At 67.2% G+C, this 57,671-nt stretch carries 44 protein-coding genes (2 of these 44 cut by a window edge); 33 read left to right on the top strand and 11 right to left on the bottom strand.

Translation table 11 applies throughout. The annotated features are described in order from the left end of the window. On the bottom strand, nucleotides 1-541 hold the 5' portion of the coding sequence (gene coxB / locus J2S76_RS12740; RefSeq protein WP_307060825.1) for a cytochrome c oxidase subunit II. Its footprint begins 122 nt before the window's first position; the window shows 541 of its 663 coding nt (coding positions 1-541); the start codon lies at nucleotides 539-541; its stop codon lies beyond the left edge, outside the window. A gap of 33 nt (nucleotides 542-574) precedes the next feature. Between coxB and J2S76_RS12745 the strand changes: the two genes are divergently transcribed. Further along, complete coding sequence (locus J2S76_RS12745) at nucleotides 575-1,084, top strand: DUF2231 domain-containing protein (RefSeq protein ID WP_018387316.1); 510 nt, start codon at nucleotides 575-577, stop codon at nucleotides 1,082-1,084. On the opposite strand, the gene J2S76_RS12750 is transcribed toward J2S76_RS12745, so the two are convergent. From J2S76_RS12750 to J2S76_RS12760, 3 genes are all read right to left on the bottom strand, one after another. After that, the gene (locus J2S76_RS12750; RefSeq protein WP_307060826.1) at nucleotides 1,045-1,551 is read right to left on the bottom strand and encodes a CopD family protein; all 507 of its coding nucleotides are present in this window, start codon (nucleotides 1,549-1,551) and stop codon (nucleotides 1,045-1,047) included. The genes J2S76_RS12745 and J2S76_RS12750 overlap by 40 nt on opposite strands. After that, nucleotides 1,548-2,180, bottom strand: a complete 633-nt coding sequence (locus J2S76_RS12755; RefSeq protein WP_307060827.1) for a cytochrome c oxidase assembly protein — start codon at nucleotides 2,178-2,180, stop codon at nucleotides 1,548-1,550. Before J2S76_RS12755 ends, J2S76_RS12750 begins: the two co-directional genes overlap by 4 nt. Before the next feature lie 293 nt (nucleotides 2,181-2,473). After that, nucleotides 2,474-4,756, bottom strand: a complete 2,283-nt coding sequence (locus tag J2S76_RS12760; RefSeq protein WP_307060828.1) for an FdhF/YdeP family oxidoreductase — start codon at nucleotides 4,754-4,756, stop codon at nucleotides 2,474-2,476. 693 nt (nucleotides 4,757-5,449) lie between these two features. Here J2S76_RS12760 and J2S76_RS12765 point away from each other — a divergent pair. The 7 genes from J2S76_RS12765 (at nucleotide 5,450) to J2S76_RS12795 (ending at nucleotide 13,307) form a co-directional block, all read left to right on the top strand. Next, a complete protein-coding gene (locus J2S76_RS12765) occupies nucleotides 5,450-6,838 on the top strand; it encodes an Nramp family divalent metal transporter (protein ID WP_307060829.1) in 1,389 nt (462 codons plus the stop codon). Between the two features lie 547 nt (nucleotides 6,839-7,385). Then, the gene (locus tag J2S76_RS12770) at nucleotides 7,386-10,235 is read left to right on the top strand and encodes a monovalent cation/H+ antiporter subunit A (protein ID WP_307060830.1); all 2,850 of its coding nucleotides are present in this window, start codon (nucleotides 7,386-7,388) and stop codon (nucleotides 10,233-10,235) included. 3 nt (nucleotides 10,236-10,238) lie between these two features. Further along, the gene (locus J2S76_RS12775) at nucleotides 10,239-10,637 is read left to right on the top strand and encodes a Na+/H+ antiporter subunit C (RefSeq protein WP_307060831.1); all 399 of its coding nucleotides are present in this window, start codon (nucleotides 10,239-10,241) and stop codon (nucleotides 10,635-10,637) included. Continuing rightward, complete coding sequence (locus J2S76_RS12780) at nucleotides 10,634-12,163, top strand: monovalent cation/H+ antiporter subunit D (RefSeq protein WP_307060832.1); 1,530 nt, start codon at nucleotides 10,634-10,636, stop codon at nucleotides 12,161-12,163. The genes J2S76_RS12775 and J2S76_RS12780 overlap by 4 nt, the downstream gene beginning before the upstream one ends. A gap of 7 nt (nucleotides 12,164-12,170) precedes the next feature. Further along, a complete protein-coding gene (locus J2S76_RS12785; RefSeq protein ID WP_307060833.1) occupies nucleotides 12,171-12,659 on the top strand; it encodes a Na+/H+ antiporter subunit E in 489 nt (162 codons plus the stop codon). Next, entirely contained in the window at nucleotides 12,656-12,925 is a 270-nt protein-coding gene (locus J2S76_RS12790) for a K+/H+ antiporter subunit F (protein ID WP_307060834.1), read from the top strand. The genes J2S76_RS12785 and J2S76_RS12790 overlap by 4 nt, the downstream gene beginning before the upstream one ends. Nucleotides 12,926-12,932: 7 nt before the next feature. Continuing rightward, nucleotides 12,933-13,307: a Na+/H+ antiporter subunit G gene (locus tag J2S76_RS12795; protein ID WP_307060835.1), complete on the top strand. Its 375-nt coding sequence runs from the start codon at nucleotides 12,933-12,935 to the stop codon at nucleotides 13,305-13,307. 26 nt (nucleotides 13,308-13,333) lie between these two features. Here J2S76_RS12795 and J2S76_RS12800 read toward each other — a convergent pair whose 3' ends face one another. Further along, entirely contained in the window at nucleotides 13,334-13,966 is a 633-nt protein-coding gene (locus J2S76_RS12800) for a pyridoxamine 5'-phosphate oxidase family protein (RefSeq protein WP_307060836.1), read from the bottom strand. 207 nt (nucleotides 13,967-14,173) lie between these two features. Here J2S76_RS12800 and J2S76_RS12805 point away from each other — a divergent pair, with 207 nt between their 5' ends. Next, on the top strand, nucleotides 14,174-14,428 hold the full coding sequence (locus J2S76_RS12805) for a BrnA antitoxin family protein (protein ID WP_205409234.1): 255 nt from the start codon (nucleotides 14,174-14,176) through the stop codon (nucleotides 14,426-14,428). Nucleotides 14,429-14,466: 38 nt separating this feature from the next. On the opposite strand, the gene J2S76_RS12810 is transcribed toward J2S76_RS12805, so the two are convergent. Then, nucleotides 14,467-14,733 carry a hypothetical protein gene (locus J2S76_RS12810; RefSeq protein WP_307060837.1) on the bottom strand — a complete coding sequence of 89 codons (267 nt, stop codon included), beginning with the start codon at nucleotides 14,731-14,733 and terminating at the stop codon, nucleotides 14,467-14,469. A 254-nt stretch (nucleotides 14,734-14,987) separates the two neighbouring features. Here J2S76_RS12810 and J2S76_RS12815 point away from each other — a divergent pair, with 254 nt between their 5' ends. The 7 genes from J2S76_RS12815 to J2S76_RS12845 all read left to right on the top strand — a co-directional run bounded on the left by J2S76_RS12815 (nucleotide 14,988) and on the right by J2S76_RS12845 (nucleotide 20,688). Beyond that, nucleotides 14,988-15,299 (top strand): PepSY domain-containing protein, encoded by a 312-nt coding sequence (locus J2S76_RS12815; protein ID WP_307060838.1) that lies wholly within the window; start codon nucleotides 14,988-14,990, stop codon nucleotides 15,297-15,299. A gap of 44 nt (nucleotides 15,300-15,343) precedes the next feature. After that, a complete protein-coding gene (locus J2S76_RS12820) occupies nucleotides 15,344-15,994 on the top strand; it encodes a hypothetical protein (RefSeq protein ID WP_307060839.1) in 651 nt (216 codons plus the stop codon). Nucleotides 15,995-16,207: 213 nt separating this feature from the next. After that, nucleotides 16,208-17,527 carry an NtaA/DmoA family FMN-dependent monooxygenase gene (locus J2S76_RS12825; RefSeq protein ID WP_307060840.1) on the top strand — a complete coding sequence of 440 codons (1,320 nt, stop codon included), beginning with the start codon at nucleotides 16,208-16,210 and terminating at the stop codon, nucleotides 17,525-17,527. A gap of 33 nt (nucleotides 17,528-17,560) precedes the next feature. Continuing rightward, complete coding sequence (locus tag J2S76_RS12830; RefSeq protein ID WP_307060841.1) at nucleotides 17,561-18,406, top strand: transporter substrate-binding domain-containing protein; 846 nt, start codon at nucleotides 17,561-17,563, stop codon at nucleotides 18,404-18,406. A 25-nt stretch (nucleotides 18,407-18,431) separates the two neighbouring features. Further along, nucleotides 18,432-19,160 (top strand): ABC transporter permease, encoded by a 729-nt coding sequence (locus tag J2S76_RS12835; RefSeq protein ID WP_307060842.1) that lies wholly within the window; start codon nucleotides 18,432-18,434, stop codon nucleotides 19,158-19,160. After that, a complete protein-coding gene (locus tag J2S76_RS12840; protein WP_307060843.1) occupies nucleotides 19,157-19,924 on the top strand; it encodes an ABC transporter permease in 768 nt (255 codons plus the stop codon). The genes J2S76_RS12835 and J2S76_RS12840 overlap by 4 nt, the downstream gene beginning before the upstream one ends. Continuing rightward, the gene (locus tag J2S76_RS12845) at nucleotides 19,921-20,688 is read left to right on the top strand and encodes an amino acid ABC transporter ATP-binding protein (protein WP_307060844.1); all 768 of its coding nucleotides are present in this window, start codon (nucleotides 19,921-19,923) and stop codon (nucleotides 20,686-20,688) included. The genes J2S76_RS12840 and J2S76_RS12845 overlap by 4 nt, the downstream gene beginning before the upstream one ends. Nucleotides 20,689-20,854: 166 nt before the next feature. Here the strand turns inward: J2S76_RS12845 and J2S76_RS12850 are convergent, their stop codons facing one another. Beyond that, nucleotides 20,855-22,168 carry an NtaA/DmoA family FMN-dependent monooxygenase gene (locus J2S76_RS12850; protein ID WP_307060845.1) on the bottom strand — a complete coding sequence of 438 codons (1,314 nt, stop codon included), beginning with the start codon at nucleotides 22,166-22,168 and terminating at the stop codon, nucleotides 20,855-20,857. A 293-nt stretch (nucleotides 22,169-22,461) separates the two neighbouring features. On the opposite strand from J2S76_RS12850, the gene J2S76_RS12855 reads away from it, so the two are divergent. The 12 genes from J2S76_RS12855 to gltS all read left to right on the top strand — a co-directional run bounded on the left by J2S76_RS12855 (nucleotide 22,462) and on the right by gltS (nucleotide 45,656). Then, complete coding sequence (locus tag J2S76_RS12855; protein WP_307060846.1) at nucleotides 22,462-23,493, top strand: LysR family transcriptional regulator; 1,032 nt, start codon at nucleotides 22,462-22,464, stop codon at nucleotides 23,491-23,493. 284 nt (nucleotides 23,494-23,777) lie between these two features. Next, nucleotides 23,778-25,559 (top strand): calpain family cysteine peptidase, encoded by a 1,782-nt coding sequence (locus J2S76_RS12860; RefSeq protein ID WP_307060847.1) that lies wholly within the window; start codon nucleotides 23,778-23,780, stop codon nucleotides 25,557-25,559. Nucleotides 25,560-25,617: 58 nt separating this feature from the next. Continuing rightward, nucleotides 25,618-30,345 carry a DUF6603 domain-containing protein gene (locus tag J2S76_RS12865; RefSeq protein WP_307060848.1) on the top strand — a complete coding sequence of 1,576 codons (4,728 nt, stop codon included), beginning with the start codon at nucleotides 25,618-25,620 and terminating at the stop codon, nucleotides 30,343-30,345. Nucleotides 30,346-30,347: 2 nt separating this feature from the next. Then, nucleotides 30,348-32,354, top strand: coding sequence for a hypothetical protein (locus J2S76_RS12870; protein ID WP_307060849.1), 2,007 nt, complete (start codon nucleotides 30,348-30,350; stop codon nucleotides 32,352-32,354). Beyond that, entirely contained in the window at nucleotides 32,351-35,977 is a 3,627-nt protein-coding gene (locus J2S76_RS12875) for a hypothetical protein (RefSeq protein WP_307060850.1), read from the top strand. The genes J2S76_RS12870 and J2S76_RS12875 overlap by 4 nt, the downstream gene beginning before the upstream one ends. 13 nt (nucleotides 35,978-35,990) lie before the next feature. Continuing rightward, nucleotides 35,991-38,609: a hypothetical protein gene (locus J2S76_RS12880; protein WP_307060851.1), complete on the top strand. Its 2,619-nt coding sequence runs from the start codon at nucleotides 35,991-35,993 to the stop codon at nucleotides 38,607-38,609. A gap of 55 nt (nucleotides 38,610-38,664) precedes the next feature. Further along, complete coding sequence (locus J2S76_RS12885; protein WP_307060852.1) at nucleotides 38,665-39,729, top strand: hypothetical protein; 1,065 nt, start codon at nucleotides 38,665-38,667, stop codon at nucleotides 39,727-39,729. Between the two features lie 40 nt (nucleotides 39,730-39,769). Further along, nucleotides 39,770-40,372, top strand: coding sequence for a hypothetical protein (locus J2S76_RS12890; protein ID WP_307060853.1), 603 nt, complete (start codon nucleotides 39,770-39,772; stop codon nucleotides 40,370-40,372). A 133-nt stretch (nucleotides 40,373-40,505) separates the two neighbouring features. After that, nucleotides 40,506-41,714: a nucleotidyltransferase domain-containing protein gene (locus J2S76_RS12895; protein WP_307060854.1), complete on the top strand. Its 1,209-nt coding sequence runs from the start codon at nucleotides 40,506-40,508 to the stop codon at nucleotides 41,712-41,714. Nucleotides 41,715-41,794: 80 nt separating this feature from the next. Further along, nucleotides 41,795-42,943: a patatin-like phospholipase family protein gene (locus J2S76_RS12900; protein ID WP_307060855.1), complete on the top strand. Its 1,149-nt coding sequence runs from the start codon at nucleotides 41,795-41,797 to the stop codon at nucleotides 42,941-42,943. Nucleotides 42,944-42,946: 3 nt separating this feature from the next. Beyond that, complete coding sequence (locus tag J2S76_RS12905; RefSeq protein WP_307060856.1) at nucleotides 42,947-44,398, top strand: GntP family permease; 1,452 nt, start codon at nucleotides 42,947-42,949, stop codon at nucleotides 44,396-44,398. A 52-nt stretch (nucleotides 44,399-44,450) separates the two neighbouring features. Continuing rightward, the gene (gltS, locus tag J2S76_RS12910; protein ID WP_307060857.1) at nucleotides 44,451-45,656 is read left to right on the top strand and encodes a sodium/glutamate symporter; all 1,206 of its coding nucleotides are present in this window, start codon (nucleotides 44,451-44,453) and stop codon (nucleotides 45,654-45,656) included. A gap of 6 nt (nucleotides 45,657-45,662) precedes the next feature. Here the strand turns inward: gltS and J2S76_RS12915 are convergent, their stop codons facing one another. Continuing rightward, nucleotides 45,663-46,880 (bottom strand): alpha/beta hydrolase, encoded by a 1,218-nt coding sequence (locus J2S76_RS12915; protein ID WP_307060858.1) that lies wholly within the window; start codon nucleotides 46,878-46,880, stop codon nucleotides 45,663-45,665. 243 nt (nucleotides 46,881-47,123) lie between these two features. Between J2S76_RS12915 and J2S76_RS12920 the strand changes: the two genes are divergently transcribed. Both J2S76_RS12920 and J2S76_RS12925 read left to right on the top strand, forming a co-directional pair. Beyond that, complete coding sequence (locus J2S76_RS12920) at nucleotides 47,124-48,209, top strand: efflux RND transporter periplasmic adaptor subunit (RefSeq protein ID WP_307060859.1); 1,086 nt, start codon at nucleotides 47,124-47,126, stop codon at nucleotides 48,207-48,209. Then, a complete protein-coding gene (locus J2S76_RS12925; RefSeq protein ID WP_307061153.1) occupies nucleotides 48,209-51,259 on the top strand; it encodes an efflux RND transporter permease subunit in 3,051 nt (1,016 codons plus the stop codon). The genes J2S76_RS12920 and J2S76_RS12925 overlap by 1 nt, the downstream gene beginning before the upstream one ends. Before the next feature lies 1 nt (nucleotide 51,260). Here the strand turns inward: J2S76_RS12925 and J2S76_RS12930 are convergent, their stop codons facing one another. Then, nucleotides 51,261-52,736, bottom strand: coding sequence for an alpha/beta hydrolase (locus J2S76_RS12930; RefSeq protein WP_307060860.1), 1,476 nt, complete (start codon nucleotides 52,734-52,736; stop codon nucleotides 51,261-51,263). Nucleotides 52,737-52,738: 2 nt separating this feature from the next. Then, nucleotides 52,739-53,764 (bottom strand): AI-2E family transporter, encoded by a 1,026-nt coding sequence (locus J2S76_RS12935; RefSeq protein WP_307060861.1) that lies wholly within the window; start codon nucleotides 53,762-53,764, stop codon nucleotides 52,739-52,741. Between the two features lie 254 nt (nucleotides 53,765-54,018). Here J2S76_RS12935 and J2S76_RS12940 point away from each other — a divergent pair, with 254 nt between their 5' ends. Then, nucleotides 54,019-54,558: a TRAP transporter small permease subunit gene (locus tag J2S76_RS12940; RefSeq protein WP_307060862.1), complete on the top strand. Its 540-nt coding sequence runs from the start codon at nucleotides 54,019-54,021 to the stop codon at nucleotides 54,556-54,558. 63 nt (nucleotides 54,559-54,621) lie between these two features. Further along, entirely contained in the window at nucleotides 54,622-56,034 is a 1,413-nt protein-coding gene (locus J2S76_RS12945; protein WP_307060863.1) for a TRAP transporter large permease, read from the top strand. A gap of 2 nt (nucleotides 56,035-56,036) precedes the next feature. On the opposite strand, the gene J2S76_RS12950 is transcribed toward J2S76_RS12945, so the two are convergent. Then, nucleotides 56,037-56,525 carry a hypothetical protein gene (locus J2S76_RS12950; protein WP_307060864.1) on the bottom strand — a complete coding sequence of 163 codons (489 nt, stop codon included), beginning with the start codon at nucleotides 56,523-56,525 and terminating at the stop codon, nucleotides 56,037-56,039. A gap of 325 nt (nucleotides 56,526-56,850) precedes the next feature. Between J2S76_RS12950 and J2S76_RS12955 the strand changes: the two genes are divergently transcribed. Continuing rightward, nucleotides 56,851-57,671, top strand: the 5' portion of a protein-coding gene (locus J2S76_RS12955) for a multidrug effflux MFS transporter (RefSeq protein WP_307060865.1). Its footprint extends 391 nt past the window's final position; the window shows 821 of its 1,212 coding nt (coding positions 1-821); it begins with the start codon at nucleotides 56,851-56,853; its stop codon lies beyond the right edge, outside the window.

Here is a 57,671-nt window from a genome sequence, read left to right on the forward strand (position 1 = left end):
TGCCGGGGCGGGAGGCTTCGATGCGCAGCCGGTTCTGCCGGCCGGGAATTGCGTCCATCTTGCCGCCGAGCTGCGGCACCCAGAAGGAATGGATCACGTCGGACGAGGTGATGAGCACATCCACCGGCTGGCCGGCGGGAATGTGCAGCACGCCGTCCGTCTCGGTGGGCCCCTGCGCGCCGGGATGGGTGAAGGTCCACGACCATTGCCGTGCATGGGCCTGCACTTCCAGCGCCGGCCCGTGCGGCAGGATGCGCTCGCCCACCCACAGCGCGCCGACGAGGGTCACGGTGAGCACCGCCAGCGAGAACCACACGCCCATGCCGAAGACCCAGCGCCCTTCAGCCACCTCGCGCGGTCGACCGAAGCCGAGGGCGACCAGCACGAACACCATCAGCGCCAGCGCCGCCGCCCCGGCCAGCAGCGCCCACCACAGCCAGGCGATGTCCTGCGCGATCGGCCCCGACGGCGTCAGCGTGGAGAGCGGCCCCCCGCATCCCGCGAGAACAAGCGGAACCGTAGCCAGGGCTGCGCACTTCACCGGAGAGACCGGCCGCCACGCGAAGGGAACCCGATGGACACGCGCCCCGAACTGTTCGATCCGCTTGAAGAGCGGCGGGCCCTGCAGGACACCGAATCGAAGATCGCCATTTCCGGCCACCCGCTGCACGCCATGCTGGTCGCCTTTCCCATCGCGCTGGCCTTCAGCACGCTGGGCGCCGATCTGCTCTATATGTGGACAGGCGCCAGCTTTTGGTCGCATGTGGCGGCCTATGCGGTGTTCGGCGCCTTCGCCATGGGCCTGCTGGCCGCTATCACCGGTACGGCCGAATTGCTGCTGGTGCGCGGCATCCGCAACCGCTCGTCGAGCTGGACGCATTTCATCCTGGCGGTGATGCTGCTCTCGCTCATCGGCACCAACTGGATCATCCGCATCGGCGACCCCGATGGCGCGGTGCTGCCAGTCGGGCTGGCCTTGTCGCTGGTCATGGCGGGCATGACCGCGCTGACAGGGTGGCATGGCGGAAAACTCGTCTTCGATTATCAAATCGGCACCAAGGCGGCGGGGAGCGAACGGTCCTGAGGCGTGGTCAGGGCCTGCGGCAGTGCGTCGATCAGCGGCCGCAGGTCCGGCTTGGCGAGGACGAGGTAGAGCACCGCGCCCATGCAGATCAGGCTAACCGGCAAGGCGAGCAGCGCATGCGGCATCTGGTAGGTGCCGCGCCCTTCTGACGCCTCCACCGTCAGATGGCCGAGCCAGGCATGGGCCAGCACCATGCCCACCACCGCCACCAGCTTCGCCACCAGCCAGGGCTGGGTGAGGCCGACGGCGAAGATCAGCCCCGTGCCGGCCGCGATGGCGATGATGGCGGCGGGGGTGACGATGCGGGTGTAAGCGGCATGCATCAGCAGCCGGAACTCCGAGAAGCCCGCCTGCGTGCGCACTTCTTCGCGCCTTCCATACACCTGCAGCACGATCGGCATCGCCACCAGCCCGGCGCACCACAGGCTGAGCGCGGCGATATGCACGGCCTTGAGCAGCGCGATCATGTCAGGCTCGCCTCGCGCCAGCCGCGCCGCAGCAGCAGCGCGCCGAGGAGAGCGAGGGGCAGCATGCCCGGCACCCACATGACCAGCCCGGCCAGTTGCTGATCGGCCAGCGCGCCGAGGCCATAAGCCCCGGTGACGCCGAGATGCTGGAGATAGAGGATGCGCGGGGAAAAGGTGAGGATGGCGGCGATCAGCCCCATCTGCCCGGCGAGCGCCAGCACCATGCCGACCGAGGCGATCCGCTCCGCCGGCCGCTCGGCGTGGAAGATCTGCGACCAGAACGCGAAGGCCGCGCCCAGCATTCCCGCCTGCATCAGCCAGTAGATCGCGTGGCTGTTCCAGGCCAAGGTGTAGGCGGCAGGCAGGTGCCAGAGCCACAGCATCACCGAGAGGCCGACAAAGCCCCCGACCCGCGCGAAGGGCAGGCGGTGCGGCCAGGTTAGCGCCAGGGCGGGCGCGGCGACCAGAACGAGCACGAGATGATGCAGCCCGCGCGCGGAAAACAGCGCCCCGGTCAGCGCGCAGAGCGGCGAGACGAAGGCGACGAAGAGAGCCGCAGCCGCCAGCAGTGCCGGTCCGCGCTGGATGTCGCGACGGAAGGCGGCCAGGGCGAGCGGCGCCGCGCACACAGCGAGCGGCAGCGGCGCGAGGTTCCACGCCGTCAGCAGGCTGTCGGGAGCCGGACCGCAATAGGGGATGATCGGATCCAGTCGAGGCCTCCTCGCAGAGAACAGTCGGGCGACCCCGCGCCGGAACGCGAGGCGCCCGTCGTGGGATCAAGAACAAGGCCACCGCCCCAGCGGGACAGATGTCGCATCGGCGATCCGAGGCGGCGCGGTAGTGGGAAACGTTTCCGTGGCCTAACGCGCCGTCGAGGATCGGGTTCCGGCAGCAACGGTGCTCCTTTGACGGCTGGCGCGGCTCAGTCCGGGCGCACCCATATCGGCACCGATTTGGCGGCGGGGGTCTTGCTGCCCTCGGCATAGTGCCAGAGCGGGATCAGCGCGTTGCACTCGGGGAAATAGGCGGCGCAGGTGCCGGGCGGCAGGTCGTAGTCGATCACCTGGAAGCCGCCCATGGCGCGGTGGATACCGTCATCGACCGCCGTCACCAGCCGCGCCCGGCCGTCTTCGGTCAGGCCGAGGCGGATCCGGTCGTCGCGGTTCATCATCACGATGAGGCGCGAGCCGTGAATGCCCCGCAGCCGGTCGGCATCGCCATAGACCGTGGTGTTGAACTGGTCGTTGGAGCGCAGCGTGATCAGGCGCAGCACATCGGCATCCGTGTCGTCGTCGAAGCTCGCCGACAGGGACTTGGGCACCTTGAAATTGGCCTTGCCGTTCTCGGTCTCCCACCGGCGTTCGCGGGCTCCGACCGGTCGGGGAAAGCCGCCGGGCGTGTCGAGCCGGGCGTTGAAGTCGCGGAAATCGTCGGGGAAAGTGGCCTCGATCGCCTCGCGCACCCTTGCATAATCCTCCACCCAGCGCTCCCACGGCACCAGCGGGTTCGGCGGCAAACTCGCCTTGGCGAGCTCGGCGACGATGCGCGGTTCCGACAGCAGCGTCTCCGCCGCCGGCTGGAATTTGCCGCGCGAGGCGTGGATGCAGGTGGTGGAATCCTCAATGGTCACGATTTGCGGGCCGGTGGCCTGCCGGTCGATTTCCGAGCGGACGAGGGTGGGCAGAAGATAGGTCGCCTTCGCCGTGACCAGATGGGTGCGGTTCAGCTTGGTGGCGATCTGCACCGAGAGGTCGATCTCCCGCCATGTCTCCTCCATCAGCTCCCGCTCGGGGATCGCCCGCACGAAATTGCCGCCGAGGCCGATGAAGGCGCGGATCTTGCCGGCAATCACCGCCTCGCAGACTTCCACCGTGTTCAGCCCGTCCTCGCGCGGCGGCTCGAAGCCGAACTGCTCGGCGAGCCTGTCCAGCGGCACCAGTTCGGCCTTTTCGGCGATACCGACCGTGCGCTGGCCCTGCACGTTGGAATGGCCACGCACCGGGCAGATGCCGGCGCCGGGCTTGCCGATATGCCCGCCCATCAGCAGCAGGTTGACCAGCGTCTGGATGGCGTCGACGCCGAGGCGATGCTGGGTCAGTCCCATGCCGTAAATCGCGATCACCGCCCGGGCGCGGGAGAAGGTGAGGGCGGCCGCTTCCAGTTCAGCCTGAGGCAGGCCGCAGGCGCGCTCGATTGCGTCCCAGGGCGTCTCGCGCACCTTGGCCTCGAAGGCGGGGAAGCCGTCCGTGTGCTCGGCAATGAAGCCATGGTCGAGCAACCGCTCGCCCCCCGTCGCCTGCGTCTCCTCGTCCAGCGCCAGCAGTGCCTTGGCCATGCCCATCATGGCGGCGATGTCGCCGCCGGCGCGCGGTTGGTAATATTGGGTGGCGATCCGGGTTGGCTCGTTGGTCAGCATCTGGCCCGGGCGCTGCGGGTTGACGAACTCCTCCCACCCCTTTTCCCGCAGCGGATTGAACACGACGATCGGCACGTCGCGCTCGCGTGCCACTTGCAGCGGGTGCAGAAGCCGCGGGGCATTAGTGCCGACATTCTGCCCGAAGGAGAAGATGCAGTCGGTGTGCTCGAAATCCTCCAACAGGACGGTGCCCACCGGCGTGCCAATGCTCGGCGGCAGGGCGACCGAGGTGGTCTCGTGGCACATGTTGGAACTGTCCGGCAGATTATTGGTGCCGTAGAGCCGGGCCAGAAGCTGGTACATGTAGGAGGTTTCCAGCGAGGCCCGCCCTGAAGCATAGAACACCGCCTCGTCGGGCGCGTAGCCGCGCAGCTTGGCGCCGATCTGCGCGAACGCCTCCTCCCACGCCACCTCGACATAGCGGTCGGTGCTGGCGTCGTAGCGCATCGGATGGGTGAGGCGGCCTTCCTTCTCCAGCTCGTAATCCGACCAGTCGAGCAGTTCGGAAACCGTGTGGCGGGCGAAGAAGTCGGGCGTCGTGCGCTTGGAGGTCACGTCCCAGAAGGTGGCCTTGGCGCCGTTCTCGCAGAACTCTGCTGCATGCGGCTTTGCGGGCTTGGCCCAAGCGCAGCTGGTGCACATGTATCCGCCGGTCTTGTTGTGGTCCGTTACCAGAGCAGCCAGGGCGGAGACGGCGTGCTGTTCGGTGGAATGTTTGAGCAGGGACTTTGCTGACCCCCAGCCGCCCACGGGTTGATCATACGATTCGTGCCGGGCGCGCTCGGTCATCTCGGTCTCCTTGCCTGTGAGACGCTAATGACCCGCGCGCCGCTTCGGTTCCGGCGCGTGATGCAATGGCCGACATATCGCGGTTGCGCCGGGCAATTAAGCCGCGCGTTCCAGCGGTTTAACGGGAGGTGCGCCGGGAGTCTGCGCAAGAGGAGCCCGATTTCTCGACTAATCTGTCGCTCAACGGTCGCTTCCGCTGCGGAAATGGGTTAACCTTTGGTCGGGTGTTAACGTCGCGTCCGGCGACCGAGACAGGTTTTTGCGCTGGTCGGGCCGCCGCGCGGGAGCCGCGCTTATGCCACGACACCCCTTTTCCCCTCTGCGGCGCAGCTGCGCTTTCTCTGCTGGTTTCGACGCGCCCTGCGAAAGGACGCGGCGGGAAGATCCAGCCTAGACCCTGCCCCACGGGGCCCGGCGGGCGTCGGCCGGGCGCGTCTTCGGCTGCCTCTCCCACATACTTTCGATGTAATGTAAAATAGAACGAAGTATTATAAAAGAACATATCATGAACATATTCGTTGTCATCTTAAGTAAAACTCACAATTACGTTACGTTCCTCATTCTATAGTTCGCGTCTCAGGTCGAATGGATTAGTTATTAGGTATGCCACGCCTCAACAGGACGTGCGCCAAGGAGAACAACACCTGCCACACCTGATGTTCGGCTCGGCAAGCCGAGGAGAGGAAACGCCACATGAATATCGTCACTGACGCGGAAAACGCTCAGAGCGGTGCCACGCCGCACGCACCAAAGACCATCCGCCTGGAGGCGCCGGGCCTAGGCGCGGCCAGCACCTGGCGCAATATGGGCCCCGGCATCGCCGCGGCGATGACCGGCATCGGCGCCAGCCACATCATGCACGCCCCCACAGCCGGCGCCCAATATGGCTATGCCCTGCTCTGGGTCATTCCCTTCGCCTATATCCTCAAATACTGCGCCTTTGAATTTGCCCACCGCTATACGCTGGTAAAGGGCGAATCCATTATGGATGCCTATCAGCGCATCGGGCATGGCAAGGGCAACTGGCCGCTCTGGTACCTGATGTTCCAGGGTGTGGCGAACACGTTCGGCATTGCCGGGCGCACGCTGGGCTGCGCCGCGATGATCTGGGCCGCCTTTCCCTTTCTGTCGCTGGAGCTCTGGTCGGTCGTCATTCTTCTCGTCACTGTCGCCATTCTCTGGCTGGGCAAATACGCCGCCGTGGAGGCGGTGGTGAAACTGCTCATCATTGTCTTCGCCGTATCGTGCTTCATCGCCTTCTTCCTGCAGGCGCCGCCGCCGGGCGAGTACCTGTCCCGGCTGCTGCCGACCCTGCCGCCCATCGGCGCGGCGCTGCTCTTTGGCGCCATGTGGGGCTATTTCCCGACGACGCTCGAAGTCGCGCCGATGCAGTCGAACTGGGCGGTCGACAAGAAGTCCGGCATGGTGAAGGTGCATGACCTTCGCCGGCAGGGCTACGAGGTGGAGCTGGCGCCGAACTATCTGCGCAACTACTTCATCCTGTTCAAGCGCGACATGAACATCAGCTACATCATCTCCGGCCTTACCGGCGCGATCTTCCTGATCGTCGGTGCCGCCGTCCTCCACCCGATCGGGTTGGTGCCGGCGAGCCGGGAAATGGGCCAGACCATCGCCCGCATCTACACCGACACGTTCGGCGCGTGGATCTTCCCGGTCATCATTGCCGGCGGTGTCGCGGCGCTGTTCTCCACCGTCTTCACCTATTATGACGGTCAGGCGCGGCTGATCGAGGAATCGGCGGTGCGGCTGCGCGCCTCGCTCGATACGCCGGAGCGCCGCAAGCTGATCTATCGCGGCTTCCAGGTCTTCCTCACCGCTGCCGGCATCGGCATCGTCTACGGCCTGCCCAACCCGATCTTCGTGGTGCAGATCGCGTCCTTCCTGGCGCTGCTGTTCTCGCCGGTGCTGTTCTGGCTCAGCATCCAATCGGTGAAGCGCAACTTCAAGACGCCCGAAGAGCTCGCATTCATGCCCTCCAAGCTCATGTTCGCCTGGGCGTGGGTCGGCACAATCGGGCTGGCGCTGATCAGCGTCTATGTCATCTGGATCGAGTGGCTCTGAATTCCTCTCCCTAGGGCCTGAGACACTCGCGACTGCCCCGCCTTCCAGGAAGGCGGGGCTCTTTTTTGGCGATCAAACCCGATGCGTCTCAAACGACGTGACAAGAGCCGCCCAATCCATTAGAAAAGCCGCAGGGTGTCTCTTCTTATCACAGTAGAGGCAGGTTTTGCGTCGGTCGGGCCGCCACGCAGGAGCTGCCGTGCATGAGATCATCTGACGTTCATTTTCCGTCTGCTCGCTCTATTAGATCGCTGCGCGACACTCGCGTGGGCACCCGGCCCATTGCGTTTTGCCTGAGCTTCGCCCCGCCTACAGCGATCAATCGCTAGTCTTATCGAAACTGCGGCGGAACAGGATTGTCACGATTGTCTCCGAACGACTGCAATTTCAACAGCTTGGCCGATAGGCGCCCTAGCCTTCATTGCCGGGCGCGGAACCATTGGCTTCTGGCCTTGGTTGCGCCAGCGATGCCGCTCGGCAGGTCTTTCGCCCCCGGGCGACACGGGCGCCACGCCGATGAGTGGACGTGCTGCGGGACGGCTCTGTGATGGTGCTGTGGCTCATTCCCCTGCTGCCGCTGTTCGGCGCCATTCTCCCCGCGCTCCTCATCCGCTCGGGGCGCGATGTCTGCGCCAATGCGACCGGCTTCGTGTCGCTGGCGGCGCTCGGCCTGCTGCTGTCGCAGGCGCCGGCGGTGTTCGCCGGCGAGGTGGTGCGCGTCAGCCTGCCCTGGGTGCCGCAGATCCAGCTGTCCTTTTCCTTCATGCTGGACGGGCTCGGCTTCTTCTTCGCGGCGATGATCCTCATCATCGGCCTTCTGGTCATTGTCTATGCGCGCTTCTATCTCGACCGCGCCGACCCGATGGGGCGCTTCTACGCCTATCTCCTGCTGTTCCAGGGGGCGATGCTGGGCGTGGTGCTGTCCAACAACATCATCCTCCTGCTGGTGTTCTGGGAACTCACCAGCCTCACCTCCTTCCTGCTGATCGGCTTCTGGCGCCACCGTGCCGATGCCCGGCAGGGTGCGCGCATGGCGCTCATCGTCACCGGCGGCGGGGGGCTTGCGCTCATCGGCGGGCTGCTGCTCCTTGGCAGCATTGCCGGCAGCTACGAGATTTCCGAAATCCTGGCGCGCGGCGACCTCATCAAAGCCTCGCCGCTCTATCTGCCGGCGCTGGTGCTGATCCTCATCGGCGCCTTTACCAAGAGCGCGCAGTTCCCGTTCCATTTCTGGCTGCCGCACGCCATGGCGGCGCCGACCCCGGTTTCGGCCTATCTGCACTCCGCCACCATGGTGAAGGCGGGCATCTTCCTGCTGGCGCGGCTGTGGCCGGCGCTGGCCGGCACCGAGGCGTGGTTCCTCATCGTGGCGCCGGTCGGACTCGCCACCATGGTGATCGGCGCGTGGATCGCCAATTTCCGCACCGATCTGAAGAGCCTGCTGGCGTTTTCCACCGTCAGCCATCTCGGCCTCATCACCATGCTGCTCGGCCTCGGCACGAAGATGGCGGCGGTGGCGGCGGTGTTCCACATTCTCAACCACGCCACCTTCAAGGCGGCGCTGTTCCTCAGCGCCGGCATTGTCGACCATGAAGCGGGCACGCGCGATGTGCGCCGGCTCGGCGGGCTTGTCGGCCTGATGCCGATCACCGCGACATTGGCGATGCTGGCCACCGCCTCGATGGCGGGCGTGCCGTTGTTCAACGGCTTCCTATCGAAGGAAATGATGCTGGAGGAGGCCGCCCACACCTCCTATGCCGGCGTCACCTGGCTGTTCCCGGTGCTGGCGACGCTCGGCGCGCTGCTCTCGGTCGGCTATTGCGCGCGCTTTGCCATCCGCACCTTTCTCGGTCCGGTCCGGCACGATTATCCCCATCACCCGCACGATCCGCCGGTAGGGATGTGGCTGCCCGTCGCCCTGCTCATCGTGCCGGTGCTGGCCATCGGCCTGTTTCCCGGCGCGGTGGCGGGCGCTCTGGTGGCGCTCACCGCCGGCGCTGTCATCGGCGGGCCGCTGCCCGATTACTATCTCGCGCTCTGGCACGGGCTGACGCCGGCGCTGGTCATGAGCGTCCTCGCCTTTGCCGGCGGCGCCCTGTTCTTCCTGACGCAGGCGCGGGTGGACGCGCTGCGGCGGCACTTCCCGCGGCCCGAGGCGCGCGACCTGTTCGAGGCCGCCTCCAACGCGGTGGTCCTCGCCGCCCGCCGCCTCACCGCGTGGCTGCATGACGGTTCGCTCGCCTTCTATCTCAGGGTGATCCTCGCCGTGCTGATTGCCGCCGGCATCTTTGCCATGGTGAGCGCGCCGCATGCGGCTGGGACGCGGGCGATGCTCCCGGTCACGCTGCCGGCCTTGGTCGCCTGGCTGGCGCTGGTGGTGGCGTGCCTCGCCACCATGATGCGCCACAGCGACCGGCTGCTGGCGCTGATCCTGACCAGCGTGGTCGGGCTGATCGTGGCGCTCGGCTTCGTGCAGTTCTCGGCGCCCGACCTGGCGTTGACCCAGGTTTCGGTCGATGTCGTCACCACCATATTGATGCTGCTGGCGCTCAATCTGCTGCCCAAGACCAGCCCCCGCGAGGCCAGCCTGCCGGCGCGCGGACGCGACGGCGTCCTTGCTGGTGTTGGCGGGCTGGGCATCGGGTTGCTCGCCTATGCGGTGATGACGCGCGACGGCACCTCGATCGCCGATTATTTCCTGGCGCAGTCGAAGCCGGGCGGGGGCGGGACCAACGTCGTCAATGTCATCCTGGTCGACTTCCGCGGCTACGACACCTTTGCCGAGATCATCGTGCTCGGCATTGCGGCGGTGGCCATCTTCGCCCTGCTCGACCCCCGGCTGCCGGCCGGGGCGCTCAAGCGGGTGCGGGCACTGCTGCCGACCCAGGAGTCGGGCGACGTCCATCCGCCGATGCTGGTCGTGGCGGCGCGCGCCATGCTGCCGCTGGCGCTGGCGGTGGGGGTGTTCATCTTCCTGCGCGGGCACAACCAGCCGGGCGGCGGCTTCATCGCCGGCCTCGTGGTGGCGATCGCGCTGATGCTGCAATATATTGCCTCCGGCTATCGCTGGGTGGCCGATCGCAAGCGGCTGGATTCGCAGGCGATGATCGGCGCCGGAATCGGCATTGCCGGGCTCACCGGCATCGCCGCCTGGGCGTTCGGCAAGCCCTTCCTCACCAGCACCTTCGGCTATTTCACATGGCCGGTGGTCGGTACCTTCGAGCTTGCCTCGGCGCTGCTGTTCGATCTCGGCGTGTTCCTCACCGTGGTCGGGGTGATGGTGCTCTCGCTGGCGCAGCTCTCACGGGTGGGCCAGAGGGTGGACCCGCTGCCGACGCCGGAACAGCCGATGGACCTGCCGCTCGACGCCCCTCACCACCCGCCGAGGGAGGCCTGAGCCATGGAAATCCTCGTCGCCAGCGCCATCGGCCTGATGACGGCGACCGGCCTGTTCCTGATCCTGCAGGGGCGCAGCTTTCCGGTCATTGTCGGGCTGACCTTCCTCTCCTATGCGGTCAACGCCTTCCTGTTCGCGATGGGCCGGCTCACTGTCGACCGACCGCCGATCATCACGGCGGGAGCGGCCTATACTGACCCGCTGCCGCAGGCGCTGGTGCTCACCGCCATCGTCATCTCCTTCGGCATGACGGCGCTGATCGTGGTGCTGGGGCTGCGCGGTTTCCTGGAGACCGGCTCCGACCGCACCGATCTCAGCCTTGCCAATGCAGCCGAGGAACATGGCCCGGCGCCGGCGGGCGAGGATTCCAGCCGCGAGCGGGGCGGGGCCGCGCGGGCATGAACAACTGGATCATCATGCCGGCCGTGCTGCCGGCCTTCACCGCAGCCTTCCTGCTGCTGACGCTGCGCCACCGGCCGCAGGCCCAGCGCATCGTCTCGATCGTCGCCACCGCGCTCGGCCTCCTGGTGGCCATCGGTCTCGCGGTGGAAGCGTCCGACGGGGTGGCGCAGGCCTATCGGCTGGGCGACTGGCCCGCCCCCTTCGGCATCGTGCTGGTGCTCGACCGGCTGTCGGCGACCCTGCTGGTACTGACCGGCGTGCTCGCGCTCTGCGTCGTGCTCTACGCGTCCGCCGGCTGGGACCGGCGCGGGCAGCATTTCCACACCTTGCTGCAGTTCCAACTGCTTGGCATCAACGGGGCGTTCCTCACCGGCGACGTGTTCAACCTGTTCGTGTTCTTCGAGGTGATGCTGATCGCCTCCTATGGGCTGATGCTGCATGGCGGCGGCCCGGCGCGGCTGAAGGCGGGCTTTCATTATGTCGCGATCAACCTCATCGCCTCGGCGCTGTTCCTCATCGGCGTCGGCCTGATCTATGCCGTCACCGGCACGCTGAACATGGCCGATCTCGCCCTGAAGGTGCCGGAGGTAGTGCCGGCCGATCAGGGGCTGCTGAAGGCCGGCGCGCTGCTGCTGTTCCTGGTGTTCGCCACCAAGGCGGCGCTGGTGCCGCTGCACTGGTGGCTGCCGTCCACCTATGCCGCCACCTCCGCCCCGGCCGCCGCCATCTTCATGATCATGACCAAGGTCGGCGCCTACGCCATATTGCGGGTCTATGGGCTGGTGTTCGGCGCGGAAGCCGGCGCGCTGGCGCTGGTCGCCGCGCCCTTCGTGCTGCCGGCGGCGGTGGTGACGCTGCTGCTCGGCACGGTGGGCGTGGTGGGCAGCCGCAGCCTGCGCAGCCTTTCCGCCTTCGCCATCGTCGCTTCCATGGGTACGCTGCTGATCGCGCTGGGGCTGTTCGACGCCGCCGGGGTGGCCGCCGCGCTCTATTATATCGTCCATTCCTCGCTTGCCGGCGCGGCGCTGTTCCTGCTCGCCGGGCTGGTGCTGGAGGGGCGCGGCGCCATGGGCGATCGCCTGCTGCCGGGCCCCGCCATGCGCGGCGAGGTGCTGGTCGGCGGCCTGTTCCTGCTCTGCGCGGTGGCCATGGTCGGCCTGCCGCCGCTGTCGGGCTTCCTCGGCAAGGTGATGATCCTGGAGGCGGTGCGGTCCTCGGCGAGCTGGCCGTGGCTCTGGGCGCTGATCCTGGGCACCAGCCTGGCCCTCACGCTCGGCTTCGTGCGGGCCGGCGCCGTGCTGTTCTGGGCGAGCGGCCCGGCGGGCGAGGGGCCGCGCCGGCGTCTCGACCCGCTGCCGCTCACTGCCATCGTGCTGCTGCTTGCGCTGGCCGGCGCCTGGACCGGCGCCGCCGGCCCGGCCATGGTCTGGATGGACGAGGTCGCCCGGCAGTCGCTCGACCGTGCTTCCTATGTCGAGGCTGTGCTGGGCCCCACCAACCACCGTTCCGGCGGCCTGGGGGAGTGAGACGATGATGGCGCGGCTCCTCCCTCATCCCGTCCTGTCGGTCGTCATCGCCCTGGTCTGGTCGCTGCTGCTGAACGAGATCAGCGCCGGCGGCGTGGTCCTCGGCATCGCGCTGGGCCTGCTCATGCCCTGGTACACCGCCCGGTTCTGGCCGGACCGGGTGCGGCTGAAAGCTCCGTTCACCATCGCCGAATATGTCCTCATCGTGCTGTGGGACATCGTGGTGTCGAACGTGCAGGTGGCCGGGCTTATCCTGTTCCGGCGCGGGGAGAGCCTGCGCTCGCGCTATGTCACCGTGCCGCTGGAGCTGAAGACGCCGGAAGCCATCGTGGTCTTCGCCGGCACCATCACCATGACCCCCGGCACGGTGAGCGCCGATATCAGCGCCGATGGCCGCTCGCTGCTGGTGCATTGCCTGGAGACGTCGGACCCGGACGAGGTCGTGGCCACCGTCAAGAGCCGGTATGAGCGCCGCCTGAAGAGGATCTTCGAATGATCGCAACCGCCGCGATGATCGCCGTTTGCGCCGTCGGCCTGTCGCTGATGCTGACGCTTTATCGGCTGCTCAAGGGGCCGGACGCTCCCGATCGCGTCCTGGCGCTGGACACGCTGGCGATCAACGCCATCGCCCTCATCGTGCTGTTCGGCGTCCTCTTCGCCACCACCATGTATTTCGAGGTGGCGCTGCTGTTCGCCATGGTTGGCTTCGTGACCACGGTGGCGTTCTGCAAATTCCTGTTGCGCGGCAATGTGATCGAGTGAGGCTGTGATGGCATTCGTGGTGGAACTGATCATCAGCGCGCTCCTCGTCATCGGCGCGTTCTTTCTTCTGGTCGGCTCGCTCGGTCTGGCGAAGCTGCCGGACACGATGCGCCGGCTGCACGGGCCGACCAAGGCGACGACGCTGGGCATTGGCAGCCTGCTCATTGCCTCCATGCTGTATTTCTTCACCCAGCACGGCCAACTCTCCATCCATGAGCTGCTGATCACGCTGTTCCTGTTTCTCACCGCGCCGATCAGCGCCAACATGATCGCCAAGGCGCATATCCTGCGCAGTGCGCGCGAGCGCGGGGCGATCACCCCGGCCGGCACGGACACCGGCTGGGCGACGCTTCAGCCCCCGCGCCCGTCCAAGGGCCCTTGAGGCCGGCGCCGTCCGGCTGCGCGGGCTCAGCCGGCTTTTCCGTCCGTGCCGAGGCGGGCGCGCAATTCGGCATTTTCCGCTTCCAGCTGCGCCAGACGGTCACGCAGCGGGCGGACAGCCTCCGCGATCTCACTCTCGGTGAAGCGGGGGGTGATGTGCTGCGGACAGTTCCAGTCGAAGGCGTCGAGGCGCAGCCGGAACAGGCGCTCCGGCCGGGCGCGATAGCCCTGCGGGCTCACCTTTTCCGTCAGCTCCGGCTCGGCATCGAGCGCGAGAACCTCGGCATGGGCATAAATCTTCAGCCGGGTGCGGCGGGGATAGTCCATCAGGAACAGGCAGGCCCGGCTATTGGCGGCAAAGTTGCCGGTGCTGATGTACTGGCGATTGCCGCTATAGTCGGCGAAGGCGAGCGTGCGCTCGTCGATCACCGTCAGAAAGCCGCGCGGCCCGCCCCGGTGCTGGACATAGGGCCAGCCGGTCTCGGAAACGCTGGCGATATAGAAGCTGTCGCGCTGCGAGATGAACAGCTCTTCGCTGCGGGTGAAGCGGTCGGAGGAGCGCTCGCCCCGGAAATCCGCCCAGAGATGATCCACGCCCATCTGTTCCTGAGCCGCGCGGACGCTGGGGGTGATCGCGATATCGAGGAAGCCGTAGGACATGGGAGATCTCCACCCGACGAAGGCGGGCTCCCGCAGGGTGGGTGGGCGGGTGCCGCCCCGCAAGGGCGTCCGCGTGTTTTTCCCGCCGCGTCGCGCGGCTGTGACCGGCTTCCCTTCCGGGTGCGTCCCCGCACCGGATAACCTTTCCCGCAGGCTGGCGGGCGGGCGGGGTTGAGTTGTAGTCTCCAGGAGATTCGAGGACCCCCTATGGCAATGACCCCCACACGACGCACTATCGGCTCCGCCCGCGATGTCGCGGAAGCGGCCTTCAAGAGCGCCACCGCCAAGACCGCGCCCAAACTGCCGGAGGCCGCGCCGGCGGCGAAATCCCCGGCTCTGCCGAACGCGAAGGAACTGGTGTCCCTGCGGCTCGACCGCGAGGTGCTGGAGCATTTCCAGAAGGACGGCCCCGGCTGGCAGGAGCGCGTCAATGCCGCCCTGCGCAAGGCGGCAGGGCTTTAGCCTCCCCCAGCGCCGCAGAGGCTCGCGCCGGGCCGCTCTCAGGAGGGGTCGCGCAGGATGATCGGTGGGGCGTTGCAGGGCAGGGTGATGCAGCTCGGATTGGGATTGAGCTGGCGCACCGCCGGCGCCGGCTGAGGCGCGGGCTGGTAGGTCTTCGGCGGCTTGCCGGCCTGCTTGGGAGTGGGTGTCGTGGCGCCGGGATTGCGCAAGCCGGGATTGCCCGAATATTGCGCCGAGACGACGCTCGCGCCGGCACAGAGTGCCAGTGCGGTGAGGATGGCCGTGACGGGAAGACGGTTGTTCATGGCATTTCCTTGCACGGCGCCCGCCAACTAATCAAGCGCGCCGGCCACCCGGGTCAAGGGCCGTGGTCCAGGCCCGGCGCTGGCCGGCGCCCCGTGCGGCGCGGTTTTTTGCTGCCGCCTTCCGCTCACCCCATCCTCCTACCTTTCCGGCCCCTGCGCCTGCCATAGCTGTCGCTCCCGGCGTGGCGACGGCACGGAACTGTTTTGCCTAAATGGCGTTCACTCTTCACATTTTGTGATCAGAGGGCCATCAAATGAAGCACGTTCTGCCCATTCTCGCTGCGGTCGCGATCGCTGTTCCCGCCTGGGCCCAGACCCCGCCGGCCGCTCAGGATCCCGCTACCCCTGCCGTGACCACGGAGAGCGCGACCCAGCCGGCCATGCCGGCCAAGGGCGCCAACAGCTTCACCGAGGCGCAGGCCAAGGAGCGCATCGAGGCGCGCGGCTTCGCCGACGTGACCGGCCTGGCCAAGGATGCCGACGGCGTCTGGCGCGGCAAGGCCATGAAGGCCGGCGCCTCGCATGACGTCGCGCTCGACTATCAGGGCAACGTCTTTCCGAACTGAATGTAACCAGGATCCCCGACAGGATCCGCTGGGAGGACCCCATCATGGCGACCGTTTCCGGACTTTTCGACAATTATGACGACGCCCTCACGGCTGTGAACAAGCTGCAGGCCCTGGGTATCGACCGTGCCCAGATCAGCCTCGTCGCGAACAATGCCGATGACTGGTATGGCAGCGACACCACGGCCACGCGGACCGACACCCGCACCGAGACCCGCGCTGAGGCGCATGACGAGAGCCATGCGGGCGAAGGCGCGGCGACCGGTGCCGGCATCGGTGCCGTGCTCGGCGGCGCCGGCGGCCTGCTCACCGGCCTTGGCCTGATGGCCATTCCAGGCGTCGGCCCGGTGGTGGCGGCCGGCTGGCTGGTAGCGACCGGTGCCGGCCTTGTCGCCGGTGCGGCGGCCGGTGGCGCGGTTGGCGGCATGGTCGGCGCGATGACCTCCGAGGGCGTGCCTGAGGAGCGCGCGCATGTCTATGCCGAGGGTGTGCGCCGCGGCGGCACCGTGGTCTCCGCCCGCGTTCCCGACGAGCACGAGGCCGAAGCCCAGGCCATTCTCGACGACGAGGCCTCTGTCGACGTGACGGCGCGTGAGCGCGTCTATCGCGACGAGGGCTGGACCCGCTTCGATCCCGATGCCCCGGCCTATACCGCGCCGGAAGTGCAGAAGGAGCGCGCCCGCTACCGCGCGTGACGCTTCACGGATCATGATGCCGGGCTCGAAAGGGCCCGGCATTTTTGTGGCCTGACGGCAAAGGGCTCATTTTGCACCTGTTTTAGGCAGGCTTAATTCTCAAGCAGACAACCAAGCTTCGCCTCTTGGCGATACTCCCCCCGGGTGTCGCGCCTTTAACCTGCCGTGCGTGTCGATGGAAGTCGGTGCGCGGATCAGGACAAAGGTGCGTAAATGACGGCGAATCCTTTCCATCTCGCCTGGTTTCTCCAGGGCTCCAGCATCCAGGCCTGGGGCGAGCCGTGGACCGGCAATATCGGCCAGGACTGGATGGGCGCCGACCTGTTCGTCGACCTCGTGCGCTCGATGGAGCGGGCCTGCTTCGACTATCTCCTCATCGAAGATTCGATCTATGTCGGCGAGAACTGGCAGAATTCGCGCGACATCTTCCTGAAGGGCGGCATTTGCATCCCCCGGCAGGAACCGAGCGTGGTCGCCACGCTGCTCGCCGCCTCCACCCGCAAGCTCGGCATCGTGCCGACGCTCTCCACCTTCGCCTACCACCCCTACCTGACCGCCCGCATCGTCTCCTCGCTCGATCAGATCTCCGGCGGGCGGGCCGGCTGGAACATGGTGACGGGTTCGTCCGACTTCTCCGCCCAGAATTTCGGCATGGATAAGCTGCCCGAGCACGACCAGCGCTATGTGATGGCGGAAGAATATATCGACATCGTCAAGGCGCTGTGGGGCTCGTGGGATCCCGGCGCGATCATCAACGACCTTGAAAACGGCGTGCTGATCGACCCGGCCAAGGTCCACACCATCGACTATAAGGGCGCCCATTACGCCTCGCGCGGGCCGCTGAATTCCGGGCCCTGCCCGCAAGGGATTCCGGTGATCGCGCAGGCCGGTGGCTCGAAGAGCGGGCGCAAGATCGCCGCCACCCATGCCGACACCATCGTCGCCGCGCCGAACGGCGTCGCCGCGATGAAGCAGTACCGCGACGATGTCCGCGCCCAGATGGCCGGAATGGGCCGCAACCCCGACGACTGCAAGATCCTGTTCCTGCTCTCGCCCATCGTCGCCGAAACCGAGGACCAGGCGAAATGGGCGGCCGAGCAACGCCGCGTCTCCGCCGCGCAGAATCTCGACGCGCGCATGGCCCGCTTCGGCTGGAGCACCAATCTCGACCTCTCCAGCCTCGACCTCGACACGCCGGTGAGCCAGCTCAGCCTGACCACCAACGGCCATCAGTCGAGCCTCTCGCAATTCCTCACCCGCGCCGGCGACAAGCCGCTGCGCGAGGCGATGATCGACCATGTGAGCTGCGGCTACTGCGTCGATGTCGTCGGCACGCCGGACAGCGTCGCCAGCCAGATGGACGAGATCATGCAGGAGATTGGCGGCGACGGCTTCCTCATCGCGCTGTCGGATGTCTCGCGCCGCTCCGTGTCCACCATCACCGACGGGCTGGTGCCGGTGCTGCAGCGTCGCGGCCTGACGCGCCGCGCCTATGAGCACCAGCACCTGCGCGACAACCTCACCGCCTTCTGACCCCGCACCGCCCCTCACCAGGACACGACGCCGATGATCACATGCCTGCCGCATCATCCTCTCCGCCGGGCCGGTGCCTTCGCCCTCGGCGTTCTCATCGCCAGCGCCGGCCTGTCGGCCGCCTCCGCCGAGAAGCTCAAGCTCGGCAATGAGGGCGTCTACCCGCCCTTCTCCATGGTCGAGGCGTCAGGCAACCTGACCGGCATGGAGCCGGAGCTGGCGCGCGAAATGTGCAAGCGCATCGGCGCCGACTGCGAGATCGTGGTCATGGACTTCAAGGCGCTGATCCCGTCCATGCTGCAGGGCAAGTTCGACGGCATCGTCACCCAGATCTCGCCGACCCCCGAGCGGGTCGAGAAGGCGCTCTTCGCCACGCCGATCGTCTATAATCCGGCGACCTTCATCGTGAAGAAGGACAGCAACTACACGCTCACCAAGGAAGGCGTCACCGGCAAGGGCCTGCGCATCGCGCTGCAGCGCGGCGCTTCGATGGTGCCCTACATCCACAAGCATTTCGGCAAGGACACCTTCGTCGAGGTCTATTACGACAACCCCGACCAGATGAAGCTCGACCTGCTGGCCGGCCGGCTCGACCTCGTCTTCGATTCCAAGATCAACTGGACCCTGGAACTGATCGCCAAGCCCGAGGGCAAGGACTACATGCTCGCCGGCGGCGACCATTGGCTGGGCGATCCCGCCATTCCCGAGGCCGAGCGCGGCTATAGCTGGATCTTCCCGAAGAAGAGCGAAGCGCTGGTCAAGCGCGTCAACACCGCGCTGGCCGAGATGATCAAGGACTGCACCTACACCACCATCCGCAAGAAATACGTGCCGGTGGCCACGCTCGCGGCGGAAGCGGCCTGCGAGAAGACCAACTGACCGCGCGCCCCCCGGAGAACGGCGGATGACCAACCTCTCCCTTGCCGATTTGGCAGGCTATCTGCGCCAGCTCGGCGAGGGAGCGCTCATCACGCTGGAGCTGTTCTTCGCCAGCTTCGCGCTGGCCTTCGTGCTCGGCGTGCTGATCGGGGTGGCGACGCTCGCGCGCAGCCGCGTCATCCGCGCGGCATGGCGGGTCTATGCCTCCATCTTCATGGGCGTGCCCTCGCTGCTGGTGATCTTCCTGATCTTCTATGGCGGTAGCGCCATGCTGGCGGCGGTGCTGGGCGAGTTCGGCGCCCGGATCGACATTTCGCCCTTCGGCGCCGGCGTCGCGGCGCTCGGCATCGTCTACTCCGCCTATGTCGCCGAACTGGTGCGCGGGGCGATCGAGAATCTGCCCAAGGGCCAGTTCGAGGGCGCCCGCGCGCTTGCCATTCCCCCCTTCATCATGTGGGGGCGGGTGATCCTGCCGCAGGTAATGCGGCTGGCTCTCCCCGGCCTGGTCAATGTGTGGAGCTTCATGCTGAAGGAGACGCCGCTGGTGTCGCTGGCCGGGCTGCAGGACCTTGTCGCGGCCACCAAGATCGCCGCCGGGGCCACCAAGGAGCCCTTCATCTTCTTCGTTGCCACGGCTCTGGTCTTCATCGCCTTCAGCGCCGCCAGCCTCTGGCTGGCCAACCGGCTCGAGGTGCGCCTCGATCGCGGCCAGCGCCGCGCGCCCGTCCGCTCGCCCGCGCAGGCCGAGGCATGAACGCGCTGCCGATTGATCTCGCCCTCGCCTGGGAAAGCCTGCCGGCGCTGTTCGACGGGCTGATGGTGACGGTGTTCCTCACCGCGCTGCCGCTGATCATCGGGCTGGCGCTGGCCTTTCCGATCTGCTTCGCCCGCATGTCGGCGCGGCGCGCTTTGGCGCTGCCGGCGGAGATCTTCGTCGTGTTCTTTCGCGGCGCGCCGCTGCTGATCCTGCTCTATCTCGTCTATTACGGCCTCGGCCAGATCGAGGCGCTGCGCAATGGCCCGTTCTGGATCGTCTTCGGCTCGCCCTTCGGCTGTGCCATCGTCGCGCTCAGCCTCAACCATGCCGCCTATATGGTCGAGGTGCTGCGCGGCAGCCTGCTGGCGGTGCCGCACGGCATCGTCGAGGCCAGCGAGGCGCTCGGCATCACGCGGCGCAACATCTTCCTCTGGGTGCGGATGCCGCTCGCTCTGCGCTACGGGCTGAAGGCCTATCAGAACGAGGTGGTGAGCTTCGTCAAGGGCACCGCCATCGTTTCGGTGGTGACGATCACCGACCTGATGGCGGTGGCCAATTCCATCTTCGAGCAGACCTATGACCCGTTCACGCCCATTCTCTGCGCGGCCGCCTTCTACTGGGCCTTCGTCAACCTGATCCGGGTCGGCTTCACCGTCTGGGGCCGCTGGCTGAGCCGACACAGTGCCGAGGACGCCGTCGTCGCCATCCCCGGCCGGCAAGGGCTGGGTGGTGTGGTCGTCGAGGCGAAGGTGACGCCATGATCCCGCGCCCCCACGCTGCCGAGCCTGCCGCCGAGCCGGCCATCCTCCTCGCGCAGGTGGTGAAGCGCTACGGCGCCCATCGGGCGCTGGCCGGTGTCGACCTCCAGGTGCGGCGCGGCGAAAAGCTGGTCATCTGCGGCCCTTCCGGCTCGGGCAAATCGACCCTCATCCGCTGCATCAACGCGCTGGAGCGGCACGATGCCGGCCGGATCGTCGTCAATGGCATCGCGCTGACCAATGATGAAGGCACGGTGCAGGACATCCGCCAGGAAGTCGGCATGGTGTTCCAGCACTTCAACCTGTTTCCGCACCTCACCGCGCTGGAAAACTGCATGCTGGCGCCGCGGCTCAACCGGGGCCTGTCGAAGGCGCAGGCGGAAAAGCTCGCCCTGGCGCATCTGGAGCGGGTGCATCTGGCCGACCAGGCGCGCAAATACCCCGCGCGGCTCTCCGGCGGCCAGCAGCAGCGCGTCGCCATCGCCCGCGCGCTGTGCATGGAGCCGCGCATCCTGCTGTTCGACGAGCCGACCTCGGCGCTCGACCCGGAAATGGTGAAAGAGGTGCTGGGGGTGATCGAGGAACTCGCCGCCAGCGGCGTCACCATGATCTGCGTCACCCACGAGATGGGGTTCGCCCGCCGCGTGGCCGACCGCTGCGTGTTCATGGACCGGGGCGAGATTGTCGAGGAGGGCGACGCCGCGCGCTTCTTCGAGGCACCCGAAAGCGAGCGCCTGCGTCACTTCCTCGCGCAGATCCTGCGCTGAGCAATCCTGCGCTGGGGGAGCGGCGCCTCGCCCTCTGGCGGCTGTCATCCCGGCCGCCGCCTAAGGCGGAGAGGCGGGATCGTCCTCAGGCAGACGCACGCGATCCCGGACAGGGCCTGTGGCCCTTCCGGGATGACGCTTCTGGGGGGAGCCGCCAAGGAGCCCCTCAGAACTCCCGCAGCATCTGCCGCAGCGTGGCGCCTTCGGTGTAGCGGGTGCGGGCGAGGCCCCGGCGCTGCAAAGCGGGCACCAGCCCCTCGCAGATATCGGTGATGTATTGCCGGCTGATATTGGCGGTGAATGGCCGGGTGATGAGGAAGCCGTCGCCGCCCACTTCCGCCATCACCTCGCCCATGCGCTCGGCCACCTGGTCGGGCGTGCCGATCAGCCCGTCCAGCCCGCGCGAGAGCTGGTCGGCGCAGAGCTGGCGCAGCGTCTTGCCCGAGCCGGTCTGCTGGAAGGCATCGAGCGAGCCCTGCTCGCCATTGGTGGTGAGGTGGGGCAGGGGGGCGTCGAGGTCGAATGTCGAGAAGTCGATATCGGTGATGGCGGCGATCAGCGCCAGCGCCTTCTCGCAATAATCTGGCGCCTCGATGATGCGCGCCGCCTTCGCCTTCGCCTCGTCCTCGGTCTCGCCGAGAATGGGGGCGACGACGAACAGCACCTTGATCTCGTCCGGGTCGCGCCCGCCGGCTTCAGCCCGCGCCCGCACATCGGCGCGATAGGCCTTTAGCCCGGCGACGCCCATGGAAGGAGCGATGATGCTGTCGGCGGTCATCGCCGCGAATTGCCGCCCGCGCGGCGAGCCGCCGGCCTGCACGAAGGCGGGGCGCTGCTGCGGCGAGGGCACGCAGTTTAGCGGTCCCCGGCTCTTGAAATATTTGCCCTCGAAATGGATCGGCCGCACTTTCGAAGCATCGGCATAGGTGCCGGTGGCCCGGTCGCGCACCACCGCGTCGGCTTCCCAGCTGCCCCAGAGCTGCTTGCACAGTTCCACATACTCGTCCGCCATGTCGTAGCGCTCCTGGCGCGGCGGCAGCTTGTCCATGCCGAAATTCTCGGCAGCGAGGTCCTCGCCTGTCGTGACGATGTTCCAGCCGAAGCGGCCCTTGCAGAGGCTGTCGAGCGTCGAGCACAGCCGCGCGAGCATGAAGGGCGGATAGGCCATGGTGGAGAAGGTCGCCACCACGCCGAGATTTTTGGTGTTGGCGCCGATCAGCGCGGCCATCGGCGAGGGGTCGGCCTTCGGCCCCATGATGTTGTGCTTGAGATAGACCTCGTTGGTGCCGCCATAGGCCTCGGAGATCATCAGCGTGTCTTCCAGCATGATGTAGTCGAAGCAGGCCCGTTCCATGGCCTGCGCCATGTCGATGTAGAATTTTCCGTCCCAGGGGTCGCCGCCGCCGCCGGTGAAAGGCCGGGTCCACTCGTCGACCGCGAAATTGGTGAACCATCCGAGGTGTAACGGTCGTGGACTCATGACACTGCCCCATCTGCCTGCTCAAGACGAAGCGGCAGCCTAGGCCGGGGCTCCGCGCCGCCACCATTGCGAAAAGCCCAAGCGATGTTCCGCTCAGGGGCGGCTCAACATTGGGCAGAGCACAGGGGCGTGGGCAAACACTGTGCAATCGGCCCCCGGCGGCGAGGGCCTGCCGCGCCCGGAGCGGGCTGGAAGATCAGCAAAACCGCGCCACGGCAGGTGCGGCGCACAAATTGCTATGTGCGCTGCACCGGGGGGAAAGGGGCATCATCGACACGGAGCGAGGCCTAGCCATGTCGCACATCAGCCAGATCTACGATATCGACCTGAAGCTGCTGCGCTGCTTCTGCACCATCGTCGAGGAGAGGAGCTTCACCGCCGCGCAGGCGGCGCTCAACCTGTCGCAATCCACCCTCAGCGAGAACCTGAAATCGCTGGAGATCCGCCTCGGCACGCGGCTGTGCCGGCGCGGACCGAAGGGCTTCAAGCTCTTCCGCGAGGGCGAGGTGGTCTACAAGGCGGCCAAGGAACTGTTCGCCTCGGTGGAGGCCTTCAAGCAGAAGGCCTCGAACATCAACCAGAATACCGTCTATGAACTCTCCATCGGCATTCAGGACGGCATTGTCGAAAACCCGTCCGCGCGCCTGCACGACGCCATTCGCCGGTTTTCCGACTATTACCCCAATGTCCGCTTCCGCATGGAGGTCATGCTCGGCTTCCAGCTGGCCGGCCGGGTGGCCGACGGCATGCTGCATGTCGGCATCGGCCTGGTGAACGAGCATTACGCGCAACTGACCTATGAGCACCTGTTCGACGAGCAGGGCTTCATGTGCTGCGGCCACCGGCATCCGCTCTTCGCCATTCCGGAGGAGGAATTGACGATGGCGGACATTGAATCCGCCGCCTATTGCAGCCGGGGGCATCTCGAATATTACCATCCCGAGCGTGCCCGCCGCAGCGACACCTGCGGCGACATCGGCCTCGGCATCCAGTCGCAACTGGCGCTGATCCTGTCGGGGCGCAATATCGGCTATGTGCTCGACCATACGGCGCAGCCGCTGATCGCCAGCGGCGCGCTCAGGGCGCTGCGGCCGGACCGGGTGCGGATCGTCAACCCGATCACCGCGATGATGGGGCCCGCCGCCGCCGACTTCAAGCTGGCGCGGCAGTTCGTCGACTGCCTGATCGACGTGCATATGGAGCTTGGCCAGAGCCGCCTGCTTCCCCGGCCGGACTTTGCCACCGGTTGCGGCACGGTGGTGGACCGCGACGGCGTGTTTCGCGTGCTCTCCACCGCCAAGGCGCCCGTCTATGCCGGTGCGTGAGGCCGCAATGCGCGCCCGCCACTATGGGCGGCCGGCCCCGCAGACGCCCGGGCGATGGATGGACTAAATGTGGGGTTGCAATCGCCCCGCGACATTCTGGCCCGCGCGCGCCGCCAGAAGCTGCCGGTCTCCCTGAAATAGCTGAACATTTCCCAGGGGGTGGCTGACCGGCGGCGGCGGGACGCGCGTGATCGCGTTCAAAAAATCTCGGTTGAGATTGTTGACGATGCAACCTGTAGGTGTCAGGCTGCCACTCGATGGCCGAAAGGGGCTGGGAGCGGGGCATGAGGAAGACCAAGGTTGAAGAGCAGCTGAAGAATGGGAGGCTGCAATTCCCAGATCCATTGCCCGCGCTGAGATATGGCTTCTGGTCCGCATACCGGTTCAACGACACTCATCTGCCCGAGCCAGGTGCTGAGTTTCGATATATTAAAGTAGACCTACCACTATTTTCATATGCGCCTGAATTTTCGGACATAAGACAAGAAGGAGTTGGAGATTGTTACCTTTTGTCCGCCATAAATGCCGCTATTAGAACAAAAGATGCCGATTTTTTCTATAGCATGATGGGGGGCGACGACGAACATGTGCATGTGCGCTTTAACGACGGAAAAGGATCTCAGGTAATAGTAAGCGTTCAGCGTACGATATTGAAGCGCTTGGAAGGAAAAGAATACGTCGATATACAAGGGCATTCGGCCATATGGCCCTATTTTATCGAGAAGGCATATGCCTATTTCAGGGCATACTATATTCAGCCGCTATTTTTCGAGAGCCTGATCGACGTGCCCGTTCAGTCCCAACTGATGGCTCTGCTGTCCCGGCCGTTCACGAATCCGCCGACTTTGCCGCCTTGGCCATTCCCGGGAACCCAGCGTCCATCCCTGGGCTCATCCGATAAAAGATATGCTTCCAACTACATCGAAGCAGTGGAAGGTGGTTTCACGGGGGCGGCGTATACGCATCTAACAGGCGCGTTGATAGACGATTCCGTTACAGTGGTTAAATTAACTAGGCCGGGACGTAGCAAACTTGTGGTTTCGGAGAAATTTTACCGAGCCAATATTCTGGCATGCTTTCTCGATGAAACGCGACCAAATCCATTCGGCGAGAAATGGGACGCGGTTCTCGGTCATATTCTATCGGTTCTGAAGCGAGATATAGCGAACCTCGTCAATCCCGAAAATGTAATTGATTTTAAAATTGAGCATAAAAACGAGGCCGTTGATCAAATAAGAATCTATATGCTTAAGTCTATGAAACTAAACAGAAAATTGATAGATAATTATTTGTCTCTGGTATCTGAGCAAACAAATCTGGGCAGAGAAATTAGAAAAGAAAATCTTTTAAAGCTTATTGATAATATGAAATTTGAAGATTTTTCTTTTGATAAAAGTAAATTCATACAGTTAAATATAAAGAATATAAATATCAAAAGTATAATTATCGAATATATCAACCTATCATTTCCAGGGAAAAGAGGTACCGGAGAGTATGCGGATTATCAAAGTAGAATCTTCGATGCTATAAAAAATGCCGTCGGAGAAATAAAAACGGGAAACGCTCCTGTAATCGTTGGCTTAAATAAAGCTGCATTTGCTGCAACGAGAAAATATTTGAGAAGTGTTGATATTATTTTCTATAAATACGAATATCATAACAAAAGAAAAGGTCTTGTTCCCGGACATGCGTATGAAATTGAGGGCGTCCAAGAAATGGATGTTGTGAGAAATGGTAAAATTGTAAAGCTAAAATTCATTCACGTTATAAATCCGTGGAGAGATTACGTCAGAGGTTATAAATATAAAACGGCAGAGACTGATGGCGTAAAGACGGTGACGTCTCTTTCTGCGTTCTCTGTGAAGATGTCGAATGATCTTCCTGAAGATTCTCTTTTAATGATCAATTTTCAGGCGAGAGGTCTTGAGTCATTATCTGCGGAATTGAAAAATATATCCGACGATCTTCAAAAGAATGCATCCCAAACGACGAAAAAAAGTGACGCATTTCCAATCGAATTGTCCGATATTACGAAGTATTTCGATAGCATATCGATCGAAAAATGATCTTTCCGGTGCGTAATATATATTTGAAATGCGACCTTCTCAATAAAGGGCAAGCAAGATGGCCAGCGGAAAAGAGGGAGACGGCGCGCTCATCGTGGTCCCCGTGTCCAAGGTCGATCCGGAGCAGTTCGAGGCGCTGGCGCTGAACGATCATGGCTGCGCCCAGCTGGATCTGTGGCTGGCCACGCTGGCGGCGGGTGGCGCCACGGTCTCGGCGCGCCAGTTCGAGCTGCCGGTCTTCGGGAAGGGCGGCGCGCGTACGCTGGCGACGCGCCTTTTCGTCGCCTCCAGCGAGCGCCGCGACGTCTGGCGCCCGGGCGATGCCTATGCCGACCTCAAGCCGGCGCAGGCCGCCATCGACAAGGCGCTGGGCCTGCGCGCGGCGCAGCTCTGTTATTCCTCCTATGATTTCGCCGCCATACAGGCCGTTACCGGCAAGGTCAGCCCCAAGGACTGCGCCCTCGTCGCGGAGACGGCGCGTGCGCTGCAGGCGGACTGGCCGCACGATCTGGCGCCGCTACGGGGCGGCATCAACTTTACCGGCGAGGCAAGCCTGCTGCCGGAGATCGACCCGGCGCTGCGTACGCGCTTCGGACTCGATGGCAGCGTGCGTGTCGCCGGCAGTGTCGGCAAGCTGCCGCAGGGCTACCGGATCGAGGCCAGCACCGCTTTGTCCATCCCGCCGCTGGAACTGCTGGGCGGGCGCCTCAACATCGCGCTGCTCCGCGCCAGCATCGGGGTGGAAGGGGTGGGCGCGGAAGGGGAGAGGGCGGACCGCGCGACGCCGCCCTTCACGCTGGCGCTGCACGGCGCCATCACGCTCGACCAGCAGAAACTGGCGACCTCGATCGAGGTAAATGCCGGCACCCGCCACCTCGCGCTCACGGCGGACGCGCCGGACCTGATCCAGGCGGGGGCGCTGATCAAGAGCCTCGTTCCCGAGCTGGGCGACAAGCTCAGCAGTGCCTTCAGCACCATGGACAAGGTGGTTCCCGGCCTGCAACGCCTGGAAGTGTCCACCCCGCTGGACGGGCTGGAGGGTGCGCGGTTCGCGCTCTGGCTGAAGTACCGCGACGCCTTTCCCCTGCTCGATCTGATCCGCGTCACCCCCAGCCTGTACGTCGCCGGCACCTCCAGCGGCGGGGCCTTCACCTTCGATATCGAGCTGACCGGCCGGGGCGAGATCGGCAGCGGGGAGCAGACCCTCGCCTTCGAGACGACGCTCTCCCTGTCCGAGGGCATCTTCCGAGCCACGCTGGTCGAGGGCAGCAAGGTCGTCCTGCCGGCGGACATCGCCGGCAAGGTAGCCAAGGTGGAGGGGCGCGAAAGCCTGCGGCTGATCGACCTGGCGATCAGCGCGAACACGAAGACGCAGGCGTATTCCTTCTCGGTCATCACCATCGGCTTTCTCGAATACCGGATCGGCAAGGGATCGCTGCTGATCGGCGATGTGCGTTTCGAGATCGGCAAGCGCGAGGGCGGCAGCATCACGGCGGCGCTGGAGGGCTCGCTGGTCGTCGGCGATGTCGAGGCCGATGTCTCGATCAACATCGACAACGGGCTGAGGGGGAAGGTGACGATTCCCCGCCTGCCGATCGGCGCCATCGCCGCCGATCTGCTGCAGATCGAGGCTCCGGAGGAACTGGCGGCGGCGGAGATCAAGGACTTCGACGTCGCGCTCACGCTCGGCAAGGAGACCGAGTTCACCTTCAAGGCCGAGTCGGATTCGGAATTCACCATTGCCGGGCTGAAGGCGAAGCTGGCCAAGCTTGACGTCAGCTATGCCGGGAAACTGAAACTTGACGCTGAAGGCCAGCTGCGCTTTGGCACCACCGAGGTGGACCTGAAGCTCGTCTATGACGAGGGAACGTGGAACTTCTCCGTCAACGCCACTACCCGCTTCGATCTCGGCACGGCGCTGCGGCCGCTGGCGGCGGAAATCGGCTTCGAACCGCCCTTCCAGGATGGCAGCCTCACCGTTACCCGCGTCGACGGCGCCCTGCGGCTCGGGTCTGAGGGCACCCGCATCGCGCTCAGTTTCGCGTTCGAGACCAAGGACGGCGATTTCCGCCTCACTCTGGTGGCGGCGCGCCAGACATCGGGGGAAAAGGCCGGCTGGGACTACAGCCTCAGAATGGGGCCGGCGACGATCGACTTCCGCAGCCTGCCGGTCATTGGCGGGGCGATCGGCTCGGCCGCCGATGCCTTCGCCAAGAGCGGGGGCAAGAGGGAGATCGGCCTCGACGCGCTAAAGGTCGGGCTGCTCTCCACGCTTGAGGAAGCCGACATCGCCGCGCTGTTCAGGAACCTGCCGGAAAAGGCGTTTTCTGCGCCAACCGAGGTGACAGGCAAGCTCTCGCTGACCGGCACGCTGCGGCTGCTCGATTACGAGAAGCCGATCATCTATCCGCAGCCGAAGGAGAAGGCGCCGGCCAAGGAGGCCGGGGACGCGCCGAAAGCGCTGCCGGCGCCCGCCAAGGTCGAAACTCCCGCAAAGGTCGAAACGCCCGCAAAGGTCGAGGCGGGCGAGAAGCCCGCCGTTCCCGCCGCGCCGGAAGACAAGCCGGCTGACAATCTGAACTGGCTGACGATCCAGCGCGATTGCGGCCCGCTGCACCTGGCCAAGCTCGGTTACGGGGTGCGGCAGGCGGGCGGCAGCTGGGAGGTCTCCGCTGCGCTGGCGGGCAGGATCAGCCTGGCGGGGGTGCAGCTGGAGCTGATCGATGCCGGCGTCAGCGTCAGCCTCAACGCGCTCACCGCGCCACGCGGCCGGCTGAAGGGCATGAGCCTCAGCTTCAAGCGTGGCTCGGTGTCGGTCGAGGGCGGCTTCCTGCAGATGTCGGAGACCGTCTATGGCGGCCAGCTCAGCATCCAGCTGCCGAAAATGTCGATCGGCGTCGTCGGCCTCTATGGCACCTATCCGCTTCCCTCAGGCCGCTCCTCCACCTCCCTGTTCATCTATGGAACGCTGAGCCTGACCGGTGGCGCCGGTATCAAGCTGGGCGCGATCACGCTGACCGGCCTGGCGCTCGGCTTCGGCTATAACCGCCGGGTGGTCGTGCCTGACATCGGCACGGTGGCGGACTTCCCGCTCGTGGCGCTGGCGATGAAGGAGAGCGCGCCCGACGCGGACAGGCCCTCGGCGGCGTCCATGCTCGCCACGCTGGAGAAGCACCTGCCCTTCGACGAAGGCCAGATGTTCGCCGCGCTGGGGCTGCGCTTCACCATCGCCGAGACCATCGACGCCTTCGCGCTGGCCATCGCCCAGTTCGGCAAGGATGTCGAGTTCTCGCTGCTGGGCCTCGCCCGTTTCGAGAAGTCGGTCGGCGACCAGAAATTCTGCCGGGTCGAGCTGGCGATCAAGATGACCTTGCGGCCGGACGAGGGCGTGTTCCTGCTGCAGGCCGAGCTGACCGCCAATTCCTGGGTTCTGGACCCGTCCTGCCGGCTCACCGGCGGCTTCGCGCTGGGCGTGTGGTTCGCCGGCGCGCGCAAGGGCGATTTCGTGCTCACCATCGGCGGCTATCACCGCGCCTTCAAGCCGCCGGCGCATTACCCCGCCGTGCCGCGCCTCGGCCTCAACTGGGCGGTGACCAACGAGCTGACCCTCAAGGGCGAGCTCTATTGCGCGCTCACGCCGTCGCATCTCATGGCGGGCGGGCGTTTCGAGGCGTCCTTCGTCCATAGCCGCATCAAGGCGTGGTTCGTCGCCGCCATCGACTTCCTGATCAGCTGGGCGCCGCTGGAATACAGCCTGGATGCCGGCATCTCGATCCGGATCGAGGCCGATCTGTGGCTGTTCTCGATCAATCTCAGCCTCGACGTCCAGCTCAGCCTGTGGGGGCCGCCCTTTGCCGGGCGGGTGAGGGTCAACATCTCGGTGCTGTCCTTCGAGATCGCCTTTGGCGGCACCAAGGCCGCCAGCGAGATCCGCAGCTGGGCGCAGTTCGGCGCGCTGTTCCTCGACAAGGCCAGCACAAATTGGCAGGCGATACCCACCGCTGGAACACCCGTGGAGGCGCCGGCCATTTGCGGGGCGGCGCTGGTCGGCGGGCGGCTGTCGCAGCCGGGTGACAAGCCGCCGAGCGGGCCGTGGCTGGTGCGCGGGGACGAGCTGGTGCTCTCGGTGGCGTCGATCCTGCCGGCCACCAGCCTCGCCTTCGGCACGGTGAGGGATGCGGTGCCGCCGAAGGGCCGCAGCGGCCGCCCCCTCGCGCTGGCCGAGCCGCTGGTGCTGGCGGTGACGGTGCGTCGCCATGTCGCCGAGAGCGCCAATTTCGGCATCGTCCCGCTGGCGATCACCGCGGCGGAGAGCGCGCTGACCATCGCCATCGTCAAGGATCTTCCCGGCGGCGGCACCGTGCCGGTCGATCTGACGGGCTGGGACAGCGAGGCCGAGCGCCAGGGCATGCCGGCCGCCCTGTGGGACCGGCACCCCCCGGACAAGGCGCCCGCCGCCAAGATGACCGGCGCCTATCTCACCGGCCTCGCCCGCCTGCGCCCGCCGGCCGGCCAGCGCCGCGGCGAGGGCACGAGGGTGGATATCGCCCGCCACCGCGAGAGCGACCTGATTTTTCGCGAGGGCTCCGTCCGCGACCCGGCCGTGCAGGCCCCCGTCTCAGCCGGCGCCGCGCGAGACGTGGCAACGGCGCAGGGCGCCCGCCAGGCCGAGCTGGTCAAGGCGCTGGGCGGGCTCGGATTTCCGATCGCGCTGGGCGCCGGGGAGGGCGCGGCGCGTCCCTTCCACGCCCCGCCGATGAGCCGCAGCTGGAGCCAAGGAGAGTGATCATGCCCAATGCCGGCTCCCCGCCTGACGCCCTCAAGGTCGAGCTCTACGACGCCTACCACCCGGCGCTCACCTCCGGCAGCCACCGCGTGCTGGTGCAGCAGTCGCTGACCTATCCCGACCCGGACGGGTCGGCGAAGGCGCATCATTATTACCGCGACGAAGCCTTCCTCGTGCGAGGCCCGCGCTTCTTCCTCGACGAGAACGACATCCACGCCCGCTACCCCTCCCTGGGGGCGATCGGCGATTTCGGCCGGCACGTTCCCAATATCGTGCTGCGCAAGCGGGCGCTGCCCTGGGAGCGCCAGCTGGCGCTGGGCGGAGCGGCGCGAGCGCCGTGGATGGCGCTTTTCCTGCTCACCGAGGCCGAATTCCAGGCGCAGGGCGGCGAGGCGGCGGTGCAGCTCGTCGCGCCCGAGGCGCTGATCGCCGCCGGCCGCCGCAGCGCCGACGGCAAGGTGCTGCTGCCGAAGCTCGACGCCGAGCCCGACAATGACGCGGGCAATCTGCGCGCGAGCGTGATCGACCTGGAGCGCGATCTCGCCCGTGCCCTGTGCCCGTCGGCGGCGGATCTGCCGCTGCTGGCGCATGTGCGCCAGGTCGGCATGGGCGACAAGCCGCGCGAGGCGATGCATGGGGCGGGCGAATTTCCCGTCGTGTGCGCCCGCCGGATTCCCGCGCCCGGCGCCAATCTCGCCTTCCTGGTGTCGCTGGAAGGCTGGGAGGAACTGGTGGAGGGAACGCTGCCGGAAGGGCCGGCCCGCCTGCGGCTGGTGGTTCTGGCGCGCTGGCGCTTCACCCATGATCCCGGCTTTTCCCACAGCTTTGCCGGCCTCGCCCGGCGCCTCGGCACCGACACGCTGCGCACCCAGAGCCCGCCCGGCACGCCGGAGGCGCTGGCCCGCCCGCTCGCCGCCGGCCACACCCCGATGCCCTGCCGGAGGGGCGAGGGCGACGCGCGGCTGGCCTGGTATCGCGGCCCCTTCGCGCCGGCGCCGGTGGCGCCGCTGCCGGTGGACGAGTTCGCCCATGCCGACGCCGCCCTGATCGTCTCGCCCGAGGATGGCGCGCTCACCCTGTCCTATGCCGCCGCCTGGCAGTTGGGGCGGCTGATGGCGCTGGCCTCCCCGGGCTTCCTGGCCGCCACAAGGGCCTTCATCACCGAGGATGCCGGCCCGCGCGAGGTGGCGTTCCGGCTCGACATCTTCATGCGCAACCACCTGCTGGCGATCCGGCGGGAATGGGGCGCGCCCGCTCCCTCTCCCGCCGCCGACACCGGGGCCGAGCCGCCCGACACCTTCCATGCCGCCCTGAAGATGATCGGCTGGCTCAAGGGCCTGCTGCTGCTGGAAGGCGTTCCCTTCCCCTATCTGGTCGCGGGCGAGGCGCTGCTTCCGGTCTCCAGCCTTCGCTATTTCCATGTCGATTCCAACTGGCTGCTGGCGCTGGCCAATGGCGCGCTCAGCCTCAGCGGCAGCGCGACCCGCGCCGCCACCCGCGCCGGGCCGTCCATGCGCCGCTTGCTGTCGCAGCTGATGGAGCGCTGCGCGGCGGGCGCGGCAGCCGAGCTTGATCCCAAGGGCGAGCTTCTCGACCGGCCGCGCACCGGCTTCCTGCTGCGCTCGACCCTGGTGTCGGACTGGCCGGGGCTGGAGACGGTCGTCACCTCGACGCCGGAGAGCGCCCGTCCGCTGCGGCTGGAGCGGCTGGCGCCGGATGTGCTGCTCGGCATCACCGAGGGACAGATCGCCCGGCTGACGCTCAAGGAGCCGCCCGAGGGGCTGGCCTTCCGCCTGCCGGAGCCGCGCGCCACCGTGCCGGAACCGGATGCGCGGGGCCTGTTCAGCCCGCTGGAGCGGCTGCGGGCGGAGAGCGCGCTGGGCCTTACCCGCCTCCAGCCCGCCACGGCGTCCGCGTCGCCGCCGGACCCGCTTTCCGCCGCCGCCTTCGCCGCGGGCGCGCTGAGCAGCGGCAGCATCCGGAACTTTGTTTGGGAGATCACGCGGTGAGCGCTGCCGAGACTGCCGCGAAGGCGGCCACCCCGCTGCTGGTGCCGATCCAGCTCGAAGCGCTGGTGATCGAGGGGGACGCCAGCCCGAGCGGCGAGCTGCTGCTGGCGCGCCACACCGCCGAACGCGGCGCCACACTGCGCTGGAAGGCGACGCGCGCCAATTATGTTCCCGGCCTGCGTACCCTCGTCGATCCCAAGCTCACGCCCTTTCTGGGCGCGGTGCCAGAGGCGGGCGGGCGGCTGGCGCTGCGCGAAAGCGAGCGCCCGCAAAAGGCCGATCGCGGCGTCTATCTGCGCTGGCTCGTTCCCGCCGGCCTGCGCAAATCGCTGGCCGAGAACAGCCTGAGCTTTCCCGCCTTGCCGGACCAGTGGCTGATTGTGCGCCTGTTGCGCCGCGCGGCCTCCCGCCGCGAGGTCGAGCTCAAGGCGTGGGTGATCGACGGGTCGGCCTATCCCGGCGATGCCACCTCGGCCAGCCTGCCGGTGGCGATGCCCGGCAAGACCGCTGCGGCGCCGCCGGAACTGACGGCGACGCCGGTCGGGATCGCCCGCCCGCTGGAGGCGTATGACGCCGCGCAACAGGCGCAGATGGCGCACACCACGCTGACCGCGCTCGGCACCCCATGGACCGGCTCGCCGACCTTCTCCACCTCGCTGGCGGAGAACCGCAACATCCTGTCCTGGCGCGACGGGCTCGCCGATCTGCGCGACGGGCAGGACAAGCTGCAGCTGGCCTGCGTCAGCTATGCGGTGGTCGGCTGGTATCGCACGCCCGGCGCCGATCCGCTGGTGGCCCTGCCGCAGACGCTGAAGGACGCGGCCGGCCGCCCGGCCGATCTCGCGGCCGTGCTGGCGCATCTGGGCTGGGCGATGCCGCCTGGCTTGCCTGAGACGCCGGGCCCCTGCCTGTTCCACGGTGAGACCGCCCATATCAATTTCTGGGACGCGGAGCGCTATCGCGGGCCGCTGCTCGGCTACCCCCAGTCGCCGCCCGCTCATGGCGGCCTGGCGCCGCCGGAGGCGCGGTTGGAGGTGGGGCTCGGCACCTCGGCGCCGGCGGCGCTGGCCGCGCTGGTGTCGGACCAGTGGTGGAAAGACGAATTCGCGCCGGACGACCGGCCGAAATGGGCGGTGCTGGAGGGGCATTTGCTGGGGGCGGCCGACCCCGCCGGGCTCGATACCGCCACACGCCGGCGGCTCGACCATCCGCTCGGTTTCACCTCGCTCGATGCCGGGGTGCTGCACCATCTCGTGCAGAGCGCCGACGCGGCGGACAAGGGCCCGGCGCCGACGGAGGCGCAGAGGCAGGAACTGGCCCGGCTCAATGGGCGGCAATCGGCGCTGAATGACGAGGTACGCGCGCTGGTCACGCGGGGGAATGCGCTGCGCATGGCCTGGCGCGAGCGCATCGTCGCGGTGCGGACCGGCACGCTGCGCCTCAACGCGCAGCCGGACCCGCTGGCCGGGCTGCAGGCCGATCTCGACGCCTTCGCCCAGGCGGTGGAGACGGCCTCGGCCGCCGCTGGCGCTCTTGCCGCCTCCGTTGCCGCTCTCAAGGCCGGCCTGCCCAAGGGGTGGGAGCTCAATGCCGCGCCCGAGCCGCCCTTTTGGGTGGCGGCGGACCCGGTGGTGATGCTGGCCGGAATGCCTGGCGCCAGCCGGAGCGCATTGCCGGAACAGCTGCCCTGCCGCACGCCGGCGGGCCTCGTCGCCACCGCGCCTGTTGCGGCCGAGCGCGCCGCCTTTCCCACGGAGGGCCTGACAGCGCTGGCGACTACCCTCGACGCCAGGGGAGTGCCGCAGGCCGCCATCCTTGCCGCCGTGATGCGCGAAGCGGCGCTGATGGAGCAGGCGGTCGCCTCACGCGCCTTTGCCGAGGCCGAGCCCTTTGCCGGGCAGATCGAATGGGAGCAGTGGAAGAACGCGCTGCAGGCGCGCTTCCGCTCGGGCACGGCGGGCGTGTCGCTCACCCTGGCCGGGGCGGATGGCCGCGCGGTTCTCCCCGAGGCGCTGGTCGCCGTCTGGGGCCAGCAGCCCTGGTCGCCGCTTTATCTCGACTGGAACGTGAACTGGCACGCCAGCCCCGCCGGGCTGAAGGACTGGACCTTCCCCCTTGGCCAGCAGGCGCTGCACTATGACTACCGGCAGCCGGACGGCGTGCCGGCGGCCGGACGCGAGGCTCCTTCGGGGGTCAAGGGCCGCAGCCTGATGGCGCCGATGGATGGCGGCTTCATCACCACCGCGCTCGAAGCCTCCATCGCCGAGGCAAAGCTGAACAATGGCGATTTCGCCGCCCTGACCCGCACGCCGCTGGTCGGGCAGGAACTGGCCGGGCTGGGGGCGAGCGTGCGCCGGCTCAACGCCCAGGCGCTGACGCCCCGGCCCGACGCCGCGCTGCCCTGGCTCACCCCGGCGACCGACCGGCAGCTGCAGGCCGGTATGAGCGCGTTGGCCCGGCTGGCGTCCGGCCTGCGCATTGCCCTGCCCGCGCCGCTGCCGCCACTGCCCGGCGCGCCGGGCGAGGCCCCTCCGCTTGAGGCCGGCTGGTTTCGCCTTGAGCATCTATGGGTGGTGGACGATTTCGGCCAATGGGCCGAGCCGATCGCCCGGCCCGGGACAAGGGTGCAGCCGCATCCGCGCTCGCGCCTGCGCCTCGGCGCCAGCGTGGACGACACCCAGTGCGGGCCCTTCGCCCGACCGCCCCGACTGACCGACGGCGCGCGGCTCGACATCTCCTTCGTCGGGCCGCAGACGGCGATCCGCGGCTGGGTCTATCTCAACCGGCAGGACCATGCGCTTGTTGTCTGCGCCGGCGATGGGCGGCTGCTGGGCGAACTGGCGCTGCTGCCCGGCGGGGCCGGGCGCGTCGTCTGGCGCAGCCTTGCCGAGGCCGCGCCCGTCGCCCTTGCCGGGATCGATGATCCGGTGCTCGCCCATCTGGCGGCGTGGCTGGCGGACCCGGCCGAGGGGGCCGACCGGCTGGCCCGGATGCTGGCGATGGTGGAGGAGGCGCTCCCCACCATAAGGGCGCGCGAGGCCGCTCCGGAGCAGATGCTGATCGGCCGGCCGCTGGCGGTGGTGGTGGCGCAGGTCCGGCTGCAGTCCTTTCGCGGCACGCCCGGGGCGGCTGCCGGCGCGCTCGCCCTGCCGCTGCGCCTCGGCAACCGGCGGGACCCGCAGGACGGGCTCGTCGGCCATGCGCAGGGGCTGGCCTTTGCCGCCTTCGCCGGGCTCGACGGGGCGCAGACGCCGCAGGCGGGGTTCGCCACTGCCAGCGACCTCGTGCTGCTCATGGACCCGTCGGCCTCGGTGGAAGTCGCCTGCGGCGTGCTGCCGGCGCGGGCAATGAGCCTGCCCGTCGACGAGGTGCGGGCCGGGCTGGCGCGGCTGGAGATCGGCTTCAGCGTCGGCCCCGTGCTGTTTCACGGCGCGCTGCCGGTCCTGCCGCCGCCGGCCAGCACGGGCGGCACGTGGGAATTGCGCGAGGCCGGCGGCGCTCTCTCGCCGGTGGCGGCGCTCGGCATCGCGCCGCGCTTCGACGGGGCGGCGCCCTCGGCGGGCGAGGGCTGGCTGATCCTGCGCCGCACGCAAACGCCGGAAAAAACAGCGCCAGAGGCCTGAAACGGGGATCGGGATGACATATCGTACAAGGTTCTCCACCCTGCTGACCGCCGCCCTTCTGGCGGTCCTCCCCAGCCTTGGCGGTGCGCCCGCCACCGCCCAGAGCCCGGCATCGCTCCCGCCGCCGCTGACGGAGGCGCGCGTGGTGCCCGGCACGCCGCCCACGCTGCAATTGGTCGTTCGGCCAAAGCTCGGGGGCGATGAGGCGACCCTTCCGCGCGTGGTGCAGATCCTGATCAGTCGCGACAGCCTCGCCGATGACCTCATCCGCGACCAGTCCGATGACCTCTGGCAGGATATCGGCTCGGTCAAAGGGGTGCTGCGCGACCCCGTGGGCGACCCGCCCTGGTTCCTGATGCGCAGCGCCGCCGCCGATCCGGACAAGGTCCGCATCGGCATCGCCAACTACAATCTCAACCGGAGCGACGCCTCGGACGTGAGCCCGGTCAACACGGCGCTGCGCATCCTCCTGCCGTTGCGCAAGGGCAACCAGGCCCTGACGCTGGAGGTCAGCGCCGGCGCCAGTATCGACACTCTGTCGGCGCCCATCCCGGTGACGGTGCCGCTGCAGCAGCCGGCCGTGCTCAATCCCGACGCCAAGGTCGACTTCGGCGTCGATGTCGCCGCGCCGAACGCGCTGGCGATGGGCGCCACCGTCACCCTGACCTGGAACGTCACGGACTGCGTCCAGGCGACGTTGAGCGGCCCGATCGATTTTCGCCAGCCGGTCCTCGCCATCAAGCCCATTGGCGGCGTGTGCGCGGGCTCGAAGAAGGTGCTGGCGCTGGGCAAAGCCACCTATCAGCTCACGGCCGAGCTTGCCGGCAAGGCGGACAACCCCGTCAGCGCCGTCGTTACCAAGACCATCAGCCTCGAGGTCCTGCGTTTCGATCAGTTCGCCAATCTGACGCTGACGCCGCCCTCGGTGCTGCCCGGCGGCAAGGTGCGGGCGCGCTGGTACATCCGCGAACTGCCGGCCGACGACCGGCGCGAGGCGGTGCTGTCCTGGACCGATGCCAATGGCAACCGACGCCTGCAGCGGCTGCGTGACTCGTCGAGCCAGACCACCTCGGGCGAGATGAGCTTCGTCGTGGCGCAGCAGCCGGAAGGCGTCGATACGGCCGTCCGGCTGCACTATGGCGAGGAAACCATCGAGCGCTCCTTCGATATTGAGCGCTGGCAGGTGGCGGGACGTTCCGCGATCGATGCCGGGTCGTTGCGCGGCATGGCCCTCGCCGGCGGCCGGCTGGTGCTGTGCAGCGAGAAGGGCATCTTCCTCTCCGAGGTCGGCGCGGGCGGCGGCATCGGCGCGGGCAGTGTCGGCAAGGTCAACGACCCGTTCCCGGATTTTTCGCGCATGCCCATCACCGTTGGCGTTCGCCCGGCGGCGGGCAGTCCCGAAGCTGTCGCCGGCGGGCGGGCGTCGATCGAGCAGGCCCCGTGCCTGGCGGTGCGCGCCATTGATGGCGAGCGGGTGGCGGCGCTGGTCCAAATTGAGAAGCCGGCGGCCGGCAGCCCCGGCTATGCCGAGCTGACGCTGCTGTCGCCGGCGGCCCAGCTGGCGAGCTATCCGGTGACCCTGACGGATGGCCCGGTCGATACCGGCGCCGCGCAGCTGCGGGACTATCAGCTCGGCATGCTGTATGGGCGGATCATCGTGCAGGTGCAGATCGGCCCGCGCGACCGCAGCACCGATCTCAATCCCCGCTCCTCCGTCAAGGCGTACTCGATCGCCGAGGGCGACATACGCGCCAGCACCGCCAGCTGGCGGCCCGAGCCGGCGCTCGCCACCGACGAACTGCGACCCCGCTATGGCTGGGAGCTGGTGGACGGCTTCGGTGTCGACAATGCGGCGCTGTTCCTAGTGAACGCGATCAGCGGCGAGACCGCACGCTACGAGCCGAGCGCCGCCAGCCGCGACCGGCTGGCCGCCGCCAGGGCCAGCGGCTCGCCGGCCAAACTGGCCGCGGCGCGCGAGGCGGTGGAGATCGAGTTTCCCACATCGGCCAGCAGCCTGGGCAAGGAGCAGGCCGCCGCGCTGGGCAACGGGCCGATGACCAATGTCGGCGGGGTGCTGGTCGCGTTCGGGGCTGGCGTGGCCTACAACCCGCAGACCAATCAGTGGCAGCCCGGCTCCTTCGGCGAGGCCGGCGGCAAGGGCAGCGTCGCCGCCTATCGCGGCGACGGCGAGCCGCGCCTGTGGCTGGTGAAGGCCAATGGCGAAAGGCTCAGCCTGCCGGTGGAAAGCCCGCGCCTGTTCGTCGCCGACTATTTCGATAACGGGCGCGCCGCCAGCCTGCCTTATCTCGTCCTGGCCGCCCGGGTGACGATCCGCAGCCGCGAGGCGCTGCAATGGCGGACCGACCGGCGCACCCAGTTCAATCAGGTCGGCAGCACTGTCACAGAGACGGTGAACTGCACGGTGAAGGGGGTCACCACCCCGGTGCCGATGGTGGTGAGCACCTACACGCTGCGCTACCCCGATCGCGGCTTCGCGCTCATCGGCGGGTCCGCCGACGGCAAGACCAGCGTCTCCAAGGCGCACAAGGGCAATGGCAGCTGGGACGTCACCGCCAGTTCCGACCCCTGCGTGAGCGTTCGCATCGAGCCGATCGCGGTGTCGAGCCAGTGAGGCGTTCGCCCGACCATCGCCGCCCACCGGCATTCCCAAGGCAAGGAACAGGAAGATGAGCGAAGACACCGTGACCCCGCTATGGACCCTGACCCGGGTCAGCCAGATCGACGGCAAGAATCTGAGCCTGACCCTTGACGGGGAAAGCACGCCGAAGGTGGAGATAACCCCCGAAGGCAAGGCTACCTTCAACACCTCGATGACGGTCGTCGGGGCCGTGGTCATGGAGGCGGCGGTGACGGCCGGGGCCGGCCTCACCGTGAATGGCGAACTGAAGGTGAACGGCCCGGTTTTGGCGACCGGCACGATCGCGGCGGCGCAGGGGCTCACGGGCCTGGGGGCGGTGCCGATCGGCGCCATCCTCATGTGGTCGGGTGATCCGGCCAAGCTGCCCGCCGGCTGGTTCCTGTGCAATGGCGGCGGCTGGCTGGCCAATGGCGACCCCATTCCGGACCTGCGGAGCCAATTCATCGTCGGCCACGATCCGGCCAGCACCGACTACAAGCAGGTGCACAACCGCGGCGGCACCAGCGAGAGCACGCTGAAGGTCGAAAACCTGCCCAAGGACGATGCCCTGACGCTGAAAGAGCTGGTGGTCTCCGTCCCCTATATAGACGGCGACAACAATGCCCTCTCGCGAAACGTTGGCCGGGATGTGAAGGTCGGCACGAACGGATCGTCCAAGCCGTTCGACAATCGCCCACCCTGGTATGCGCTGGCCTATATCATCTATAGCGGGGCTGGTGCCGTGGCGTGCGCCGATCCCAACATGCGGGCGGTCCTGCGCAATGACCAGTTCCTGAGCGCGGGGCAGGGCATCGCCTCGCCCTCCGGGCGCTACGCCCTGACGATGGCGGCGGGTGGCACGCTCAGGCTGCTGGACATGCAGGACAAGGCGCTCCCCAAACAGCTCTGGGTGGCCAAGCAGGGCGAATCCGAGGCTTTCGGGGTTGAGGCACGCATGCAGCCCGACAGCAATTTCGTCATGTATGACGGGAACCGGAGCGCGACCTTTGCCTCGGATACCTTCAAAAAGGGCGGTGTGCTGCTGCGTGTAACGGACGACGGCAAGGTCACCATCGACGGCGCCGACGGCAAATCTGTCTGGTCGAAGCCGTGAAGCGATCAGGTCACGCCAGTCTCGCAACAGGAGCCGCAGCATGAACGACCAGACCGTGACGCCGAACTGGACCCTGACCCGGGTCAGCCAGGTCGATGGACGCAATTTCAGCCTCACCTGCGAGGGCAAGAGCGAGCCGGCGCTGGAGATCACCACCGAGGGCAAGACCACGCTCAACACCCCGCTCACCGTCACCCAGGCGGTAACGGCGAGCGGCGGCATGCAGGTCAGCGGCGGCAAGCTGGCGGTCACGGGCGGCCTTGCCGTCACCGGGGCGATCGAGGTGACGGGCGGGATCACCGGCCCGGGGATGACGCCGAAAGGGGCGATCATCATGTGGGCGGGCGATCCCAAGGATGTCCCCGCCGGCTGGGCGCTGTGCGACGGCAGCCACGGCACGCCCGACATGCGGGCGAGGTTCCCTGTGGGCGCGGATGGCGGCTCCTTCGCCGTTGGCAGGCCGGGCGGCGCAACCAGTCACCAGCATGATATTCATGCATCGGTCGAGCTGAAGGCGATCCGGTCGGCGGGTAACAATTACTTCGAGGTCATTACCCCGGGCACATATCCGATCAAGGGCACTACCACGCTGTCCGACCACCTGCCGCCCTATCTGCCGCTGCATTTCCTCATGAAGCTGTAGGCGAGCCGCGCGGGGCGCAGGACCCGCCGAAGGCGAGCCACCGCGGCTTTACAGCCACCGGAGCGCGACGGTAGAAAACAATCGCATGCGGCGCGGGGGCGGATGACTCGCATCCCGCAGCGATTGGGCGGGAATGACCGGAACGTCAAGGCATGCCGCGCGCGAGGCTGATCCAGCCTTTGCGCTGCTGCTGCAGCTGTGCGCGCGGGCCGCGCGGCACGCGGCAGCGGAGTCCGCCGCTCCGGCCGGCCGGGTCGAGGATTGGCAGGCGTTCCTGCGCCTCGTCGACCGGCACCGCGTGGCCGGCCTCGTTCATCTGGGGCTGGGGCGCGTCGCCGCTGCTGTTCCGGACGATGTGCGCCGTGCCATCGCCGAGAGGGCAGGGGTGCTGGCGCGCAACAACCTTGCCATGGTTGCCGCCACCATCCGCCTGCAGAAGGCGTTCGACGCCGCCGGCATCGAGGTGGTCTTCTTCAAGGGCGCGCTGGTCGGCCAGCGGGCCTATGGATCGATTGCCATCAAGCAAGGCAAGGACGTCGACTTTCTGGTGCGGCCGGACGATCTGGCGGCGACCGTCATGCTTCTCGCGGGCGAGGGCTACCGGCCGTCCATTCCCGAGGCGCCGCTAACCCCGGCCAAGATCGACGCGCTGCGCGCCTTCCAGATCGAGGCGGTCATGGTCGATCCGGCGCGCGGCGTGCAGTTGGAGCCGCATTGGCGCCTCACCGAGAACCGCCGGTTGCTGCCGCTCGGGCCGCTTCTGGCGGGCGCGGACAAGCGCGAGAGCCTGGGCGGCGTCGCCATCCGGGGCTTCCATCCCGACGACGAGTTCGCCTATCTCTGCGTCCACGGCGCCCGCAGCGGCTGGTTCCGCCTCAAATGGCTGGCCGATCTGCACGCCCTGCTGGTCGGGCTGCCGGAAGAAGAGCGGGCGCGCCTCTATCGCCATGCCGAGACCTTGGGCGCCGGGCCCGCCGCCCTGCTCGCCTTCGGCCTGTGCCGCGAGCTGTTCGCGCTGCCGGTGCCGGCGGCGCTGGCGCGTCCCGTCGCGGCGCCGTTGCAGAGGGCGATGCACCGCATGAGCATCTCCTGCCTCCGGGATGAGGATCCGCAATTCTCCATCCGCCGTGTGGTGGTGCTGCCGATGCTGCACGCTTTGGCCTGCGGTCCCCTGCATGTGATGGCCGAGTTCGGGCGCTGGACGGTCAACTGCCAGGACGCGCTCGACGTGCCGCTGCCGCGCCGGCTGTATTTCCTCTACCCGCTGCTGCGGGTCCCGCTCTGGTTCGGGCGGCTGCTGCGCGGCAAGAACCGGCTGGGCCGCAAGACGGCCGGTGTTTGATCCCGCCCTCCCGGCTTCGATGTTGCGATGCAGCATCAGCCCCGCTACGGTAAGGCCGTCCGGTTCCGAAAGGCGCGCCAATGCCCTCCAAGGTCCTGCCTCCCGCCCAACCTCGCGCCGCCACCGCCGCAAAGACGGCGCGGCGCGGCCCCCGCAAAGGCGCCGGGGGCGCGCCGCCGGCCCTGGCACCCGACGAGACGGCAGCGCCGCAGCGTTCCGGCCCGATCCGGGTTGATCTCGCTTTGCAGGGCGGCGGCTCGCATGGCGCCTTCACCTGGGGTGTGCTCGACCGGTTGCTGGAAGAGGATTGGCTCAGCATCGAGGGCATTTCCGGCACCTCCGCCGGGGCGATGAACGCCGCCGTGCTGGCCGATGGTTTTGCCGCCGGCGGGCGTGAGGGTGCGCGCGCGGCGCTCGATGCCTATTGGCGCCAGGTCGCCGAGGCGGCGCGCTTCAGCCCGTTCCAGCGCGGCCCGCTCGATGTGCTGCTCGGGCGCTGGACGCTCGACCATTCGCCGCTCTTCGTCACCATGGACCTGATGTCGCGGCTCTATTCGCCCTATGATCTCAATCCGGGCGGCGCCAACCCGCTGCGCGCCATTCTGGAGAAGGCGATCGACTTCGAGCGGCTGCGCGCCTCGCCGGTCAAGCTGTTCATCACCGCCACCAATGTGCGTACCGGGCGCGGCCGGGTTTTCCGCAATGCCGAGATCACGCCCGAAGTGCTGATGGCCTCGGCCTGCCTGCCCACGCTGTTCCAGGCGGTGGAGGTCGACGGCGAGAGCTATTGGGATGGCGGCTATTCCGGCAACCCGACGATGACGCCGCTGGTGCGCGAACTTGAATCCGACGACACCATCCTGATCCCGATCAACCCGGTGGAGCGCCCCGGCACGCCACGCACCGCGTCGGAAATCCTCAACCGGCTTAACGAAGTCTCGTTCAATGCGGTGCTGCTGAAGGAATTGCGGATGATCGCCCTGCTGCGGCAGGTGGCCAATCCCGGCAATTGCGAGGGCGCGCAATGGGCGCGGATGCGGATCCATCTGGTGCGCAACTCGATCATGGACACGCTCGGCTATTCCTCGAAGCTCAACGCCGAGTGGGAGTTCCTCAGCATGCTCCGGGACGAAGGCCGCAAGGCCGCCGACGCCTTCCTCGAAGCCGATGGCGGCAATATCGGCAAGCGTTCCTCGGTCGATCTCGACGTGCTGCTCGAAGGGGTGTGAGCCATGGGCCTCATCGGCATATTGCTCGGTCTCGGCCTTCTCGTCTGGTTCGCCTATCGTGGCTGGAGCGTGCTGCTGCTGGCGCCGCTCGCGGCGCTGCTCGCCGCCCTGATGTCCGGCGTGCCGCTGCTCGCCAGCTGGACCCAGACCTTCATGGGCAGCGCCGCCAGCTTTGTCGGGCAGTTCTTTCCGCTGTTCCTGCTCGGCGCGCTGTTCGGCAAGCTGATGGAGGACAGCGGCTCGGTCGCCGCCATCGCCGATTTCATGACCGAGAAGCTTGGCGCGCAGCGCGCCATCCTCGCCGTGGTGCTGGCGGGTGCCATCGTCACCTATGGCGGGGTGAGCCTGTTCGTCGCCCTGTTCGTGCTGGCGCCGATGGCGCAGGCGCTGTTCCGCGCGGCCGACATTCCGCGCCGGCTGATGGCGCCGGCCATCGCGCTCGGCACCTTCACCTTCACCATGATGGCGCTGCCCGGCACGCCGGCGATCCAGAACGCCATTCCCATGCCGTTCTTCGGCACCACGCCCTTCGCCGCGCCGGGGCTTGGAATCATCGCCTCCGTCCTCATGCTTGGCTTCGGCCTGTGGTGGCTCGGCCGGGCTGAGGCAGCGGCGCGCCGGGCGGGGGAGGGGTTCGGCGATGGCGCCGCTTCGGTGAATGCCGCTCTCGACGACCCGGTCCTGCGCGAGCGGGCGACCACGGCGCGCGAATTCGACCCGGCCGAGATCGCCCATGGCCATCAGAGCGTGGCGCGCCCCTCCATTGCGCTGGCAGCGCTGCCGCTGGGGCTGGTGATCTCCGTCAATCTGCTGATGTCCTTCCTTGTCCTGCCGCGCCTCGATTTCGGCTTTCTGGCCGAGGAGCGCTGGGGCGGCATTCCCCTGTCGGCGGTCTCCGGCGTGTGGTCGGTGGCGGTGGCCCTGCTCGTGGCGATACTGGCGACGCTGGTCATTAATTGGCGCCGCCTGCCAAAGCTACGCGAGACCATGGATGCTGGCGCCAACGCCTCGGTGCTGCCGATTTTCTCGGTGGCGAGCCTTGTCGGCTTCGGTGCGGTGGTGGCGGCGCTGCCCGCCTTCGCGCTGGTGCGCGACTGGGTGCTCGCCATCGAGGGCGGGCCGCTGGTGTCGCTGGCGGTGGCGGTCAACATCCTCGCCGCGCTCACCGGCTCGGCCTCGGGCGGGCTCACCATCGCGCTCGACGCGCTGGGGCCGGTGTTTCTGGAGCGTGCCGGGGCGCTCGGCATCGAGCCAGCGCTGCTGCATCGCGTGGCGGTCATGAGCGCGGGCACGCTGGACAGCCTGCCGCACAGTGGCGCGGTGGTGACGCTGCTTGCCGTCTGCGGAGTGACCCCAAGGGAAAGCTATCTCGATATCGTCATGGTTGCTATCGTCGGTGCCCTGGTGGCGCTGGTGGTCGTCATCGGGCTCGGCTCGGTTGCGGGCAATTTCTGAAGGCGGCGGGTCCCGGGAAGGGGTTGCCAGCCGCAGCGATGACGGAGTGACGATGTCGGCGATTGAAATTTCGGGCCTTCTCACCTTCACCATCGCCATTGTCGTCTTCTTCGTTGGCTCGGGCATCAACCGGGCGATCCCCCCGTTGGGACAGTTCAACATTCCGGAGGCGGTGACCGGCGGCCTGCTGGCGGCGCTGGCGACGCTGATCGCCTATCAGTTCCTTGATACCGCCATCGTGTTCGATCTCGGCGCGCGCGACCTGCTGCTGCTGTATTTCTTCACCGGCATCGGCCTCAACGCCCGGCTGGACGATCTTCTCGCCGGGGGGCGGCCGCTGGTGATCCTGCTCGGTCTCACCATCATCTATCTCGTCATCCAGAACGTGATCGCCCTCGGTGCCGTCAGCCTGCTCAACCTGCCGGAAGGGCTCGCCGTCTTCCTCGGCTCGGCCTCGCTGATCGGCGGGCACGGCACCACCATCGCCTGGGCGCCGCTGATCGCGGAGCGCTTCGGCGTCGCCAATGCGCTGGAGGTCGGCATCGCCGTGGCGACGCTCGGCCTCGTGCTGGCCAGTCTCGCCGGCGGGCCGATCGCCCGCTACCTCATCACCCGCCACCAGTTGACGAGCGAACCGGGGCAGGAGGCCGTCGTCGGCCTGCCCAAGGCGGTGAATGAGCGCATGGATGACGACATCAGCCATGTCAGCCTGCTGCGCACGGTACTGGTGCTCAATGTCGCCATCCTGATCGCCTTCGGCCTGGAGGAAGCGGTGGAGTGGACCGGCCTCAAGCTGCCGATGTTCGTGGTCTGCCTGCTGGTCGGCATCGTGCTCACCAACACCGTGCCGCGCCTGCTGCCACGCGTGCGCTGGCCGACGCGCACACGGGCGCTGGCGCTGGTGTCCGATCTCGCGCTGAACGTTTTCCTCGCCATGTCGCTGATGAGCATGCAGCTGTGGAGCATTGGCGGGCTGGGGCTGGCGCTGGTTGTGGTGCTCGCGGTGCAGACGGTGGCGGCGGTGGCCTATATCGTCTTCGTCGTGTTCCCGGCGATGGGGCGCGACTATCAGGCGGCGGTGATCTCCGCCGGCTTCACCGGCATCAGCCTGGGGGCCACGCCGACCGCCATCGCCAACATGACCGCCGTGACCAAGACGCACGGGCCCTCGCCGCGCGCCTTCATCATACTGCCGCTGGTGTCGGCCTTCTTCATCGACATCATCAACGCCGCCGCCATCGGATTTCTGGCGCGCTGAGGACCGTCAATCGGCACCGGGGTCCTCGACCGTCTCGGTCACGGTCTGGCCGAAGCGCTCGACCTGGCCCTGATAGGTGCGCCGGGTCGCCGGGTCGACCACGGCCAGCGGCGCGCTCAGCGCGAGGCCGGCGGCGCTGCCGACCGTCTGGCCGACGCCCATCGCCCCCGCCGCGATGCGGTCGCCGAGGCTGACTTCGGAATCGGTCACGGTCTGCCCGTTCACCAGCCGCTGGCCGATCAGCTGCACCACCTCGGGCGAGGAGGCGAAGCGGCCGTGATTGAGCGAATCGCCGCTGCGCATGGCGGTGAGGTCGATCACCACGATGCCGGACTTCTCCAGCTGCCCGTAGAATTGCTGGGCGTCGATCAACCCCAGCCGGTCCACCCCGCCGGCGATGCGGCGCGAGACCTGCAGCGCCCGGTCGTCCTGGGAGACGAACAGGGTGAAGCGCGCCTGCGTGCCCTGCAGCGCCCGCCATTGCGAGGCGAACACATCGACATCGACATCGGGCGAGGCGAGGATGACGTTGCGGATCTTCGCCGGCAGCTTGCCGTGGCGGATCGCCATCTGCCGCAAGCTCTCCATCGCCAGCCACGCCCCCATGGAGTGCGCCATGATGGTCACGTCCTCCACCCGCGGGTCGCTGGTGACCTGCCAGACCGTGTCCTCGAAGGCGTCGCGCGAGACGATGGTGCTCTCGCGGTCGAACAGATAGTCGAACACCCGGGCGCGTGAGGGCCAGGTGAACAGCACCGGCGCCACGTCCGACCCCGAATCATGCACGATCTGGGCGAAGCGGTAGACGGCGTCCTCGAAGCGGTTGTTGAAGCCGTGCACGAAGATCAGCACCCGCCGGCTCTTCGGCAGATGGCCGTTGAGCCAGCCCCTGGCGGCCTTCACATTCGGCAGCGGCTCGACGGCGAGGGTGGCGAAGTCGGTTTCCGGGTTGGGCGGCAGGCTGCGCGGCCATTGCACCTCGCCGATCTGCCGGCGGCTGTCCGGCGGGATCGAGACGGTGAAGGCGTCGAGCGAGACGCCGGCGCCGCGTTCGCCGCTATAGAGCGTGGCGACGTCGTTGGAGGCCTCGCGGGTGGTCGCGACCAGCAACTCCACCTTGGTGGTGCCCGGCACCGCCGCCTCGACCGGGGTGAGCACACCCACCGGCCGGTTCGAGCATCCCGCGCACAGGGCGAAGGCCAACGCAACAACGACCAGACGCATTCCGCCTCCGTAAGGCCCCCACCCCGACAAGACGGCCAGCATTAGCGCGCCACTGCGGCAAAGGCGAGTCGCACGCCCGCTTCCGCGCGGCGCGCACAGAAGGTTTGCGCCGGGGTGATTTACGGAGTGTCATCTGCCTCTGTAAGCTCGGCGGTAGGATCGGGCCGGCAGCTTATGCCTGGCGGCGGAAGGTCGCCGGCTGGGCACGGCGCGGCGCAGTGGCAGGCAGGGGAGCGACCGGCGATGAAAACCACCAAGCCATGGAGCGCGGCTCTCGCGCTTGGCGCCAGCCTGCTTCTTGCCGGTTGCGGCGAGGAGCCGGAGGCGCAGGCCCCGGCGCCCCGGCCGGTGCGCGTCGTCACGGTGGAAAAGGGCGTCGGCGGGCAGGTTGCCTCCTTCACCGGCGATGTGCAGGCGCAGGATGAGGCCGCGCTCGCCTTCCGCGTTTCCGGCCGGATGATCGAGCGCAGCGCCAATGTCGGTGATCAGGTCAAGGCCGGGCAGGTCGTGGCCCGGCTCGATCCGCAGAACGCGCTGAATGCCCTGCGTTCGGCCCAGGCGGCACTGGCGGCGGCGGAGAGCCAGCTCGTCACCGCCGCCAATACCTTCGAGCGGCAGGAGCGGCTGCTCGGCAACGGCTTCACTACTCAGGCCAATCACGACGCCGCCCGCACCGCGCTGCAGGCGGCGCAGTCGGGGGTGGACAATGCCGAGGCGCAGTTGAAGACCGCGCAGGACAATGTCAGCTATACCGACCTCGTCGCCGACGCCCCCGGCACGGTGACGGCGCGCGGCGCCGAGCCGGGCGAGGTGGTGCAGGCCGGGCAGATGATTCTTCAGCTCGCACGGCAGGGCGGGCGCGACGCGGTGTTCGACGTGCCGGCGAATGTCCTGCGCGCGGCCCCAGTCGATCCGGTCATCACCGTCACGCTGAGCGACGATCCCAGCGTGACCGCGCGCGGCCGGGTGCGCGAGGTGGCGCCGCAGGCGGACCCGGTGACGCGCACCTTCCGGGTGCGGGTCGGGCTCGACACGCCGCCGGCGGCGATGCGTCTCGGCTCGACGGTCATCGGCCGGGTGGAACTTGGCAGCGACGCGGCGATCGAGATCCCCGCCTCGGCGCTCACCGCGGTCAATGAACGTCCGGCGGTGTGGGTCTATGACCCCGCCAGCCAGACCGTGGCGCTGCGCAACATCGAGCTGCGTCGCTTCTCGCAGGCCTCCGTCGCGGTCGAGACCGGGCTCAGCCCGGGCGAGATCGTGGTGACGGCCGGCGTGCAGGCGCTGCACCCCGGCCAGAAGGTGCGTCTGCTCGGGGCGGGCTCGTGATGCGGTTCAACCTGTCGGAATGGGCGGTCCGCGAGCGCTCGCTGGTCCTGTTCTTCATGCTGGCCGTGGTGGTCGCTGGCCTGTTTGCCTATACGCGCCTCGGCCGCGCGGAAGACCCGTCCTTCATCATCAAGACCATGGTGGTGCAGGCGGCCTGGCCCGGCGCCAGCATCGAGGACACGCTGCAGCAGGTGACGGAACGGCTGGAGCGCACGCTGCAGGAAACGCCGCATCTCGACTTCATCCGCAGCTATACCCGCCCCGGCGTCACCACCATCTTCGTCGCCCTGAAGGGCAGCACCACCGCGCAGGAGGTGCCCGATGTCTGGTACCAGGTGCGCAAAAGCATTGGCGACATGGCCCACACCCTGCCGCGCGGGGTGGTGGGACCGGGCTTCAACGACGAGTTCGGCGACACGTTCGGCCTGATCTATGGCTTCACCGCCGACGGCTTCACCCATCGCGAGCTGCGCGATTATGTCGAGCAGGCCCGTTCGACGCTGCTGCGGGTTCCTGATGTCGCCAAGATCGAGCTGCTGGGCGAGCAGGACGAGCAGATCTTTGTCGAGTTCTCGGTGCGCGAACTCGCCACTCTCGGCATCAACCGCTCCGCCCTGGTGGCGGCGCTGCGGGCGCAGAACGTGGTGCAGCCCTCCGGCACCATCCAGACCGGCGACGAGGCGCTGGTGATCGACGTGTCCGGCGCCTTCGGCTCCGAGCAGGATGTGGCCAACATCAATTTCGCCGTGGACGGGCGCATGCTGCGCCTCGCCGACATCGCCACCGTGCGGCGCGGCTATGTCGATCCGCCGCGCCCGCTGTTCCGCACCGATGGCGAGCCCGCCATCGGCCTCGCTATTTCGATGCGCGAGGGCGGCGACATTCTCCAGCTCGGCCGCAACATCGACACGGCCATGGCGAAGATCTCGGCGGAACTGCCGATCGGCATCGAGCCGCATCTGGTGGCCGACCAGGCGGTGACGGTCGCAGGCGCGATTTCCGAATTCATGGAATCGCTCTGGCAGGCCATTCTCATCATCCTCGTGGTGAGCTTCATCGCGCTCGGCGTGCGCGCCGGCCTGATGGTGGCGCTGACCATTCCGCTCACCCTGGCCGGCGTGTTCGCGGTGATGTGGCTGCTGGGCATCGACATGCAGCGCATCTCGCTCGGCGCCCTCATCATCGCGCTGGCGCTGATGGTGGACGATGCGATGACCACCACCGACGCCACGCTGGGGCGCCTTGCCGCCGGCGAGACCAAGGAGGTGGCGGCGGTCTATGCCTTCAAGACCTACGCTTTCGCCATGCTGGCCGGCACGCTGGTGACGATCGCCGGCTTCGTGCCGGTGGGCTTTGCCGCCTCGTCGGCGGGCGAATACACCTTCTCGCTGTTCGCGGTGGTGACGGTGGCGCTGCTGGTGTCGTGGCTGGTGGCGGTGCTGTTCGCCCCGCTGATCGGCCTCGTGATCCTGAAAGCGCCGAAGAACGCCGGTGGCGAACCGGGCCGGGTGATGCGGCTCTATCGCGCGCTTCTCTCCGCCGCGCTGGGGGCGCCCTGGGTGACGGTCGCGGTCACGCTCGCCCTGTTCGTCGCCGCCGTGCTGGCGCTGCCGCTGATCCCGCGCCAGTTCTTCCCCTCGTCCGACCGGCCGGAACTGCTGGTGGACCTGCAATTGCCGCAGAACGCCTCGATCTTTGCCACCGAGCGGGCGATGGAACGGCTCGACGACGCGCTGAGGGGCGATCCCGATGTGGAGCGCTGGAGCGGCTATGTCGGGCGCGGGGCGATCCGCTTCTACCTGCCGCTCAATGCCCAGCTTCCCAATGCCTTTTTCGGCCAGGCCGTGGTGGTGGCCAAGGACGTGCCGGCGCGCGAACGACTGGAGGCCAAGCTCGACACGCTGCTCGCGAACGATTTTCCCAATGTCGTGAGCCGCGTCTCGCCGCTGGAACTGGGGCCACCGGTGGGCTGGCCGATCCAGTACCGCGTCGTCGGGCCGGAACTCGGCCCGGTGCGCGACATCGCCTTCAGGCTGGCCGAAGTGATCGCCGCCGACCCGCTGACGCGCACGGTGAACTATGACTGGATCGAGCCGGCGCGCGAGATCCGCATCCGCGTCGACCAGGACCAGGCGCGGCTGCTCGGCCTCTCCACCGAGGCGATCGGCTCGGTGCTGAACACGGTCGTGACGGGCGCGCCGGTGACGCAGCTGCGCGACGACATCTATCTGATCGACGTGGTGCTGCGCGCCACCGACGAGCAGCGCGTCTCGCTCGACACGCTGCGCACGCTGGAAGTGCCGCTGCCGGGCGGGCGCACCGTGCCGCTGAGCCAGTTCGCCACCTTCGACTATGAGCAGACCTATCCGCTGGTCTGGCGCCGCGACCGGCTGCCCGCGCTCACCGTGCAGTCCGACATCGCGCCGGGCGAGCTCCCCGAGACGGTGGTGGCTCAGCTGGCGCCGAAGATCGAAGAACTGGCACAGACGCTGCCGGCCGGCTACCGCATCGAGACCGGCGGCACGGTGGAGGAGAGCGCGAACTCGCTCGCCTCGGTCATGGCGGTGGTGCCTGTCATGATCCTCATCATGCTCACCGTCCTCATGTTCCAGCTGAGGCGCTTCTCACTGGCCGCACTGGTCATAAGTGTTGCACCGCTTGGACTCATTGGCGTTGTCATTGCACTGCTGGTTTCCGGCCGCCCGCTGGGTTTCGTCGCCATTCTCGGCGTGCTGGCGCTGATCGGGATGATCATAAAAAACGCTGTGATTCTAATAGGTCAGATCGAATCCGAGCGCGCCGGCGGCAAGGATGCGCGGCAGGCGGTGACCGACGCCGCCTGCGCCCGCTTCACCCCGATCGTGCTCACCGCTTTGTCCACAGTACTCGGAATGATCCCCATAGCCCCCACCGTCTTCTGGGGCCCCATGGCCTTCGCCATCATGGGAGGGCTGCTGATCGCCACCCTGCTCACGCTGGTCTTCCTGCCGGCGCTCTATCTGGCGACGGCAGGACGGCAGCGGGGGCTCTTTCGTGAAGCAAATCAATAGGTTACGGGGAGGCTTTCGGTTCAGTGGCGGCCGGCTTGATGCGGTCGTTCATATAGGCGAAGAACGGATTTGACGACATCCGCACCAGCGCGTCGAGGCTGACGATCAGCGCGCCGCGCTCGCCGCGCACCGCCATGGCGCCGAGCTCAAGCCCAAAGTTCTCCTTCGGGTCGGGATGCGAGCCATACAACGCGTCCTCCGGTGGGAAGGGCAGGGCGACGTGGGACAGCGAATAGACGTCGATCGGATAGGACAGCCCGAGGGGACGGATGGTCTCCTCCGTCCCGCCGGCGGGAATGGAGCGCTCCACTACCAGGTCGCTGCCCGCGTCCTCATTGGTGATGATCACGGTTCGGAAGTCGCGCGGCAGCGGCGGCAATAAGCGCATCAGCGCGGAATACGAGGTCGCGCGCAGCAAGGGCCCGAGCTTGGTGTTGCGGTTGATATCGAACAGCACGAGTTCACTGCCGTTTGCCGGCAGCTGGCTGTACAGCGCGTCCACGATCGCACGGGTGGACACGGTGAAGTCCATGACCGACTGGAAGGTCAGCACCGGGGCGAGCTCTGTCAGCCGCCCGGCGCGGGCCTCGGCGGTGATCGAGGCTTGCAGCGCCCGCGTAAGCCGATGGGACTGTACGGCGCCGTTCACCGGGAAGCTGTTGTATTTGAAAGGGTTGAACTCCGGTACGATGCCGAGCCACGCTGCCTTGTCAAAAGCCGGCAGCCAGGCCGGCAGGGCGGCGAGACCGGCGAAGCGGGCGAAGCGGGTGATGCCGATCATCGGCGAGATCAGCACCAGCCGGTCGGGGCGGGTGAGTGTGTTGTCACTGAGCGCGTCGAGCGCATATTTCAGCGCCAGCGCCCCGCCATTGGAAAAGCCGACGATCTCCAGCGGCTTGCCCGGCACGCGGGCGGCTGCTTCGCGCACGGCGAGGCGGGTGGCGGCTAGCCAATCTTCCCATTCGGCGGCGGTGAGGCCGGCCGGCACCGTCCCGTGACCGGGCAGGCGCGGGGCGACGACGAGGAACCCGTTGGCAAGGTAGCGGCGTGCGACATGACGCAGGCTGTAGGGCGAATCGGTGAGCCCGTGCAGCAGCACCACGACGCCGACCGGCACGCCTTCCGGCGCCAGTTCATAGGAACGGTTGAAATCCTGCGAGAGGCGTGGCGGGTAGACCACGCTGCCGGCGAAGTAGCGGTTGGAGGGAACCCGGTCCTCCTCCGGCAGCTTCTGCACCACCTCGCGGGTGACGTAGGCGAACAGCCTATCCTCGTGGGCGAGATAGGCGCGCCAGTCGGCGGCGTCGAGCTCCGCAACGCTCAACTCTTCCGGCACGAAGGTGTGCCAGGGCTCCAGCGGCGGGCCGCTCTGCGCGAACCAGACGCGCGAGCCGAGGAAGGCAACAAACAGCACCAGCGTCAGCACTGCCAGCCATTTGAGAACCCTGCGAAGGGGAGTGAGTACGAAGGCGAGCATGGTCAGACGGCTGGCTCCTCACGGCCGGACAATAGGCGGGCGATCCAGCGGCTGCCCTCGCCCTCCTCGCAGAAGGTGAGGGCGGCAATCACCAGCGGCACGCCGATGAAGGCGCCCGACAGGCCCCACATGAATGCCCAGAAGAACACGGCGAGCAGCACCAGGAAAGGCGAGATCGCCAGCGCCTTGCCGGCCACGCGCGGCTCGATATAGCTGCCGCTGAAGAACTGAATGACGTTCATGGCAAGGAATACCGCCACCGCCGTCTCCCACGAGCCGAACTGCGCCAGCGCGAAGAAGGTGGGCAGCAACGTCGCCACCAGCGGGCCGATGAAGGGAATGTAGTTCAGCGCAAAGGCGATGACACCGAAGGCCAGGGCGAGTTCGAGCCCGATGGCGGCGGAAACCGCCCAGACGAACACGCCGGTCAGCACGCTCATCACCGTGCGCACCATCATATAGGTGCGGAACTTCGCCCCCGTCGCCGCGCTGGCCCGCACCAGACGCTGGCCGGTCTCGCCAGCCTCGGCGAGCAGCTTGGTGCGCACGATACCGACCTCCAGCAGGCCGAGCATGACGAAGATCAGCGTCACAACGCCGAAGCCGAGCATGCCATTGAGCCGTCCGGCCAGTCCCTGGAAGGCGCCGATCAGCCAGCCGGCGTTGAAGGTGTCGGCGAGCATGCCGGCCGAGTAGAGGCCCATCTCTTCCAGCTGGGCGGCGGTTTCGCTGTAGATCGCCTGGAATCGGCCGGCATTGGCGATCAGCCAGCGCCCTGCCTGGCTGAACCCCCAGATCGTCACATAGCCGAGCAGCGCCAAAGCGAGGACGGTCAGCGTTAGGGTAAGCAGCATCGCCACCAGGGCGGGCAGCCGCTGCTGCAGTCGAACCTGCAGTGGCCAGACGAGGGCAATGATGAACACGGCGAAGGCAACGGGCGCCACGACCGATCGAGTGAGATAGATCGCCCCCGCCGCGAGAACGAACGCGCAGATGCCGAGGGGAAAACGCAGCGCGCTGGAGGTCATGAGAGCTTTCGCGGAGTCGAGCCGGAGGGTCGGAATGGGATAACACGGCGCAACGAGCCGGCAAATCGCCCCGGTGCCGGCGGCGACCGGCAGAACAGCCACACCCCCGCAGCTTATGCGGCCGGCGGGAGGGCGCCGGCGTCGGCGGGTTAAATTGCGTGAGACGATGGTCTATCTTGCCGCGATTGGCGGGGCCAGCGATTGGGGCGCCCCGGCCGTAACGATAAAAGCCGGCCAGAACGAGGGGAAATGCGATGGGAGGGCTGCTCGCCTTCAGCCGCGTCATCGACGGATTGAACGAGAGATTCGGCCGCGTCGCGGATTACTGCGTGCTGTTCGCCTGTCTCGTCAGCGCCGGAAACGCGACGGTGCGCTATCTGTTCAGCTACAGCACCAATGGCCTTCTGGAAGTCCAATGGTACCTGTTCGGGGCCGTCGTGCTGCTCGGGGCACCCTATACGCTGAAACGCAACGAACATGTGCGGGTTGATCTCGTCTATATGTCGGTGTCGCCCCGCGCCCGGCTGTGGATCGACACGCTGGGCTTCACGCTCATCCTCATTCCCGCCGGCCTCTATCTCACCTGGCTCAGCTTTCCGTTCTTCTGGCAGTCCTTCCTCTCGGACGAGGTGTCGCAAAACGCCGGCGGGCTGATCCTGTGGCCGGCCAAGCTGCTGCTTCCGCTCGGCTTTGCACTCCTGACCGTGCAAGGAGTTTCGGAACTCATCAAGCGCGTCGCGGCGCTTTCCGGCGCCATCGAGGTTGCGACCGACTACGAGAAGCCGCTCCAGTAGCAGCGTTGATGAACCGACCTCCTCTCTCTGTCCGGCCCCCTTCTCCCGACGCGCGAGCCTTGCATGTTCTCTTATGGCGTGATGCCCCCGCTCATGTTCGCCGGCATGATCTGCTTCATGCTGGCCGGCTTTCCCGTCGCGTTTTCGCTCATCGCGGTCGGCCTGTTCTTCGGCACGCTTGGCATACTGACCGACCACTTCACGCTCAGCTTCCTGCAGGCGCTTCCGTTCCGCTTCTACGGCATCATCTCGAACGACCTTCTGCTCGCCATTCCCTTCTTCACCTTCATGGGCGCGATACTGGAGCGGTGCGGACTGGCTGAAGATCTGCTGGAAGGCACCGGCAAGCTCTTTGGCAAGGTCCCGGGCGGCCTTGCCTATGCGGTGATCGTGGTCGGCGCCATCCTCGGTGCCATCACCGGGACGGTGGCAGCCTCGGTCATCGCCATGGGTGTGATCTCGCTGCCGGTGATGATGAGGTACGGCTATGATCAGAAACTTGCCACCGGGGTGATCGCGGCATCGGGCACCATCACCCAGCTCATTCCGCCCTCGCTGGTGTTGATCGTGCTGGCCGAGCAACTCGGCAGGCCGGTGGGCGAGATGTATCTCGGCGCGATCGGCCCCTCGCTGCTGCAGATCCTGATCTTCCTCGCCTATGTGTTCGTGCTGTCGCTGATCAAGCCTGGGCACATGCCGCCACTGCCGCCCGAGGCGCGCGGGGAGGGCGGGTGGCCGCTGATCCGTCAGGTTCTTTGGGGGATGGTCCCCTCCATCGTGCTGATCATGCTCGTGCTCGGCACGCTGGCCATGGGCCTTGCCACGCCAACCGAAGCCGGCGCGATGGGGGCGGTCGGCGCGATCATTCTGGCGGCGCTGCACGGACGCCTGACCTGGCCGCTGATACGCCAGGCCATGGGGGCGACAGCCCGGCTGACCGCCATGGTGGTGTTTATCCTCATCGGTGCCACCGTGTTCAGCCTGGTGTTTCAGGGCATGGACGGCGCGCTGTGGATCGAACACCTGCTCGCCCAGCTGCCCGGCGGACGTGCCGGATTTCTGATCTTCGTCAACGTGTTCATCTTCTTCATCGCCTTCTTCCTCGATTTTTTCGAGATCGCCTTCATCATCGTGCCGCTGCTGGTGCCGGTGGCGCTGAAGCTCGACATCAATCTCGTCTGGTTCGGCGTGCTGCTCTGCGTGAATATGCAGACCGCCTTCATGCATCCGCCCTTCGGCTTTGCGCTGTTCTACCTGCGCGGAATCGCGCCGAAATCGATCCGCACCTCGCAGATTTACTGGGGCGCAATCCCGTGGCTGCTGATGCAGCTGGTGCTGGTGGCGATCGTCATCCTCTGGCCGGAGGCTGTGACCTATTGGATCAGCGCCGGGCCGAGCGTCGATCCCTCGACGATCGAACTCAACATTCCCCAATATGACGCGCCGCCGCTCGACCTGGCGCCGCCTCAGTTCTGAGGTCAGGCGGGGAGGGCGCTGGGCCGACGGCCCCGCAGCGCCGCGACGCCGGCGAGCACGAAGAGCAGCAGCACAACGCCTTCCGCAATGGCGAAGGGTGGTTCGGACTGGGTGGGTGCCAGACTCTGTAGCGCCGGCACTTTGGCAAAAGCCTGGGCAACAGCGACGAAGACGAGCAGCCACTGGCTCGCGACGATCCCCACCGCGTAGACCGTGTTCCAGCGCCCGGTGCGGCGGAAATGGTAACGCGCCGGCACGGTGACGGCGAGCACGACGAGCGCGACCACGCCAACGATATGCGAGGGAAGTACCGCGTTGAACGGAAAGCCAAATCCGGTGGCGCTGGTGGCGAGTGCGGTGGCGAGGAAGGCGGCGACCCACCCACGCCGATCACGCCCGGCGATGAGGTCGGCCAGCACGACGAAGCCGGTGGCGATGGCGATGAGGCTCAGCCAGGTGTGAAACCCGGTCCACGTGGTTGGATCGAACATAGATGCGCTCCCCCGTTGCGCCCCGCCCGACGCGGCGCGCGGCGCCGGCACGGTTGCCGCCGGCGAATTGATGATAGCCATCATTTTTATTGACGCCACTGCCAAGCGTTGGGGCCGTTGGGTTTGTCACGCGGCCCCATCAAAATTCACCCCGCTGTGTCTTTCGGCCTATAGGCCCCGCCGTCTCTGCGCGTTAAGGCGAGCATCGACGGCTGTTGCCGTCTCCCTTTGCCGAGTCCCTCGGCGCTCTTGCCGCATTGGATCGCCTATGTCCGCCCCCCTCTCCGCGCCGGGAAATCCTCCCCCAGGGTCTCCACATCCCGGCATGGGATTTCGGGAGTTCGTGCTGTTCATCGCCGGCCTCATGGCGACCAATGCCATCGCCATCGATTCCATGCTGCCGGCGCTGCCTGAGATCGGCGAGTCGCTCGGCATCGACACGGCAAACCATACGCAGCTTGTCATCACCGCCTATCTGCTCGGCTTCGGCGGCGCCCAACTCATCTATGGCACGCTTGCCGACCGCTTCGGCCGCCGCACGATCCTGCTGTTCGGCCTCGCCGTCTATACGGCGGCCTCGATCGGCGCCATCTTTGCCGGCACGGTGGAGGTGATGCTGGCGGCGCGTGTGGTGCAGGGCATAGGCGCGGCGGCAACGCGGATTCTCGCCATAACCATTGTGCGCGATTGCTATTCCGGCTCGCACATGGCCCGCGTGATGTCGCTCGCCTTCCTGGTCTTTCTGTCAGTGCCCATTATTGCACCGTCCATCGGACAGGCCATCATGATGGTCGCGCCGTGGAGGGGAATCTTCCTGATGCTGTGTGCGCTCGGGGCGGGGCTGTTCGTTTGGACGCTGGCCCGCTTGCCGGAAACGCTGCACCCGGAGGACCGCTCGCCGATTTCCTTTGCCGGAATCTCCCACGCCTTCGGCCTCATCGTCCGCAGTCGTGTGACGGTCGGCTACATGCTGGCTATCACCATGGCGATGGGCGGCCTGTTCGGGTTCATCAACTCCGCGCAGCAGGTGTTCGCCGACGCCTTTGACGCGGAGGAGCTGTTCACGCTGATCTTCGCGCTGATTGCCGTGTTCATGGCGGCTTCATCGCTGCTCAATGCGCGAATCGTCGAGAAGCTGGGCATGCG

The sequence above is a fragment of the Ancylobacter vacuolatus genome (assembly GCF_030813595.1).
Classification (GTDB): domain Bacteria; phylum Pseudomonadota; class Alphaproteobacteria; order Rhizobiales; family Xanthobacteraceae; genus Ancylobacter; species Ancylobacter vacuolatus.

Excerpts from the sequence above, each read along its gene's own strand:
- J2S76_RS12745 (WP_018387316.1), top strand. The coding sequence starts at position 575 with ATGGACACGCGCCCCGAACTGTTCGATCCGCTTGAAGAGCGGCGGGCC.
- J2S76_RS12750 (WP_307060826.1), bottom strand. The coding sequence starts at position 1,551 with ATGATCGCGCTGCTCAAGGCCGTGCATATCGCCGCGCTCAGCCTGTGG.
- J2S76_RS12760 (WP_307060828.1), bottom strand. The coding sequence starts at position 4,756 with ATGACCGAGCGCGCCCGGCACGAATCGTATGATCAACCCGTGGGCGGC.
- J2S76_RS12765 (WP_307060829.1), top strand. The coding sequence starts at position 5,450 with ATGAATATCGTCACTGACGCGGAAAACGCTCAGAGCGGTGCCACGCCG.
- J2S76_RS12770 (WP_307060830.1), top strand. The coding sequence starts at position 7,386 with ATGGTGCTGTGGCTCATTCCCCTGCTGCCGCTGTTCGGCGCCATTCTC.
- J2S76_RS12775 (WP_307060831.1), top strand. The coding sequence starts at position 10,239 with ATGGAAATCCTCGTCGCCAGCGCCATCGGCCTGATGACGGCGACCGGC.
- J2S76_RS12780 (WP_307060832.1), top strand. The coding sequence starts at position 10,634 with ATGAACAACTGGATCATCATGCCGGCCGTGCTGCCGGCCTTCACCGCA.
- J2S76_RS12785 (WP_307060833.1), top strand. The coding sequence starts at position 12,171 with ATGGCGCGGCTCCTCCCTCATCCCGTCCTGTCGGTCGTCATCGCCCTG.
- J2S76_RS12790 (WP_307060834.1), top strand. The coding sequence starts at position 12,656 with ATGATCGCAACCGCCGCGATGATCGCCGTTTGCGCCGTCGGCCTGTCG.
- J2S76_RS12795 (WP_307060835.1), top strand. The coding sequence starts at position 12,933 with ATGGCATTCGTGGTGGAACTGATCATCAGCGCGCTCCTCGTCATCGGC.
- J2S76_RS12800 (WP_307060836.1), bottom strand. The coding sequence starts at position 13,966 with ATGTCCTACGGCTTCCTCGATATCGCGATCACCCCCAGCGTCCGCGCG.
- J2S76_RS12805 (WP_205409234.1), top strand. The coding sequence starts at position 14,174 with ATGGCAATGACCCCCACACGACGCACTATCGGCTCCGCCCGCGATGTC.
- J2S76_RS12810 (WP_307060837.1), bottom strand. The coding sequence starts at position 14,733 with ATGAACAACCGTCTTCCCGTCACGGCCATCCTCACCGCACTGGCACTC.
- J2S76_RS12815 (WP_307060838.1), top strand. The coding sequence starts at position 14,988 with ATGAAGCACGTTCTGCCCATTCTCGCTGCGGTCGCGATCGCTGTTCCC.
- J2S76_RS12820 (WP_307060839.1), top strand. The coding sequence starts at position 15,344 with ATGGCGACCGTTTCCGGACTTTTCGACAATTATGACGACGCCCTCACG.
- J2S76_RS12825 (WP_307060840.1), top strand. The coding sequence starts at position 16,208 with ATGACGGCGAATCCTTTCCATCTCGCCTGGTTTCTCCAGGGCTCCAGC.
- J2S76_RS12830 (WP_307060841.1), top strand. The coding sequence starts at position 17,561 with ATGATCACATGCCTGCCGCATCATCCTCTCCGCCGGGCCGGTGCCTTC.
- J2S76_RS12835 (WP_307060842.1), top strand. The coding sequence starts at position 18,432 with ATGACCAACCTCTCCCTTGCCGATTTGGCAGGCTATCTGCGCCAGCTC.
- J2S76_RS12840 (WP_307060843.1), top strand. The coding sequence starts at position 19,157 with ATGAACGCGCTGCCGATTGATCTCGCCCTCGCCTGGGAAAGCCTGCCG.
- J2S76_RS12845 (WP_307060844.1), top strand. The coding sequence starts at position 19,921 with ATGATCCCGCGCCCCCACGCTGCCGAGCCTGCCGCCGAGCCGGCCATC.
- J2S76_RS12850 (WP_307060845.1), bottom strand. The coding sequence starts at position 22,168 with ATGAGTCCACGACCGTTACACCTCGGATGGTTCACCAATTTCGCGGTC.
- J2S76_RS12855 (WP_307060846.1), top strand. The coding sequence starts at position 22,462 with ATGTCGCACATCAGCCAGATCTACGATATCGACCTGAAGCTGCTGCGC.
- J2S76_RS12860 (WP_307060847.1), top strand. The coding sequence starts at position 23,778 with ATGAGGAAGACCAAGGTTGAAGAGCAGCTGAAGAATGGGAGGCTGCAA.
- J2S76_RS12865 (WP_307060848.1), top strand. The coding sequence starts at position 25,618 with ATGGCCAGCGGAAAAGAGGGAGACGGCGCGCTCATCGTGGTCCCCGTG.
- J2S76_RS12870 (WP_307060849.1), top strand. The coding sequence starts at position 30,348 with ATGCCCAATGCCGGCTCCCCGCCTGACGCCCTCAAGGTCGAGCTCTAC.
- J2S76_RS12880 (WP_307060851.1), top strand. The coding sequence starts at position 35,991 with ATGACATATCGTACAAGGTTCTCCACCCTGCTGACCGCCGCCCTTCTG.
- J2S76_RS12885 (WP_307060852.1), top strand. The coding sequence starts at position 38,665 with ATGAGCGAAGACACCGTGACCCCGCTATGGACCCTGACCCGGGTCAGC.
- J2S76_RS12890 (WP_307060853.1), top strand. The coding sequence starts at position 39,770 with ATGAACGACCAGACCGTGACGCCGAACTGGACCCTGACCCGGGTCAGC.
- J2S76_RS12895 (WP_307060854.1), top strand. The coding sequence starts at position 40,506 with ATGACCGGAACGTCAAGGCATGCCGCGCGCGAGGCTGATCCAGCCTTT.
- J2S76_RS12900 (WP_307060855.1), top strand. The coding sequence starts at position 41,795 with ATGCCCTCCAAGGTCCTGCCTCCCGCCCAACCTCGCGCCGCCACCGCC.
- J2S76_RS12905 (WP_307060856.1), top strand. The coding sequence starts at position 42,947 with ATGGGCCTCATCGGCATATTGCTCGGTCTCGGCCTTCTCGTCTGGTTC.
- gltS (WP_307060857.1), top strand. The coding sequence starts at position 44,451 with ATGTCGGCGATTGAAATTTCGGGCCTTCTCACCTTCACCATCGCCATT.
- J2S76_RS12915 (WP_307060858.1), bottom strand. The coding sequence starts at position 46,880 with ATGCGTCTGGTCGTTGTTGCGTTGGCCTTCGCCCTGTGCGCGGGATGC.
- J2S76_RS12920 (WP_307060859.1), top strand. The coding sequence starts at position 47,124 with ATGAAAACCACCAAGCCATGGAGCGCGGCTCTCGCGCTTGGCGCCAGC.
- J2S76_RS12925 (WP_307061153.1), top strand. The coding sequence starts at position 48,209 with ATGCGGTTCAACCTGTCGGAATGGGCGGTCCGCGAGCGCTCGCTGGTC.
- J2S76_RS12930 (WP_307060860.1), bottom strand. The coding sequence starts at position 52,736 with ATGCTCGCCTTCGTACTCACTCCCCTTCGCAGGGTTCTCAAATGGCTG.
- J2S76_RS12935 (WP_307060861.1), bottom strand. The coding sequence starts at position 53,764 with ATGACCTCCAGCGCGCTGCGTTTTCCCCTCGGCATCTGCGCGTTCGTT.
- J2S76_RS12940 (WP_307060862.1), top strand. The coding sequence starts at position 54,019 with ATGGGAGGGCTGCTCGCCTTCAGCCGCGTCATCGACGGATTGAACGAG.
- J2S76_RS12945 (WP_307060863.1), top strand. The coding sequence starts at position 54,622 with ATGTTCTCTTATGGCGTGATGCCCCCGCTCATGTTCGCCGGCATGATC.
- J2S76_RS12950 (WP_307060864.1), bottom strand. The coding sequence starts at position 56,525 with ATGTTCGATCCAACCACGTGGACCGGGTTTCACACCTGGCTGAGCCTC.